Below are 55,931 nucleotides of genomic sequence, written 5' to 3' on the forward strand. Positions count from 1 at the left end.
TCGTCATCGGCGTTGCCGGGCCGTTCTCCGGGCCGAACGCCACCTATGGCGATCAGTATTGGCGCGGGGCTTCGCAGGCGGCGGCGGACATCAACGCCGCCGGCGGGATCAAAGGGGAAAAAATCAAACTGGTGCAGGGGGATGACGCCTGCGAACCGAAACAGGCGGTCGCGGTCGCCAACCGGCTGGTGGATCAGGACAAGGTGTCGGCGGTGGTCGGCCACTTCTGTTCCTCATCCACCATGCCCGCCTCCGAGGTGTATGACGAGGCCGGCATCATCGCCATTACTCCCGGTTCCACCAACCCGCAGATCACCGAGCGCGGCATGAAGACCATGTTCCGCATGTGCGGGCGCGACGATCAGCAGGGCGTCATCGCCACCAACTACATGCTGGATACCCTGAAGGCCAAACGCATCGCGGTGATCCACGATAAAGACACCTACGGCCAGGGGCTGGCGGACGCCGCCAAGGCGGCGATGAACAAGCGCGGGGTTAAAGAGGTGCTGTATGAGGGGCTGTCGCGCGGCGAGAAAGACTTCAACGCCCTGGTGACCAAGATCGCTTCGGTCAAGCCGGACGTGGTCTACTTCGGCGGCTGCCATCCCGAAGCCGGGCCGCTGGTGCGCCAGATGCGCGAGCAGGGCGTGACCGCCAAGTTCTTCTCCGGCGACTGCGTGGTGACCGAAGAGCTGGTGACCGCCGCCGGCGGGCCGCAGTACACCAACGGCGTGCTGATGACCTTCGGCAACGATCCGCGCCAGATCGCGGAAGGCAAGGCGGTGATCGCCAAGTTCCGCGCCAGCGGCTTTGAGCCGGAAGGGTACACACTTTACTCCTACGCTTCGATCCAGGCGATCGCCGCCGCCTTCAACGCCACCGGCGGCAAAGACAGCGCCAAGGCCGCCGAATGGCTGAAGTCGCACGATGTGGACACCGTGATGGGTAAAAAAGCCTGGGATCAGAAGGGCGATCTGAAGGTCTCGGATTACGTGGTCTATCAATGGGATGACAAGGGCAAATATCACCAACTGTAAACGGCCGAACATTGAGGGTGTGACCCTATGACCGACGGGCCGCCGCCTTGGCGCGCCCGTTCCGCGACTACCTTTGGGCCGCGTCGGACTGCGTTGGCGGCCTTACCAGGCGAGACTGCTCATTATGGATGTATTCTTTCTGCAACAGCTGATCAACGGCCTGACCCTCGGCGCGGTGTATGGCCTGATCGCCATCGGCTACACCATGGTTTACGGCATCATCGGCATGATCAACTTCGCCCACGGCGAGGTGTACATGATCTCCGCCTACCTGTGCGCCATCGGTCTGGCGCTGCTGTCGTTCTTCGGGCTGCAATCGTTCCCATTGCTGATCCTCGGCACGCTGGTATTCACCATCGTCATCACCGGGGTGTACGGCTGGGTGATCGAGCGTATCGCCTACAGGCCGCTGCGCAACTCTACCCGCCTGGCGCCGCTGATCTCCGCCATCGGCATGTCGTTAATCCTGCAAAACTATGCGCAGATCAGCCAAGGGCCGCGTCAGCAGGGCATCCCGACGCTGCTGAGCGGCGTGTTCCGCCTGGAATTCGACGGCGGCGTGGTACAGATCACCTACACCAAGGTGTTCATTCTGGTGGCGTCGCTGCTCGGAATGGCGATCCTCACCTACATCATTCAGCGCACCCGGCTGGGGCGCATCTGCCGCGCCACCCAGCAGGATCGCAAAATGGCCTCGATTCTCGGCATCAATACCGATCGGGTGATCTCGCTGGTGTTCGTGATTGGCGCCGCCATGGCCGGGCTGGCCGGGGTGCTGATCACCATGAACTACGGTACCTTCGATTTTTACGTCGGCTTTATCATCGGCATCAAGGCCTTCACCGCCGCGGTGTTGGGCGGCATCGGCTCGCTGCCGGGCGCGATGCTGGGCGGGCTGCTGCTCGGCGTGGCGGAGGCGCAGTTCGCCGGCATGGTGAATTCGGATTACAAGGACGTGTTCTCCTTCGGGTTGCTGGTGGCGATCCTGATCTTCCGCCCGCAGGGCCTGCTCGGCCGGCCGCTGGTCGCCAAGGTTTAAGGAGAACGCCATGTCGCAATCCGTAATCAACGGCGGGCTGAACGTCAAACGCAGCCTGCTGGATGCCGTTTTGGCCGGGCTGATCGCCCTGATCGTGTTCGGGCCGATCGTCGGCATCGTGCTGAACGGCTACAGCTTTAACTTCGAGCCGCACCGGCTGGTGTGGATCATCGTCGCGGTGATGGCCGGGCGGCTGCTGCTGAGCCTGTTCCTGCAAACCGTGCCGGGCCGCAAGGTGCTGGCGCGCTTCGACGGCGGCAACGACGGCGTGTACGTACGTCCGCTGGGCTATAAATCCAATCTGCGCTGGTTCCTGCCGCTGATGGCGGCGATCGCGCTGCTGTTTCCGTTCGTCGCCACCAAATACCTGCTGACGGTGGCGATCCTCGGCCTGATCTACGTGCTGCTCGGCCTGGGGCTGAACATTGTGGTCGGGTTGGCGGGGCTGCTCGATCTGGGGTACGTGGCGTTTTACGCCATCGGCGCCTACGGGCTGGCGTTGGGCTACCAGTATCTCGGGCTCGGTTTTTGGGCGATGCTGCCGCTCGGGGCGCTGATGGCGGCGTTGGCGGGCGCGCTGCTGGGCTTTCCGGTGCTGCGTATGCACGGCGACTATCTCGCCATCGTCACGCTCGGGTTCGGCGAGATCATCCGGCTGGTGCTGAACAACTGGATGTCGCTCACCGGCGGGCCGAACGGCATTTCGGTGCCGGCGCCGACGGTGTTCGGCCTGGAGTTCGGCCGGCGCGCTAAAGACGGTGGGGTGCCGATCCACGAGTTTCTCGGCATCGATTACAATCCCAATCTCAAGTTCATCTTCATCTACGCGATGCTGTTTTTGGTGGTGCTGCTGGTGCTGTACATCAAGCACCGGCTGACGCGCATGCCGATCGGCCGCGCCTGGGAGGCGCTGCGCGAGGACGAGATCGCCTGCCGCTCCCTCGGGCTGAACCACGTGCTGGTGAAGCTGTCGGCGTTTATGTTGGGCGCCTCCACCGCCGGGCTGGCGGGGGTGTTTTTCGCCACTTATCAGGGGTTCGTCAACCCGACTTCGTTCACCTTCTTCGAGTCGGCCCTGATCCTGGCGATCGTGGTGTTGGGCGGCATGGGCTCCACCCTCGGCGTGGTGTTGGCGGCCTTTGTGCTGACGGTGGCGCCGGAGCTGCTGCGCAGCTTCGCCGAATACCGGGTGCTGCTGTTTGGCGTGCTGATGGTGGCGATGATGATCTGGCGGCCGCGCGGGCTGGTGCGCATCAGCCGCGTCAGCTTTGCGGAACGCAAGGGGGTGGCGCCATGAGCGACGCCATTTTGCGGGTGGAACACCTGATGATGCGCTTTGGCGGCATCAAGGCGCTGAACGACGTCAATCTGGAGGTGGAGCGCGGTTCCATCACCGCCCTGATCGGCCCCAACGGCGCCGGCAAGACCACGGTGTTCAACTGCCTGACCGGTTTCTATCGCGCCACCGGCGGCGCGATCCTGCTCAATACCCACAAGCGGCCGACCGACGTGATCCAGGTGCTGGGGCAGAAGTTCCGCGCCGGCGACTGGATACGCCCGAAGCGGCTCGGTTCGCGCCTCTATTACAAGATGTTCGGCGGCACTCACCTGGTCAACCGCGCCGGGCTGGCGCGCACCTTCCAGAATATCCGCCTGTTCCGCGAAATGTCGGTGGTGGAGAACCTGCTGGTGGCGCAGCACATGCAGAGCAACCGCAATCTGATCGCCGGGGTGCTGAATACGCCGGGCTACCGCCGGGCGGAAAGCGCCGCGCTCGATCACGCCTTCTACTGGCTGGAGGTGGTGGATCTGGCGGACTGCGCCAACCGGCTGGCGGGGGAGATGTCCTACGGCCAGCAGCGGCGGCTGGAGATCGCGCGCGCCATGTGCACCGCGCCGGAGATGATCTGCCTCGACGAACCGGCCGCCGGGCTGAACCCGGTGGAGACGGCCGCGCTGAGTCGCATCATCCGCTTCCTGCGCCAGCATCACGGCATCACGGTGCTGCTGATCGAGCATGACATGGGCATGGTAATGGAGATCTCCGATCGGGTGATCGTGCTCGATCACGGCGATGTGATCGCCCGCGGCACGCCGCAAGAGATCCAGCACAACGAGGCGGTGATCGCCGCCTACCTGGGCGCGGACGAAGAGGAGCTGGCGGGATGAGCGAAGCGATGTTGGAATTTCGCGAGGTCGATGTGTTTTACGGGCCGATCCAGGCGCTGCGCCAGGTGTCGCTGCAGGTGAACGCCGGGGAGACGGTGGCGCTGATCGGCGCCAACGGCGCGGGCAAGTCCACGCTGTTGATGTCGATCTTCGGCCAGCCGCGCATCGCCGGCGGGCAGATCCTGTTTGGCGGCGAGGACATCAGCCGCCGCTCCACGCACTTTGTTGCCAGCAGCGGCATCGCGCAGGCGCCGGAGGGGCGGCGCATCTTTCCGGACATGAGCGTGGAGGAGAACCTGTTGATGGGCACCATCACCGTCGGCAATCGCTACCTGGAGGAGGATTTGCCGCGCATGTTCGAGCTGTTTCCGCGCCTCAAGGAGCGGCGCAACCAGCGGGCGATGACCATGTCCGGCGGCGAGCAGCAGATGCTGGCGATCGCCCGCGCGCTGATGAGCCGGCCGAAGCTGCTGCTGTTGGACGAGCCGAGCCTGGGGCTGGCGCCGATCGTGGTGCGGCAGATCTTCGGGGTGCTGCGCGAGCTGACCCGCAGCGGCATGACGCTGTTTCTGGTGGAGCAGAACGCCAACCATGCGCTGAAACTGTCCGATCGCGGCTATGTGATGGTCAACGGCCAGATCCGCCTCACCGGCAGCGGGGAAGAACTGTTGAACGATCCGCAGGTGAGAAAGGCGTATCTGGGCGGCGGCTGACAGCCGCCTGCGGGCAGGGAAGCCCGCGTTCATTTTTCGGCGTCGCGCTCTTGGCTATCGTAGTGCGAGCGGGCCGCTCTGAAGGCGTCGGCGGAGGCGATAATCCACGACCAGAGCGGCAGCATGTTGAGCAGCATCTCTTCCCCGGCCTCGGTGATGGTGTAAACCACGCGGGGCAGTTTTTCCTGATAATCGCAGCGCGATATCAACCCATCCCGCTCGAGATGGCGCAGCGTCCGCGTCAGCATTCTCTGCGTCACGCCCGCTAATTGGCGGCCTAGTTCGCCGTGGCGCAGCGGCCCGTGGGTGCCCAGGATATGCAATACCCCCAGCGACCAACGGTTGCCCGCATGTGCGAGGATCTCGCGCTTCAGCCCTTCATCGTCGTTGCTCAATGCTTCACAGAACGCCTGCGAAAATTGCAGCAGCGCTTCCCGATCGCTCGTCATATTCCTCTCCGGTATCACGCGTGTACCTAATTGAACCCGTTTTTGTCAGCTGTCAGGATGACGCAGTGTCAAGACAGGAGGCAAGCATGAAATCCACCAATCCATCCATCAATACCGTGCTCATACTCGGCGCCGGTGAACTGGGGCTGCCGGTATTGCGTGCGATGAGCCGGCAGGCTCGGCTATATCCATCTTTAAAAATCAGCGTGCTGCTCCGGCCGGAGGCCGCCCGCGCCGTCAACGGCCCGCTCCGGGCGCGGCGGGATGCGCTGGCGCGGCTCGGGATCGCCGTGGTGGAAGGCGATCTGCAGCAAAACGGCGTGGAGGCGCTGAGTGCGCTATTCCGTTCCTTCGACGCGGTGATCAACTGCAGCGGCTTTGTCGGCGGGCCGGGCACGCAGATAAAGATCACCCAGGCCGTCTTGCAAGCCGGCGTGGCGCGCTACTTCCCGTGGCAGTTCGGCGTGGACTACGATGTCGTCGGTAAAGGCAGCGGGCAGCCGGTGTGGGATGAACAGCTCGAGGTGCGTCACCTGCTGCGCGCGCAGAGCGCAACGGAGTGGGTGATTGTTTCCACGGGCATTTTCACCAGCTACCTGTTTGACTCGGGTTTTGGCGTGGTGGATGCGGAACGCAAAACCGTGCGCGCGCTGGGCGATTGGCAGTATGCGGTGACGCTGACCACTCCCGAGGACATTGGCCGGCTGACGGCCGCGATTTTTTTCCATCGGCCCGCGTTTCGCAACCAGGTGGTCTATATCGCCGGGGACACGCTGACCTACCGTGAGCTTGCCGATCTTATGCAGGCGCACTGGGGCGTGGAGGTCAACAGAGTCCTGTTGGACAAAGAGAGGCTGCAGGCGGAGGTGCGGAATCATCCGCATGACGTCGGCGCGAAATACCGGTTGGCTTTCGCCCGACCCGACGGCGTGGCCTGGGATAAGGCGAACACCTTCAATGCGCGCCAGGGCATGGCCGCCACCACCGCCGGCCAGTGGCTGGCTTCTCAGGGCGGTTAATCGCCTGTGCGCCGCAGTCAGAACTGGCGCTGCATCCAGCGCACGTTCAGCCGCACCAGCGCGATGATGGCGCTAGAGAGCAGCCGCAGCCCGCCGGGCATGTCGCGACGGCGAATGTCCAGCAGCAGCACGGTGCGCACCTGCGGGCTGTCGTTCCATACCTCGTGCTCGAAGGTATCGTCCCACAGCATGAACTCCCCCTCGTGCAGCCGATATTCGCGGCCGTCCACCTTCAGCACCGCCGCCGGCGCGCCGTCGGCGCGTTTGGGCATGTCCAGCACCAGATAGCCGCGCAGAATGCCGCGGAACGGGCCGCGATGGGGCGGCACCTGTTTGCCGGGCGCCAGGAAGGAGAGCGACGCGGACAGCACGTCCGGCGAGGAGGCGATCAGCGCCGCCAGCGTCGGACAGCGTGCCAGGTTGCGGGGGATGGGCTGGCCATAGGCCTTCATGATGAACATGCGCCAGTCGCGCGCGTCGTTGGCGGAGATGGACGCCTGCTGGCTCATGATCTCGTGGAAGCGCGGGATATTGTGCAGATCGTGGGCGACCGTCAGCGCCTCTTCGCGGATCTGCCGCCATTGGGCGGTGAAGCGTTCGGCGTCGGGGAAGAGGGCCGCGCTGTCGAGCACCGGCTGGCCCTGGATGCGGCGATCGTAAACATTGCGCAGGGCAAGTACGGACCAATCATAAATCGCGGACATCATAATGACCTCGCCTCAGGAAACGCCAAAGGGACACTGCGCGGGTCTTCGGCGCGGCGCGTGGGCGGCCGGGGAAGAGCGGCAGGAAAAATTGGTACGCTTCAATAGATTAGCACAGCATTTTGGCAACCGTGCGTCGGTGAGCGTGTCGATGGGCGGTGAAAAAAACCACACAATTAAAATGTGACGCGTATCGCATTTAGCGGGCCGGTTGGTTAAAATATCGCGACTTGCCCGCACCTGTCCGGATTTTTTTTACCATGGAACACGCTCCCGTTTCCCGCTCAACCGCCTGGTTGCGCGTGGTCATCCTCGCCGTCTCGGCCTTTATATTCAACACCACCGAGTTTATTCCGGTCGGTCTGCTGAGCGATATCGCCGCCAGCTTTTCGATGCAAACCGAACAGGTCGGCTTGATCATTACCATTTACGCCTGGATCGTCGCCGCCGCCTCGCTGGCGTGCATGCTGCTGACCAGCAAGATCGAGCGCCGCAAACTGTTGATCGGCGTGTTCATGCTGTTTATCGCCAGCCACATATTGACCGCCGTGGCCTGGAACTTTACCACGCTGGTTATCTCGCGCGCCGGCGTGGCGCTGGCGCACTCGGTGTTCTGGTCGATCACCGCCTCGCTGGCGATCCGCGTGGCGCCGCCGGGCAAGAAAGCCCAGGCGCTGAGCCTGCTGGCGGGCGGCACCGCGCTGGCGATGGTGCTCGGGTTGCCGCTCGGGCGGGTGGTCGGGCAGTTGCTCGGCTGGCGCATGACCTTTATCGGCATCGCGGTGTGCGCCACCCTGGCGCTGGCGCTGCTGTGGCGCCTGTTGCCGGTGCTGAAAAGCGAGCATTCCGGCTCGCTGGCCAGCGTGCCGCTGCTGTTCAAGCGCCCGGCGCTGGTGGCGCTTTACATGCTGACCATCATTGTGGTGACGGCGCACTTCACCGCCTACAGCTACATCGAGCCGTTTATCCAGACCGTGGCCGGGCTGTCGGAGAACTTCACCACGCTGATGCTGCTGCTGTTCGGCGCCGCCGGCATCGTCGGCAGCCTGCTGTTCAGCCGCTACAGCGAGCGTTTTCCTTCCGGCTTCTTTATCGGCGCCATTACGCTGCTGGCCCTGAGCCTGCTGCTGCTGTTGCCGGCCGCCGGCAGCGAAAGCCATCTGACGGTGCTGTGCATCTTCTGGGGCATGGCGATCATGGCGATCGGCCTGTCGATGCAGGCCAGGGTCTTGAGCCTGGCGCCGGACGCCACCGACGTGGCGATGGCGATCTTCTCCGGCCTGTACAACTTCGGCATCGGCAGCGGCGCGCTGCTGGGCAACCAGGTGAGCCTGCATCTGGGCATGGGCAACATCGGCTTCGTCGCCGCGCCGCTGGCGCTGATCGCCCTCGGCTGGTGCTTGCTGAGCGCCTACCGCAGCGAACGGCTGCAGCACCACCACAGCCGTTAAGCGGCCGCGTTTCCCTGTCTTCCTGAGCCGGCGGCGACGCCGGCTTCTTCAGCAAAAAAACTCGCGATCATGCGAAAATTATTCCGTTATCACTGCCTTTGCGCCTGCCGTACTGTTAACCCGTCCAAAATCCAATTCGATACCGAGCGGGGAACACGTCATGAGCACTCTTACCGCGCCCGATGGCGCACGCATTTTCTATAAGGATTGGGGCCGCGGCCAGCCGATCCTGTTCTCGCACGGTTGGCCGCTGTCCGCCGATGCCTGGGACAACCAGATGCTGTTTTTCGGCCAGAGCGGGTTCCGCGTGATCGCCCACGATCGCCGCGGCCACGGCCGTTCTGATCAAACCTGGCACGGCAACGACATCAACCAATACGCCGACGATCTGGCCCTGCTGATCGAAACGCTGGATCTGCGCGATCTGATCCTGGTCGGCCATTCCACCGGCGGCGGCGAAGTGGCGCGCTACATCGGCCGTCACGGCAGCGATCGGGTGGCGAAAGTGGTGCTGGTCGGCGCCGTGCCGCCGCTGATGCTGCAGACGCCGGTCAACCCAGAGGGCACGCCGATGGCGGCGTTCGACGGCATTCGCAGCGGCGTGGCGGGCAACCGCTCGCAGTTCTTCAAAGAGCTGGCGGTGCCGTTCTACGGCTTCCACTGCGACGAGGTGGAGAGCAACGCGGGGCTGATCGACAGCTTCTGGCTGATGGGCATGCAGGGCGGCGTGAAAGGGCAGTACGACTGCGTGCGCGCGTTCTCCGAAGTGGATTACACCGCCGATCTGCTGGCGATCGACAAGCCGACGCTGCTGGTGCACGGCGACGCCGATCAGATCGTGCCGATCGGCGCCTCGGCGCTGAAAGCCGCTAAGCTTATGCAACAGGCGGAGCTGAATGTTTACGCCGGCGGCTCTCACGGTTTGGCGCAGGCCGATCCCGATCGCTTCAACGCCGATCTGCTGGCCTTCATCCAGAATTCGCCGTTTTAAGGGGGCGCGATGAACCTGACTGTTATCGCCGCCCGCTGCGCGCAGCGGCTGCACGCGCCTGCGGTGCGCTGGGTGCTGCTGCTCGCGATCTGCGCCGCCTATATTCAGGGCGGGCTGGTCAAGGCGCTGAACGTTGAGGGCGCCATCGCCGAGATGGCCCACTTCGGCCTGCAGCCGGCGGCGCTGTTCGCCGTGCTGGTGACGCTGCTGGAACTGGCGGCGTCGGCGCTGATCCTGAGCGGTTTTTATCGCTGGCTCGGCGCGTTGGCGCTGGCCGGTTTTACCCTGATGGCGACGCTGATGGCCAATCCGTTCTGGCAGTTCGACGGGGCGGAGCGCGGCCAGATGATGAACGGATTTTTTGAACACCTCGGGCTGGCCGGCGCGCTGTTGCTGGTGGCATTTAACGATTTGAAGGAGCGAACGGATGGCTGAACAGACGGAAAACAAGGCGGCGGCGGGCGGCTTCGCGCCGCTGAAAATTCCATTATTTGCGGTGCTGTGGGGCGCCACGGTGCTCGGCAACGTCGGCAGCTTTATGCGCGACGTCGCCAGCTCGTGGCTGATCACCGACCTGTCGAGCAACCCTTCGGCGGTGGCGTTGATGCAAACCGCCGCCACGCTGCCGGTGTTCCTGCTGGCCATCCCGGCCGGGGTGCTGTCGGACATTCTCGATCGGCGACGCTTTCTGATCTTCGTGCAAATTCTGCTGGCCTGCGTCAGCGGCAGCCTGTTGCTGCTGTCGCAGACCGGCGCGCTGACGGTGGAATACCTGCTGGCGCTGACCTTCGTCGGCGGTATCGGCGCGGCGCTGATGGGGCCGACCTGGCAGGCGATCGTGCCGGAGCTGGTGCCGCGCGCCGAGCTGAAAAACGCCGTGGCGCTGAACTCGCTGGGCATCAACATCGCCCGCTCCATCGGCCCGGCGGCCGGCGGTTTGCTGCTGGCCAGCTTCGGTGCCGGCGCGGCCTACGGCGCGGACGTGATGAGCTATGTGCTGGTGATCGCGGCGCTGCTGTGGTGGAAGCGGCCGAAGGTTGAGGACAGCGGGCTGTCTGAACACTTCTTCGGCGCCTTCCGCGCCGGGCTGCGCTATGCCCGTTCCAGCCGCGAGCTGCATGTGGTGCTGCTGCGGGCTGCGGTGTTCTTCGCCTTCTCCAGCTCGGTCTGGGCGCTGCTGCCGCTGGTGGCGCGCCGCATGCTGGGCGGCAGCGCCGGTTTTTACGGCGTCTTGCTGGGGGCGGTGGGCGCCGGGGCGATCCTTGGGGCGATCGTGCTGCCGCGCCTGCGCCAGCGGCTGAACGCCGACGGGCTGGTGTTGCTGGCGGCGGTGCTGACGGCGGCGGTAATGGCGGCCCTGTCGCTGGCGCCGCCGCAGTGGCTGGCGGTGGTGCTGCTGTTGGTGCTGGGCGCCGGCTGGATCATTGCGCTGACCACGCTCAACGGCGCGGCGCAGGGCGTGCTGCCTAACTGGGTGCGCGGCCGCGGCCTGGCCATCTATCTGATGGTGTTCAACGGCGCGATGGCGGCGGGCAGCCTGTTGTGGGGGCTGGTGGCGCAGGAGCTGGGCGTGGCCGCCACGCTGCTGGTCGGCGGCGTCGGCCTGTTGGCGGCGGGGCTGCTGTTCCACCGCCTGCGTCTGCCGACCGGCGAGGCCGATCTGCAGCCGTCGAACCATTGGCCGGAGCCGTTGGTTAACACGCCGGTCGAGAACGATCGCGGCCCGGTGATGATTCAGGTGGAGTACCGCATTCGCGAGCAGGATCGGCCGCAGTTCTTGCGCACGCTGCTGATGCTGGAGCGGGCGCGTCGCCGCGATGGCGCTTACGCCTGGGGCATCACCGAGCACACCGGCGATCCGGAATGCATCATGGAGTGGTTCCTGGTGGAATCCTGGGCGGAGCATCTGCGGCAGCACCAGCGGGTATCGCACGCCGACGCCGATCTGCAGCAGGAGGCGCTGCGCTTCCATATCGGCCCTGAGAAACCGGTGGTGCATCACTTCCTGTCGCTCGACCGGCGTCAGGTGAAGCATTAACTGCACGGCCAGGCGGTGAGAAGGTGCTATGCTTTTGGTCGGTTCGGCGGCGCGGCCGCCGTAAGACGAATGTAGTCAGCACAGGGAGACATATTGATGACGGCACCTTCTGCTTTTGCCCGCGAGCTTGGGCTGCGCTATCCGATCGTTCAGGGGCCGATGAACGGCGCGTCGCCGCCGGCGCTGGCGGTGGCGGTGAGCAACGCCGGGGCGCTGGGATCGTGCGCGGCGGCGCTGTTTTCCCCGGCGGTGATCCTCGAGCGCGTGCAGCAGATCCGCGCGCAGACCGCCGCGCCGTTCAACATCAATCTGTTTCTGCTCGATGAGCAGCACCCGGATCTCGCCGAGCTCAAGCGCGCCCAGCACCTGCTGCGGCCGTTCCGCGAAGCGCTGGGGCTGAGTGAGCCGCCCATGCCGGCCCAATTCGCCGAAAACAACCGCGACCAGATCGCGGCCCTGCTGGAGGCTGCACCGCCGGTGGTCAGCTTCACCTTCGGCGTGCTGCCGCGCGCGACGGTCACGCAGTTCAAGAAGGCCGGCTCGCGAGTGATCGGCACCGCCACCACGGTGGCGGAAGCCCGCGCCTGGGAAGAGGCGGGCGCCGACTTCGTCTGCGTCTCGGGCGCGGAGGCGGGGGGGCATCGCCCGACCTTCCTTGGCGACATCGAGCAATCCTGCGTCGGCCTGATGGCCCTGTTGCCGCAGGTGGCGGCGGCGGTGAAGATCCCGGCGATCGCCGCAGGCGGCATCATGAACGGGCGCGGCATCGCGGCGGCGCAATTGCTGGGCGCGCAGGCGGCGCAGCTGGGCACCGCGTTTCTGTGCAGCCCGGAGTCGGGCATCGCCGAAGCCTGGCGAGCGGCGCTGCGCAACGCCGGCGATGACAGCACGCGCCTGACGCGCGCCTTCAGCGGCCGCCCGGCGCGCGGCATCGTTAATGATTTCATGCGGCAGATGCGCGCGGAAGAGGCGCAGATCCTGCCTTATCCGGTGCAGAACGCGCTCACCGGCGATATTCGCCAGGCGGCGGCCAAGGCCGGACGCGCGGAGTTTATGTCGCTGTGGGCCGGGCAGGGCGTAGGCCTGGCGCGGCCGATGCCGGCGGCGGAGCTGGTCGCCACCCTGGCGGCGGAGCTGGAAGCGGTGTGACCTCGTCGGCGCGATTTATTGCTGTGGCAATGTAAAAAGACGCCGGGGTGAGGCCTGAGAGAGATAAACAGTCCGGCGTGAAGGCCGGACTGCGGGTTTGCCTTGGCTAGACGAGAATATCGGCGGAAGCGTCGACATGCCCAACGATTTTGACAAGGAAATCAGGCAATTGATTGCCGGAGAGATTGATGGCCAGATCGGTGACATTCTGCTGCGCGTCATAATTCAGCGCCGCTTCATACAACGAGCCGCTTAAACTATCCACGAAGTGCAACTCGCCCCCCTCGGCCTTAGCCGTCTGGTTGAGCCACGACAGGTCGATTTTATCCACCGCCGTCTGGAAATCGCGGATCCAATCCGGCGCGGCGGCTTGGCTGTCGCCGGCTTCGCGGAAGACGAAGGTGTCCGCGCCTGCATTGCCCCAGAGCTGATCGGCGCCGCCGGCACCGTAAATGATGTCGTTGCCTGCACCGCCTTTTAACGTATTGTTCAGCGCGTTGCCCACAAGAATGTCGGCGCCGCTGCCGCCGATGATATTTTCAATCTGCGCGCCGTAGGCGATGGCGATATTCGCCTTCAAGCCGCCGACATCAGAGAATGCGCCTTCGTTAATGTTGATGCGCTGATCCTGGCTGTAGCCTGAAAAATCCAGCGTGTCATTGCCGCCGGCATCCCAGATAGCCGCCACGATTTTGTCCGTGGACGCCTTAACGCTCAAAAAGTCTCTGTCCGTATTCGAGTTGAAACCATAGGTGGTATCGCCGGTGCGCGTGGTGGTATTCGCGCCGTAAAGCTTCTGTATGGCGGTAATATCATCCAGCTGCGGCCCCGATGGCCAAACGCCTTTATAGTCAGCGCTGGTGTATTGTTCGTTAAAATAGCTCATCAAAGAATATTGATGGTCGTCTTCATAATACTTCGCCGAGTTGGCGTAGGTGGGGTAGGTGGCATTTGACGCATCATAATTGCCGGGATGAGAAAGCCCCAACGCATGCCCTATTTCATGGGTGAGTGTATCCCTGGCGTAATTATTGGTTTGCGGATTGGAGGCGTCGTAGCCGTTATTGCCGCTGATCCAAATGGTGCTTTTGAGATTGCTCTGCGTACTTTCATACGAGGTGTAATTGCCCCCGCTGGCCGCCTTATAAAAACCAAACTTGATATCTGCATTTTTCGCGTCGTTGCCTTTAACCTCGGTGAACGTGATGTTGGCCACATCCGACCAGGATTGCAATGAAAGCTTGGTTTGGGCTTGCTGGGCGGCGGTAAGCTGCGCGGCGCCCGTCTTGTCGCTGCCCGTATAGACGGGGAAAGAGTAGGTCAAGGTAGCCGCATGGTCGGTCACGCCTTTGCCATTGGCGGAATAATGGCTCCTCAGCAGCAGATCTGAAACCTCTTGCGTGGTATATGACGGTTTACTGCTCCCCGCGTGATCGCCTCTTTCATAACGGGTTAAATAATCGGAAATCTTATCGGTCGCTAATGACATATCAAACTCCTTTGGACGTTGACAATATTGCACCTAACGCTCTATATGCTCGTACACAGGTTTGAAAATCAGGGGTAATTAAAGTGATATCATTGGCTTGCCTCCTTGGTCTGGCTTGAATATTGCGTTCAAGCGGAATATATCCTTATCATTAATCACGGTGAGGAATTAATTGTGCACTGTGATTGAGTTAAAGCAGTATAAACACAATTATTTTATTAATGAGTTATTCTTATATGAATCTTTTACATAAGATATGAGTAAAAGACGTGTTTAAATAACTCGTTGGAATTAAATCTTTATTTAATATTTCTCTGTAATCGGCGCGCGGCGTTTGCGTCGCTGATTTATCTTTCTGCTTTTCCAGCTTTTTATCTGTGAAATGCGGTGAGTAGCCGCCATTGCCGTAACGCATAGAGGCGGCCGCACGCCGGCTGTCGTCATTAATCGGATACGGGATTATTGAGGGCGCCCGCGTACACCGATTAACTTGCCTGATACTTAAAAACTGTAGGTGCCCTGCGCCAGGACGAAGTTCATGTTTTTTAGCCCGGCATGGTGCTGCAGGCTGTTGCTGACGTCGAAGTAGACATAGGCCACCTTGAACTGAAGATCGCTGCGCGGTGTCCAGGTTGTTTCGACCTGATACTGGTTGCCGATAAAGCGCGAGCCCTGCGCGCTGCCTTTCACCGGGCGCATCGGCCCGAGGTAGAAGGCATCCTCGCGGCGTTGCCGCCATAGCGCGTCCCAGCTGAAGTCGATGGACAGGGTTTGCCACGGCGTGATCGTGACCGAAGGATGGATGGCGATCAGGTTCGCCGGCGCCACCAGCCCGTTCTCGGTCAGGTAGGGCAGCTTGGGGTACATGGCGTTAAAGGTATTGAGCTGTCCGTCGTGACCGTTTTTATCGCCGCTGGCGATGCCAATCTTGCCGCCGAAGCGCGGCCGCCAGCGCCAGTCGTTCGCCGTATAGCCGGCGTGCGCCGACGCCGACCAGGCGCGGATGTCGCGCTGTTCCGCGCTGCCGAACTGCCAGGCGGCCTCATTGTCCCAGTCGAAGCCCTGCGCCGCGCCGAAAATGCGCGCGCCGACGGTGTAGCGCCGCTCTTGCCCGCTGAGCTGCGCGTAGTGGGCGTCGTTATCTTCAAAGCCGAAGGTATAAAGATCGAGCGAGGAAGCCAGCGGCGTCAGCGGCGTGGTGCCGTACAGACCCCACACCTTTTGGCTGTTGTCGGTATCGTCGTCGAAACTGCCGGTCTTGAGCGTAATGGGGTGGCCGATAAAGGCGTCGAGGCGGTTTTTGTCCTTGACCCAACTGGCGCGGATAGCGTCGAAGGAGCGGCGCACGTTGGGGCCGTCGCGGGTGCCCAGCAGGTGCAGCGAGCCCAGGGCAATCTCCTGGCGGCCGATCCGCAGGGTGCCGAGGCCGTAGGCGGTGGGCAGTTTCATATCCACATAGCCCTGGCCGAGGTAGGCATGATCTTCGTCGGTCGGCTTGCGCCCGCGGTCGCGCGGCGTGGCCAGCGACGATCCCACCTGCACATAGGCGCCGACATAGTCGCCGTAGTCGAGGCGCGCGCCAACCAGCAAGCGCTGCATGAAGGTGTCGTCGCGTCCGCCGTTCAGATCCCGCTGATCCGTCCATTCATAGCGCTCGCGCAGTGAACCGTCGAAAGACAACGTGGCCGCATCGCCCAACGGGATGTTTTTCCAGGGGGAAGCGGCGGGCTCCACCGCCAGCGCGGGGAGCGTGGAGAACAGCAACAGTGCGGGTAGCGTGCGTTTCATCATGGATATCCGAAGAAAAAAGCGCGCCGCAGCGCGCCTTGGGTTTATTTAGCCGTCTGGTGAATTTCGGCGATATAGCCGCCGGGGAAGCTCACCAGCGCCGAGGCGCGGCGTTCCGCCGCCGTCGAATGCCACAGCACCTGCGCGCCGCTGGCCGTCGCTTTGGCCAGCGTGGCCGACAGATCGTCGACGCCATAGCCGGTGCGCTCATGGCCGAACGGATAAGGCAGATGCCCGTCGGTGACGAAAATGCGCGTTTTGCCGAAGCGGGAGTCCAGTTCGATCTGGCGGATCTTGCCGTTGCCGTTACGGCCGATCGCCGCATCGCTGACTTGCGCGTCGCTCGCCACCTTGGCGTGCGAGAACGCCTGGTAGCTTTTCAGGAAATCGTCGACGCGGTAGGCGGAGAGATACAGGCGGTTTTCCGGCACGCTCAGCAGCGGCTTGTAGTCAGGCGCTTTGGTGTGCCAATAAAGCTGCATGTTGACGCCGCCGGGCCACTGGATCACTGCGTCGCGGCCAATCGGATCGTCGAAGGGTTCGACCTGCACATCGGCGCCGGCGGCCTTGGCTTGCCGGATGGCGGCGTCCATATCCCTGACCAGAAAACCGTTGCGCTCAGCGCCAAACGGATGCGGGATCGGCGTTTTGAAATCGAACACCGAGAAGCTGCCGGCCGGCGTCAGTATCAGCTGGGAGTAGGTTTCGCTGGGCGTGGGCGTGACGTTGACCAGCACGCGTTCGGTGCGGGTGCCGCCGAAGGTTTTCAGGATGCTGTCGACAAAGGCATCCATCTTGCCGCGTTCGACGTAGACATGGGTGGTGTCATACTGCGGCCCTACGGCGACAGACGCCGTATCGGCCGCCCATGACATCGCCGGGAGCAGCAGCGCAAGGGCCGATATCCTCAGTCGACGAGAAGAAATGCCGATAATATGTTGCATGTTGACCTCCAGGTAGCGGTTATTTTCCTGAGTGAAGCGTAATTTTCCATGAGCTTTCCCGTCGGCTGAAAAATAAAAACCAGAAGCGCAATGCGCGCCGTGAAACATTAACGAAGGGCGAACGTCAGGCGCCCAGGCGAATATCGCGCAGGTGCATAACATCTATTTTTATGGCGTAAAACGATGGGGCGCCTTTGCCGGCCAAACCCGCTGCCGCTAAGGGACGGCGATGATGAGACCCGCCTCGCCGCGTGTTGAGGTGTATCGAGGATAATCCATAACGGTCATCTCCTTGATGGGATATATCGCATTAACGATGTGAGTTTACGCTCTTCATTGCCCTCTAAATATAAATACAGCATTAAAAGAATTGCCGCCCATCAAATTTTTATATGACTTGTTGAGTAAATACGAATAAGCGGGAAAAGAGAATATCGCGGCGCCTGACAGGGCTCGCCGAAGCAGGCCGTTGAGGGGGCTTACGCCAGGTTTGGGCGATCGTCGTAAGGGTTGTTGAGGTTCTTTGCGGGAAGGAACAGCGCGAAGATCAGCATCACATAGGGTGTGAAGCAGAACCAGGTCAGGCACCAACCACCGGAGTAACCCGCATCGTGCAAACGGCGCACATTGGCCGCTAGCATAGGCAGCAAAAACGCTGCGAGCGCGAAAATGGAAATCTCATTCATCTTGCTGGCGATAACAGCGAGATAAAGCAGAAACCAAACGTGCTGGCACAAAAGCAGCATTGAATAAGGCCCACGGCTTTCGCGACCTGAGTAGGTGAAGGTCTTTTTGTAACAGTTGAGTAGACTATTCAGGATTCTCGGTTGTTTAGACATTGCGTGCTGATTGTCCTGACTTGTTGACGAGCCATAGCGACGAACAGGTTAAAACCAGAGAAATAAGCGCTGGGCCAGCAAGGTTAAACTGTTCAATAGCAATTGCATCCATCGGGATTTTGTTGAGAGGTTCCAGGAACTTGCTCTTAAGTATCAAGATGACGAGAAGGTAGACGAAGTGGATACCCACCCAAGTGCTATAGATAACGGCATATCGTCTAACGGATTTTGATTTTTTTGTCAGTACGATCTGCGTCAGGATGATGACACCGCACAAAATGAAAATCCCGGCGGCCTTAAACTGGGTAACGACCGTTGCTGCAACGTCAGAAACAAACAATGTTTTCCCGGCAAAGTAGAGCTTTGCCATTGGGAGGTGCAGAAAATAACCAATAAAACCATAAATGACTATCAGACTAATGAACAGCATCGTTTTCTTCATTTTTTTAGCTCCTTGGCGCTGCTCAAGGATAACATCAAATTTTTCATTTCTAGTTCAGTACGAATCATTATCAGATTCTTGGTCGTCTTGTTGTATTTTGCCATTGCAGTAGGGGCTGATTGTCCACCGTTGCTCATAATGAATGAGACGTCTTTCCTGCCATAGAGCTTCATCTCTGGGATAGGATCTTGGCCATAAATGTAAGGTGTGGGTACGTTAATCTTATAGGATTTTCCTAAAAATTCGGGGAGGGGTGCTTTTGCTCCATCCAGAGGTGTTATTCTTGTTTCAAATCCGGCGAACTCCAGTGAATAGAGCGTGCTGCCCCCTTGTTTGTCTCTACTGACCAAGTCGTTGCCCATCAGTATCTTAAATTTTTCCCAAATGCCGAGCTGTGTATAGTCGATCTTTCGTCCCTCCCAAAAAACCTCTTGTTCCTTACGCAATTGGTAGACGTAGCGCTGGATTTGTACAGCAGAAGGAGAGAAGTGTCCTATGGACGGGAGTCCATTTTTGCTGAAAATTTGTTCTTTAATGATAAATATTCCTGTTTCTCCGTAAACATTAATATCGTCCATGATTACTCCTATTTTATTGATTTTTAATATTTTTAAATTGTCTTTGTATACATTTAATCGCCTAACCTATCATGGGGTTATAAATTTTATCAATCAGTTAGTCATTTTTATGTGTTGTGTCGTCGGTTTTTACCCTCAAATAAAAAAGCCCGCCGACTTACCGTGGCGGGCTTTGTGCTGTCGCTAAGTTACGCCAGATCGAAACGATCGAGGTTCATCACTTTGTTCCAGGCGGCGACGAAGTCGTGGGCGAACTTCTCTTGCCCGTCGGCGCTGCCGTAGACTTCGGCCAGCGCGCGCAGCTGCGCGTGCGAACCGAACACCAGATCGACGCGGGTGCCGGTCCATTTGACCGCGCCGCTGCGGCGATCGCGGCCTTCGAACAGGCCGTCTTCACCGACCGGGTGCCAGGTGGTGCCCATGTCGAGCAGGTTGACGAAGAAGTCGTTGGTCAGCGCCTGCGGGCGATGGGTGAACACGCCGTGCTGTGTGCCGCCGACGTTGGCGTCGAGCACGCGCAGCCCGCCGACCAGCACCGTCATTTCCGGCGCGGTCAGGGTCAACAGCTGCGCCTTGTCGACCAGCAGCGTTTCGGCCGGCACGCGGTATTTGCCCTTCAGGAAGTTGCGGAAACCGTCGGCGAGCGGCTCCATCGCCTCGAAGGAGTCCACGTCGGTCTGTTCCTGCGAGGCGTCCATGCGGCCCGGGGCGAACGGCACCGTCAGGGTGAAACCGGCGTTCTTCGCCGCCTGTTCCACGCCCGCCGCGCCGGCCAGCACGATCAGATCCGCCAGCGAGACGCGCTTGCCGCCGGTCTGCGCATCGTTGAAGGCGCGTTGGATGCTCTCCAGCTTGGCCAGCGTCGCGGCGAGCTGCGCAGGTTGGTTGACCGCCCAGTCCTTTTGCGGCGCCAGGCGAATGCGCGCGCCGTTGGCGCCACCGCGCTTGTCTGAGCCGCGGAAGCTGGAAGCGGAAGCCCAGGCGGTGGAGACCAGCGCCGACACCGACAGGCCGGAAGCCAGCACGGCGTTTTTCAGCGCGGCGATGTCCTGCTCATCGATCAGCGGATGATCGACCGCCGGGATCGGATCCTGCCAAATCAACGCTTCCTGCGGCACTTCCGGGCCGAGGTAGCGCGCGCGCGGCCCCATGTCGCGGTGGGTCAGCTTGAACCAGGCGCGGGCGAAGGCGTCGGCCAGCTCCTCCGGGTGCTCATAGAAGCGGCGCGAAATCTTCTCGTAGGCCGGATCGAAGCGCAGCGACAGGTCGGTGGTCAGCATGGTTGGGCGGCGTTTTTTGTTGGGATCGAAGGCGTCGGGAATGGTGTCACCGATGTCTTTCGCCACCCACTGGTGCGCGCCGGCCGGGCTTTGGCCCAGCTCCCATTCGTATTCGAACAGGTGGCGGAAGAAGTCGTGGTTCCACTGGGTCGGGGTGGTGGTCCAGGTGACTTCCAGGCCGCTGGTGATGGCGTCTTTGCCGACGCCGGAGCCGAAGGTGCTGTGCCAGCCGAGGCCCTGCGCTTCCAGTCCGGCGGCTTCCGGATCGGCGCCGACGTGAGACGCCGGGCCGGCGCCGTGGGTCTTGCCGAAGGTGTGGCCGCCGGCGATCAGCGCCACGGTTTCTTCGTCGTTCATCGCCATGCGGGCGAAGGTTTCACGGATGTCGCGCGCGGCGGCCACCGGATCGGGATTGCCGTCCGGGCCTTCCGGGTTGACGTAAATCAAGCCCATCTGCACCGCCGCCAGCGGGTTTTCCAGATCGCGGTCGCCCGAGTAGCGGCTGTTCGGCCCGCCGCTCAGTTCCAGCCAGATCTTCTCAGAGCCCCAGTAGACGTCGTCCGGCTCCCAGGTGTCGGCGCGGCCGCCGGCGTAGCCGAAGGTTTTGAAGCCCATCGATTCCAGCGCCACGTTGCCGGTCAGGATAATCAGGTCGGCCCAGGAGATGTTGCGGCCGTATTTCTGCTTGATAGGCCACAGCAAACGGCGCGCCTTGTCGAGGCTGACGTTGTCCGGCCAGCTGTTGAGCGGGGCGAAGCGCTGCTGGCCTTCGCCTGCGCCGCCGCGGCCGTCGCCGATGCGGTAGGTGCCGGCGCTGTGCCAGGCCATGCGGATGAACAGGCCGCCGTAGTGGCCGAAGTCCGCCGGCCACCATTCCTGCGAGTCGGTCATCAGGGCGTGCAGATCCTGTTTGACCGCCGCCAGATCGAGGCTGTTGAAGGCATCGGCGTAGTTGAAGTCTTTATCCATCGGATCGGACAGGGGGGAGTGCTGGTGCAGCGGTTTCAGGCTGAGCTGATTAGGCCACCAATCCTGATTGGTGGGGCCGTTCTGCGGTGCGGGCTGCTTGCCGCCCGAAAACGGGCATTTGCTTTCAGTTGTCATAATGCGCTCTCTGCTTCCGTAAAGATGCTCCAGCCGCCGGGCGTGGAGCGGTTAACAAGGCATGCGGGTAAGGCTTGCGTCGGGTGTTGCGCTAAATAACTGAACTCAATCGATTTACGTCACCCTCGCCGCCAACGGGCAAAGGGGGACATAGGGCTAAGCTTAGTCAGCGGCGGCGGAGAGATAAAATAGGAATGAGTGAATATTGTGATAGCTTGCGGCGATTTATGGGTGTGCTATTGATAGTCAACACGCCGCGTTATCGGCGCCGCAACATGAACGCGAGCACCGCGTCCGCCAGCTTGCCGAACGGCGCGCGCAGCAGGTCGGTAAAGCGCCAGCGGCTCTGGATGAAAACGCCTTTGGCGTGGCTCAGCGCCCGAAATCCTTCGATGCCGTGACAGGCCCCCATGCCGCTGGGGCCGATGCCGCCGAACGGCAGATCGTCCTGGGCGAAGTGCAGCAGGGTGGCGTTGATGCTGACGTTGCCGGAGGCGGTGCGCGCCAGCAGCCGGTCCCGATCCTCGCCCGGCGGGCCGAAGTAGTAGAGCGCGAGCGGGCGGGGCGCGGCGTTGATAACGTCGATCGTTTCATCAAAGGCGGCGTAGGTGCGCACCGGCAGCAGCGGCCCGAAGATCTCTTCTTGCATGATCGCGCTGTCATCGGGGGCGCCGACGATAAGCGTAGGGGCCAGCGTGTTCGGCCGTTCAGACGCCGAGTCCGGGCGGTGGCCGACCGGATGGAGTTGCGCGCCGCGCGCCTGTGCGTCGGCAAGCAGCGCTTGCAAGCGGTGGTAGTGCCTGTCGTTGATGATGGCGCCGTAGTCGTCGCCGGTTGGCCCGTCGGGATAAAAGCTTTTAACCGCCGCGTCATAGAGCGCCATGAAGCTTGCCAGATCGTCCTGATGAACCAGCAGGTAATCGGGCGCGATACAGGTTTGGCCCGCGTTCGACAGCTTGCCGAACGCCACGCTCTTGACGTTTCTGGCGTTAACCGCGCCGCGCGCCATGACGGCAGGGCTTTTACCGCCCAGTTCGAGCGTTAACGGCACCAGATGTTTGCCGGCCGCCTGCATGACCTGACGGCCGATCGCCGTGCTGCCGGTGAACACCAGATGGTCGAACGCCAGCTCGCTGAATCTGGCCCCGACGTCCGGCCCGCCGGTCACGACGGCGACCTCATCGGCGGGAAACAGCGCCGCCAGCATCGTTTCGATGAGGCGGCTGGTATGCGGCGTGAGCTCCGAAGGTTTCAGCATCACGCGGTTGCCGGCGGCCAGGGCGGTGGCCAGCGGGATGAAGGTCAACGAAAACGGGTAGTTCCACGGCGCCATGATGCCAATCACGCCCTTGGGCTGATATTGCACATAGGCGCGTGCGGCCTGATACGGCAGGGCGACGTGGCGGCGCTCCGGCTTCATGAAGCGTTTCAGGTTGCGCAGCAGGTAATCGATCGCCTGAACGGTGACCAGAATCTCCAGAATGTCGGTTTCGTAAGGCGAACGGTGGCCGAAGTCCGCGCTGACGGCCGCCGCCAGCGCGGCGCGCTGGGCCAGAATGGCGCTCCGCAAGCGGCGCAGGGCGGCCTTGCGCTGTTGCATCGTCGGCGCGCCGTCGCGCAGGAAGGCGTGGCGCTGGGCGGCAAGCCGCGGCGCCATCGTCATGAGGATGTCATCTCCCTGCACTTGAATTCTCCTGATGCCGAGTGAAAGCGGGAATGCGGTTTGCCGAATGGGGTTTGACCTTAAAGTGAACTTTAAACCTATACTCGTTAAACGATCAACGCAAGATCGTCGGCCAACCGGGATGAGGGAGCCAGAGATCCCGGCGCCGTGCGCAGTATAAACCTTCTTTTTTAACCAGAGTGTAAATGGGAGAAACGACATGGGTTATGTAACGACCAGCGATGGCGTCGAGATTTTCTACAAGGATTGGGGCCCAAAAAACGGCAAGGTTATCTACTTCCACCACGGCTGGCCGCTGTCCAGCGATGACTGGGATGCCCAGATGCTGTTCTTCGTGAACAAAGGGTTCCGCGTGGTTGCGCACGATCGTCGCGGCCACGGCCGCTCCAGCCAGGTGTGGGAAGGGCACGACATGGATCACTACGCCGATGATGTCGCCGCGGTGGTAAAACACCTCGGCGTACAGGGCGCCATGCACGTGGGCCACTCGACCGGCGGCGGTGAGGTGGTGCGCTACATCGTGCGCCACGGCGAGGACAAGGTGTCCAAAGCGGTGCTGATCAGCGCAGTGCCGCCGCTGATGGTGAAAACGGACAGTAACCCGCAGGGCACCCCAAAATCGGTATTCGATGATTTCCAGGCGCAGCTGGCCGCCAACCGGGCGCAATTCTATTACGACGTGCCCGCCGGCCCGTTCTACGGCTATAACCGTCCGGGCGCCAAACCGTCGGAGGCCATTATCTGGAACTGGTGGCGGCAGGGCATGATGGGCGGCGCCAAGGCGCACTATGACGGCATCGTCGCCTTCTCGCAGACCGATTTCACCGAAGATCTCAAGAAGATTGCCATTCCGGTGCTGGTGATCCACGGCGACGACGACCAGGTGGTGCCTTATCAGGATTCCGGCGCGCTGTCGGCCAAGCTGGTGCAAAACGGCACGCTCCATACCTATAAGGGCGCGCCGCACGGCATACCGACCACCCATGCCGATCAGGTCAACGCCGATCTGCTGGCGTTCGTGAACAGTTAAGCGCGAACAAGCACTTTTGCTCCGCCCTGAGTGGGCGGAGTTTTTTTCATTGCGATGAGGAACGCCAATGCAAACGATCCTGGGCGCCAGTGGCCAGATCGCCCAAGAGCTGGCGCGTGAACTGAAGCGCGCGTACACCGATGATTTAAGATTGGTCAGCCGCAACCCGAGGAAGGTCAACGACAGCGATACGCTGGTCGCGGCCGACCTGCTCGATGCACAGCAGACCCTGGCGGCGGTGAAGGGCAGCGACGTGGTGTATTTCGCCGCCGGCCTGCCGCCGGATTCGGCGCTGTGGGAGCGGCAATTTCCGACCATGCTGCAGAATGCGTTGGACGCCAGCCGTACCGCGGGCGTGCCCTTTGTTTATTTCGACAATACCTATATGTATCCGCAGAACGGCGAGCCGCAGACGGAATCGACGCCGTTCGCGCCTCGGGGGCGCAAGGGACGGGTGCGCGCCCTGATGACCGAGAAGGTGCTCGACGAGATGGAGCGCAAGCAGATCCCCGTGCTGATCGGCCGTGCGCCCGAGTTTTATGGGCCGGGAAAAACGCAGAGCTTCACCAATGCGCTGATCGTCGACAGGCTGAAAGCGGGGGAAAAACCGCGCGTGCCGGTTCGCGACGACAGGCTGCGCACGCTGATCTGGACGCCCGACGCCAGCCGTGGGTTAGCCCGGCTCGGCAATACGCCCGACGCGTTCGGCCAGACGTGGCATCTCCCGTGCTGCGACGAGCGGCTCACCTATGCGCAGTTCGCCGCGTTGGCCTGCGAGGTGTTTGGGAAGGACATTTCATATTCCGTTATCGGCAAATGGGCGTTGATCGCCGCGGGGTTGGTTTCGTCCGGGGCGCGAGAGATGCGCGAGCTGCTGCCGCGCTACGAGCACGATAACCTGTTCGACTCGACCAAGTTCAAACAGCGTTTTCCCGACTTCGCCGTCACGACGTATCGCGCCGGGCTGGAAACGATTTGGCGGGAGTGGAAAAACGCGCAAGCGCCGCGCTGAGGCGTCCGTCGCGCCATGAGCAGGCGCATTCGGCACCCTGTCATCACTCTGCCCTCATGATCCTCTCGCACCGTCTCGATCGGCGCGAGCGAGCCTCGCCCTTCACCGGGCGGGGCTTTTTATTGGCTGCGGCAGCGCGTCACCAGTGATAGCTGATGCCCATATCGAGTTTGTCCGACGCATCGACGCCGGGGGCGTGCCGAGAAAGGTTATTGAATTCATAGTTAATAAACACCTGCATGTTGCTATTGAGCAACCAGGTCACGCCCAACTCCTCGTAGTTCAATAAGTCGGTGTTGCGGCCTGCCCGGGCCTGTATCAAACGGGTATAGCCGATGTTGGGCTGAATATGGTCCGTCAGCCGGTATTTGGCGAGCGCTTCATAACTGGACGCCGAGCCGCGGTTAGCGGTTTGTTGCGGGCTGATGGCGTTGTCGCTTTGGGTGAACACGGCCGCGAGATAGATTTTTTTCGACGCATAGAGAACCCCCTCGGCCAGCGTATCGATGCGCCGACGATAGCCGGCGGCGCGTTGCTGCCGCTGCGTGGTTTGAGACGCCGAAGCGGCGGCGATGAGGCTGAGCGTCGGCGTCAGCACATAGCGGAAGGAGGCGCCGAACCCGTTGCCGTTTTGTTTGCCCAGCGCCTGTCGATCGTCGCCGTCTTTGAACTGATACTGCAGCGCGAGGGCGGCGTGCCGCTGAAACAGGCTGAAAGGTTTGCGGTAAGTGAGCAGGTTGTGCGCCCGGCCGCGCATAAAGTTGTCGATGTAGTTGTAGGCCATTTCTCTGAACAGCGGGGAGCGATCGGTCAGGGCGGTCACATCATAGAGCACGCCCCAGTTGCGGCCGATATCGAGGCTGCCCAGAGCGGCGTTCTGCACGCCGAGGTAGGCGAGCCGGGTGCTGTTTCGGGTGGCGTCGGCGAAGCTGACGGTATATTCCCAATGGGCGTAGGCCCGCCAGCGCGGCGCGATCTTTTTTTGCCGATCAGGCCGAAATAGAGATAGCTGCGGTCGCCGTCGTCGCGTTCGCTTTGGCCGCTGTAGCGTCTGGCGATAATCGTGCCGTAGAAATTCAGGCTGCTGTGTTGCGATACCGTCAGCGGCACGGCGAAGGCGCTGCGCGGCAACAGGGCCAGCAGCGGGAGCCACAGGCTCGCCGAAAAAGCGCGAGGATTGCATTTTATCATGATGACGCCGTCCCTGTGCGCGGCAAGCCGGCCGGCTTGCCGTCCTGGTGAAGCTTAAGCGTGCGTGACGTGTTTAAAGTAGCTGACGATCCCCTGCGTGATGGCGGTGGCGATTTTATTTCGGAATGCAGGGGTGCCCAGCAGCCTTTCTTCCTCGGGGTTGGTGATGAACGAGGTTTCCACCAATACCGAAGGAATGTACGGGGATTTCAACACCACGAAGGCCGCCTGTTCGGTATTTTTGGCATGCAAATGATGGATGGGCGCAATATGTTGGATCAGGTGCGAGCCCAGCGTCAGGCTTTCTTTGATGGTTTCCGTTTGTTCCAAATCAAACAGTATCTTCTGCAAATAGCGATCTTTCTTGATGACGTGGGGGCCGGCGAGATCGTCCGCCGCGTTTTCACTGTTCGATAAGTATTTCGCCATCGCGCTGCTGGCGCCCTTAGTGGAAAGCGCAAAGACCGAAGCGCCGCAGGCGCTGGGGCAGGTAAAGCCGTCGGCGTGAATCGACATGAAAAGATCCGCGCCGTGCCGGTGCGCGATCTCCACTCGATCGTACAGCGGAATAAAAACGTCGCTGTCGCGCGTCAGGCGGGCATCGATGCCGTGTCGATCGAGCTGCGCCCGCACGTTTCTGGCGATCGCCAGAACGACATGTTTTTCCAGCGAACCGGTGTGGCCAATGGCGCCGGAGTCGATGCCGCCATGGCCGGGATCCAACATGACCAGGAATCGTTTTCGCGCACCCTGAGGGCCCGCCTGTTTTTTGGGGCGTGGCAAGCCGTGGGCGCTAGCCAGCGGAGAAACGGCGCTATTGAGCGCCAGAGCCGCCAGCCCGGCCAGCATCATTCTGCGGCGGGACAAGCGCGTGTTCAAAAGGTCCTTCTTAGCCATAAGGTTAACCCGCATAAAGGGAAGGTTGATTTGTTATAACATAACAATTTATGCCGGCATCATCGTTGTCTGTTAGCGCCTGTTACTTTTAATGTCATTCTATAAATCAACCGGTTTTTTATACCGAGTATGGTTATTTAATTGGGTATTTATATTGTGATTTATTTGTATTGCATTTGTTAATTCTTATTTTGAAACACTATGCAATCCAATATTTCAAATGAGATTTATTACCATCCAGTAATGATATGTTATAACGTAATTACAAAAATTGATAAAAACGGCGTCTTTGCCGCCGGCATGCCGGCATAAAGACACCCACGTTTTTGGAGCGTTAACATGACTTTTAAACACCAGGAAAAAGAGACGCTAAATCTATTCGCGGTTCTCGCCGTCTCGTTAAGCACGGTCATCGCCATGCTCGACAGCACCATCGCCAACGTAGCGCTGCCGGTGATCGCGAAAGATTTCGCCGTTTCCGAATCGGCTTCCATCATGATTATCAATGCCTACCAGTTTGCCGTCGTCGCGTCGTTGATGCCCTTTGCGGCGCTGGGCAGAGCGGTGGGCAATAAAAAAATCTTTATGGCCGGGGTGGTGCTGTTTGCTTTCTCCTCGTTGGGTTGCGCGCTTTCCGACACGCTGGCGATGCTGACGGCGTTCCGAGTGATACAGGGCTTCGGCGCGGCGGCGGTGCTCAGCGTCAATGCGGCGCTGATCAAGGAGATCTACCCGGCAAGGCTGCTGGGGCGCGGCCTGGGGATTAACGTGATGGTGGTGTCGGTTTCCGCCGCCGCCGGGCCGTCCATCGCCTCGGCGATACTTTCTCAAACGAGCTGGAACTGGCTGTTCACCATCAATGTTCCCATCGCCTGCCTGTCGCTGCTGCTGAGCATGATATTTCTGGGCTCCCGCGAGCGGCGCAGCGTTGGCTTCGACAGCGGGGGCGCCCTGTTGGTGTTTGTGCTGTTTATCGCTTTCTCGCTCAGCACGATGAGCATGACCACCCGCCATCTGCCGGCGGCGGCGCTGAGCTTTGCGGTATTCGCCGGACTGGCCGGGTGGCTGTACATCAATCAGAAAAGAAAGGCCAACGCCGCGCTGATCCCGGTCGCGATGCTGCATAACCCGACGCTGTCATTGTCTTTGCTGATGTCGATGCTGTCTTACAGCACCCAGCTTTTGGCTTTTGTATCGCTGCCTTTTTATTTCCACAATGTCCTGCAAAGAAACGTGGTGGAAATCGGTCTGCTGCTGACTGCCTGGCCGCTGGCCACCATGGTGTCGTCGTTGATTTCCGGCGATTTGACCAAGAAATACGATCCCAATCTCGTCGCCCTGTCAGGCCTCGCCTGCTTGTTGGCCGGCATGCTGCTGATGGCCAACCTGCCGGGCGATCCGTCGAATGGGGCGATCGTATGGCGCGTGGCGCTGTGCGGCATCGGTTTCGGCCTGTTTCAATCACCGAACAACCTGCTGATCATGACTTCGGTCTCTCATGAAAACAGCAGCATCGCTAGCGGTCTGTTGGGCAGTTCCCGGTTGATTGGGCAAATCGTCGGTTCGGCGTTAGTGGCGATTTTCTTCAATATGCGCGGCGCGCAAGCGACGACTATCAGCTTAATGGCGGGGGCGGCGTTCTCGTTTCTCTCTCTGGCCGTGAGCTATATGCGCTTCAAGTCCGCCGTTACGTTAAAAACCAGTAAATAAGCACGTTCGAGGTTTCCCATGCGATTCATCCACCTGGTGCCGCTCATTATCGGGATGGCGGCGTTTTCCCTCAGCGGCTGCTCGACCTACCACGACGTGGCGCTGCAACAAAAAGAGGCGGGGCTCAATAGCCCGTATTATCTGTTGCAGCCGCCGGTGTATGTCGGCGATCGGCTGAAATACGGCCTGAAGGACGGCAGCGGCGGCGAGCTGACGGTTGCGAAGGTTGAACCGAAAGACATCGTTGCCGACAGCGGAAAAATCATTCCCCTGTCGCAACTCTCTTTCCTGCAGCGAAAAGAGATTTCCGAAGGAAAAACCGCCGCGTTGGTCGGCGGCGGCGCGGTCGCCACCGCGGCGATCGTTTTCGTTGCCGGGATCACCATCATGGCCGCCGGCATCGCCGCCTCGGCCTGACACCATTCATCGACGCGCGCCATTGCGCATGCGCGCAGGAGGCCTCATGGCCGTAAAACTGACATTCATCGCCACCGCCTTGCTGGCGATAGCCGCTTTGCCGATGCTGCCTTGCGCCGGCGCCAGCCAGCCGGAAGCGGCCGCGCTGCCGCAGAGCGCGGCGGCGCAAACGCTGCCCGGCAGCTATCCGCGGATCGTTATCACCGGCAACTGCCCCTTCGGCGTGATCCTGGCCAACGAGGCGGCCTATCGGCACGTCGTCGGCGTCGGCCCCTGGGCATTCATGCATGCCGATATGCATGTGTTGAAAGACATGAAGCCTGACATCGGCAGGATCACGTCCGATTTCATCAATAAGGACTATCGGGTCAACATGGAGTCGTTAATGAATCTGCGGCCCGACATCATTTATTACTACGGCAAAAGCCAGGACGATCGGCTGGAAAGGGCGGGCGTGATGACGGTCGATCTGGACGCCGGCGGGAAGACCAAATACCAGCCGATGGTCACCCAGGTGTATTGGGAAAATACCTTCGCCGACACCCTCGGCCTGCCGCGCACGCATAAATTCAAAGACGCCTGGGAAAGGACCCTGAAGCAGATCCGCCCCTATGCCGCAGCCATCCGCGCGCAGCACGTCAGGGCGTTATATCTGGAAGAAAGCGACGGCAGGCAGTTGAAGGTGAGCGGCCCGCACACCTACGGCGACACCTATCTGAAAATGGCCGGCATGGATAACGTCGCCGGGGATTTGCCGGTGAAGGGCGATGCCGGCAGATACATCAACGTGTCGATGGAGCAGATCATGGCCTGGGATCCGGATGTGATTTTCGTGGTGTTCGGCAGCGCAAAAGCGCTGCTGCACGGGGGGATCCCCGGCCAGGCGTGGGAGACGCTCAGGGCGGTGAAAAACGGCAAGGTTTTCTCGACGCCGGTGGGCATTCACAACTGGGGGGGCCTGTCGGCGGAAACGTCACTGTTGCCGCTGTTCATGATCAACCGATACGCGCCCGAAGACATTAGCGACAAGACGCTGCGGCAGGAGACGCGTCGTTATTATCAGACGATGTTCTCCTACGCGATCCCGGACCGGTTGCTGGATGAGGTGCTGGCGCAACGCTAGCGCCACGGTTGAATAGCGTTAATCCATTGGAGGAGCTTGGGGATGCCGGGCAGAGGAAAATATGCGGCGATCATGGCGGGATTGTTCATTTCGCTGTGTGCAGTCGCCTTCGCATCGCTGTTTGCCGGCCGCTACGCCTTGTCGGCCCATGATGTGGCGCAGATTTTATGGCAGGGGAACATGCCGGGGGAAAACCAGGCCCGCTATTCGGTGATTTTTAACCTGCGCGCGCGCGGGTAGTGGCGGTGATGCTGGTGGGCGGCGGGTTGGCGGTCGCCGGCGCGACCTTTCAGGCGGTGCTGAAAAACGCATTGGCCAGCCCGGACGTGCTGGGTACGTCTTCCGCCTCCGCCTTTGGCGCTGCGCTGGGCATTCTATTGAGTTTGCCTTTTGCCCTGAGTTCGCTGCTGTCGTTTCTTTTCGGCGTGGTGAGCCTGTTGCTGGTGCTCGGCATCTGCCGCCTCAAACGCCGGCAGGATGCGCTCACCACGATTTTGTCCGGCATGATTATCGCGTCGCTGTTTATCGCGTTTGTCTCGGTCATAAAATATGTCGCCGATCCGCAGGATACCTTGCCGGCGATCGTCTTCTGGCTGATGGGCAGCTTCGCTTCGGTAGCGAAAGCGCAGGTTTATTGGCTGATCCCGCTGTTTGCGGCGTGTTACCTGACTATCTACCGGCTCAGGTGGAATATGAACATTCTCTCTCTTGGGGACGACGAGGCGCGCATCGCCGGTCTGAATCCGCCTCGGCTGAAGATCCTGTTGCTGATCGCCGCCTCTCTGCTGGTTTCCGCCTCGGTGAGCTTGGCCGGCGTGGTGGGGTGGGTCGGCTTGGTGATCCCGCATTTGGTGCGAAGCGTATTGGGGTATAACCACGGTCGCCTGATCCCGGCTTCGGCGCTGAGCGGGGCGCTGTTTTTGCTGGTGATCGACAATATCGCCAGAGGCGCCACCTACGCTGAAATCCCGATCGGCATCCTGACCGCGCTGATCGGCGCGCCGCTTTTCGCCCTCCTTTTTATTATGAGCAGCAAACATGATCACCGTTAGCCAGTTGACCCTGGGGTTCAAAGGGTGCGAGCCCATTCTCGACAACGTCAGTTTTCATCTGAAACGCGGTGAGATCCTCAGCGTGCTCGGGCCGAACGGCGCCGGTAAAACCACGCTGCTGAGACATGTCGCGGGCCTGTGCCGGCCCTTGTCAGGCGTGTGCCAGATCGGCCATATCGACAATCGGCCCGCCCGACTGGCCTATGTACCGCAGGCGAAAACGCCGCATTTCGCGTATGGCGTGCTCGATTTTGTCACTTTCGGCTGCGCTCGCCAGGCGGGGTGGTTCGCCGGGCCGCGGCGGCAAGATTTCGCCAAGGCGCAGGCGGTGTTGCACGCGCTGGAGATCGCGCCGCTGGCGCAGAAAAACATCAATCAGATCAGCGGCGGGGAACTGCAGATGTGTTATTTCGCCAAGGCGCTGGCGGCGGACCCCGACGTCATGATCCTCGACGAACCGGAGTCGAACCTGGATTTTTACAATCAGGCTAAAATGATCGAGATGCTCTGGCGCCTCGCCAAAGAGCGGCAGATGACGATCGTGCTGAATACGCATTTTCTGCATTACGCCGATCGCATCTCCGACAAGTGCCTGCTGATGAATAAGCGACAGTGCGTGTTTGGCGATAAAAACGCCTTGCTGCAAGAGGATATCCTGGAGCGCTACTTCCAGGTGCCGGTGAGAAAGTGCCGGTACGAATATGCCGGCGTCAGCGAAGAAACGTTCATTGTTGCGCTACGGCACCCCGCTTGAGCGCCGCCAGTGCGAGGGCGATTGAGGGATATCCCTCATTGCGGCCCCGCCGGCGGTTATTTAAGCTGAAAGAGAAATGCAACGGTGAATATGGAGATAATCATGACTGATTCAGTATCCAACGATCGTAATCCCACCCCGGATGTGGCGGAAGACAACGCGTTCTTCCCATCACCTTACTCCCTCAGCCAGTACACCTCGTCCAAAACCGACTTCACGGGCGCCAGCTACCCGAACGCCTATCGCGGCGGCAAGTGGAAGGTGCTGATGATCGCCTCGCAGGAGCGCTACCTGCTGATGCAAAACGGCAAGTTCTTCTCCACCGGCAACCATCCGGTCGAGATGCTGCTGCCGATGTATCACCTGGATCTGGCCGGTTTCGAGATCGACATCGCCACGCCGTCCGGCGATCCGGTGAAGCTGGAGATGTGGGCGTTCCCGCATGAAGACCCAGCGGTCAAGGCCACCTATGAGAAGTACCGCAGCCAACTCAAGCAGCCGAAAAAGCTGACGGAAGTCGTGAAGGATCTGGATGGCGGCAACTACCTTGGCGTTTTCATTCCCGGTGGCCACGGCGTGCTCAATGATATCCCGTTCAGTGAAGAGGTGAAAAAGACGCTGCACTGGGCCCATGACAACGATCGCTACGTGATCTCGCTGTGCCACGGGCCGGCCGGTTTGCTGGCGGCGGGCATTGGCGAGAGCAAAGACGATTTCCTCTATCGCGGCTATGAGATGTGCGTGTTCCCGGATGCTCTCGATACCGGCGCCAACATCGACATCGGCTATATCCCCGGCCCGATGCCCTGGCTGGTGGGCGAACGCCTGCGTGAGCTGGGCGTGAAGATCGTCAATGCCGACATCACCGGCAAGGTGCATAAAGATCGGCGCCTGCTGACCGGCGACAGCCCGCTGGCTTCCAACAACCTCGGCAAACTGGCGGCGGAGACGCTGCTGGCCGACGTCGCCGCGCGATGAGCGATGAGATCGCGCAGCGCGCTTTCCAGACGGCGTTGGCGATGGACCACGAGCGAACCCTGTCCGCCATTCAGGGGCGGGTTCGCGCCTTCGCCGCGCCGTTCGGCTTCGATCGCTTTGTGCTGTTTTCCGCTTCCGCCACGGCGGAGGCGGGGATCGAGCATATCTATTGGGTCGAAGGCGACTGGTTCGGCGAGGGGGAGGCGGTCGATGCGCTGACCTACGTGCGGCACTGCCCGGTGACTCGCCACATGCTGCGGGCCAGCGAGCCGTTCTTCTGGACCAAGACCCGGGCGCAGCAGGGAGAGCGCTACCGGATTGTGCGCACGCCGCGCGGCGCGGGCCTGCACGGCGTGCAAATCCCGGTGTTCGGCCCCGCCGGCCTGGAGGGTGCCGTCAGCCTGGGAGGCGAGCGCATCGACGCCTCGCCGCCGGTGCGGTTGGCGCTGTCGCTTGTGGGCACGGCGGCCTTTTTGGCGGCGCGGCGGTTGTTCGAACCGGCGGCCGGCAAAGAAGAAGGCCGGCTGTCGGCGCGCGAACGTGAGGTGCTGAGCTGGACCGCCATCGGCCGACGACAGGCGGATATCGCCGCGATGCTCGGCCTGTCTGAACGCACGGTGGAAAACCACCTGCGCCGCATTCGCCGGCGCCTTGGCGCCGCCACCACCGCGCAGGCGATCAGCGTGGCGATCCGCCTGGGCGAAATTGCCCCCGAGAGCCGTTAGTCTGCCGCCATTTGCCGCAGCAGCCACTCGCGCAGCGCAATGATATCGGGGCGCTGCGCGGTCTCTTCGGTGGCCACCAGATAGTAGTTGGCGCCGGGTAACGCCATCTCGAACGGCGCGGCCAGCACGCCGCGCTGCAACAAATCGCGCGCCAGCAGCCGGCTGGCGATCACCACCCCCTGGCCGGCCACCGCCGCCTGCAGCGCATGGGTTTCGTCGCTGAAGGTCAGCCCGGCTTCCACGTTCAACCCTTCCGGCCCGTAGCGCCGTCGCCAGTTCTCCCAGGTCGGCGAGTCGGCGGGCACCTGCCGATGCGCCACGTGAAACAGCGTCACCCGCTGTAAATCCTCGATGTGCGCCAGCGCCAGCGCCGGGCTGGCGACCACGATAAAGCGATCCTCATGCAGCAGGGTGCAGTGCAGATCGGTTTCCGGCGTTTCACGGTAGCGGATGGCGACGTCCACGGTGCGTTGGCTGAGATCGACCCGCTCGACGCTGGTGTGCAGGCGCAGATCGATGGCGGGAAACTCCGCCTTGAAATCCGCCAGGCGCGGCACCAGCCAGTGGGTGAGAAAATTGGAGGTGGTGGTGACGGTCAGCGCCGGCGGCTGCCGGGCGCGAGTGATTTGGGCGACGGACTGTTCCAGCGCGGCAAAGGCGCGCTGGGTGCCGGCATACAGGATCTCGCCGGTCTCGGTCAGGCTGACGCCCTGCGCGCTGCGCTCGCACACCCGGCATTCCAGCACCGATTCCAGCAGTTTGATCTGGTGGCTGACCGCCGTCGCGCTCACGCCCAGCGCCTCGGCGGCCAGTTTGAAGCTGCGGCAGCCGGCCACGGCGTGGAAAGCGCGCAGCGCGCCCAGCGGCGGCAAACGGGGTTTTCTCATTGCTGAGTTATTCTCATCTAAGGCTGAAAACTATGAGTTTGTCTGACCGATTATACAAGAGATAGGCTACTGATATGTGAACAGGGAAATGAATTTATTTCATCATTTCCACCCTATCGGGAGTGAGCGATGAGCCTTTCTATCAACAACGGCGCCCTGGGCGCCATGACACACACGGGAACGGCGGCGAGCGCCCTGGCGCTCAGCGTGCCGGTCGCGGCGGGCGCTTTGCTGCTGGAGGCGGAGAGCCTGCAGGGCATCGGCGCGACCCTGATGCTGCTGACGGCATTGGCGCTGGCGTTTCTCGGCGGCGCCGCACTGGCCCGCTGGCAGCCGCTGCGGAACCGGCCTGCGCTGGCGATTCTCCGCCACGGCTTTTTGCTGGCGGCGGTGGGATGGCTATTCACATTGCTGATGCTGTTCGGCGGCCATGACTGGCCGGCTCTGCTGGCGGGCCTCGCCCTCGGCGGCCTGGGGCAGGGTGTTGCCTACCGCACGGCGGTGGAGGTGAAAGCGGCGTTCACCGTGGCGTGCAGGTTGACGACGGTGGTGACTATCGTGGCCGTAGTGATTGCCGCTTCGCTGGTGCAAGCCTACGCCGCGCCGGGCGTGAGGGGGAGCTGTTTCGCGCTGGCGTTGCTGGTCGACCTGGCGTTGCTGGGGGCGTTGCTGGCGCGGGTGGCGGAACGGGATGGGGCCTGAGCCGTCGCGCCGCAGGTAAACAACCCGCCGGTAAACCGGCGGGCTTCGCTTAGGCGGCCGCCAGTTCTTGCGGCGTAACGGTTGCAACCGACAAGCTGAATGGCCGGCTGCTCCAGATTGATGCCAAAGTATCCTTGATCCCAATTGTAGATATTGACGACGTGCTGATTGAGCGCGCTTTCGCCCTGCATGAATATCGACAGATCCTGCGTATGGGTTTGCGCATTGTAGTTCAGTGAGAAGCTGCTGTTTGATCCTTCGGCGCCGAAGGCCAGCAGGTGGTTGTCGATAGACAGGGAGGAGGCCTGTAAAAAGCCCAGCTCGAAGCTGTCGTCGATGTAGATATTGTGGGTCTGCTTCACGGGAATATTCAGCAGGCTGTTGGGGAAAGGCACATCGTTGGACAGCATGCTCAGGTTCACGCCGAGATAATCCTGCGGCGCGCTCCCTCCCGGCGCAGTGGTATAACCGTGCTCGAAACGAATCTCGCTGGAGCCTTTGCCCAGGCTGACCTCCAGGCCGTTGGCCGGCGTCAGCACCCGATCGTTAAAGGTGACGTTGTCCTTAAAGTCGGTCAGTTTCACCGCTTCGATGTTGTACAGCCCGTCCTTAAAGCCATACAGCCCGATGCCGTTTTTCTCGATCACCCCGCGTCCGCCGTAGCTGCCCTGGGCGTCAAACTTCAGGTTTACCCCGTGCGACAGGCTGGAATAATCGACCGTATCGTGGCCGCTGCCGCCGTCGATCACCGTCCAGCCGTAGTTGCCGGCGTTGTTTTGCCAGCCGCGCGGCACGCTGATGGTGTCGTCGCCGCTGCCGGTGTTAACGGCGATATTGCCGAACGCCAGCGTGAAATCGTCGTCATGCAGCGTACCGACGCGGTACAGATTCGGCGTAGACAGCACGTCGGCAATGTCGTTGAAAATCGCCGAGCCGATATCCAGCTTGCCGGGAATGAGGCTGCCGCCGCCGGTCACGCTGCTGCCGTAGGATTCGGTGTAGAAATCACGCGCCGCTTCGGCGGCGAGGCGGATGGTCTCGTGGCCAATGCCCAGGGTGGTCAAATAGGTGGGCACTTCGCCCGCCAGCAGCGTTTCAACCACGTAACTGAGGTTTTTCATCTGCATGGAGACCTGCGCCGCGGCAATCAGATCGTAAGTCCCGCCTTCCACCTTAAAGGCCGAGGTGTCGTTGGTCGCCACCCATTCGGTAAAGAACGAGGTATCGCCTAAATAAGAGAACAGCGTGGTGCCGGCCCAGGGGGAATAGTTGGGGGCGCCGGTCGAGGAGGCGTCGGTGAACACTTCGGACGCCGCCGCGCCGGCGTCGATCAGGCCGACCTCGTGAATGTCCGGCACTTTGGCGCTGCTGGGCGGGGCATCCGGCAGCGGCGCGTTGGGATCGCTGCTCAGATCGACGCCAAACAGCGTTTTGGCGAAGTTTTTGGCGATGTTGTCGGAGGCATTCTGAATGCGCGCCTCCCAGTCATCGGGCACATGCCCGGTGCGCAGCTCATACTGCAGCTTGGTTTGGTCGCGAATGTAATGGGCAAACGCCCCCTGATTCGAGTTCACGCCATAGGCGCCTTTGATCCAGGTATACACCGCGATATCCACGCCCTCAATGGGTTGGTTGGCATGGTTGGGATCGGTGAGCGCATCGACGGAGGCGGCATATACCGCTGGCCAGTCGCCAGCTTTGGCGGCCTCCCAAATCGCTTGCAGTTTTTCTCGGTCGGTAATGACGTAAGCCATATAAACACTCCTTGTTGCTGAGAGATTGCTGTGAAATTCAACATGATGAATGGAAGCGCGCGATGGAATAAAACCGAAACCCGAACAGCCAGAAACGCGCATGCCGCGATCTGCAGCGAACGATGGGCGGCAGGCGCCCATAGCGAAAGGATAGACGCAACTTGCTGAGCGAGAGAGATTGGCTTATCGATTGTTTTTTCAGGATTATTGCTGTAAATCGGCGGGTAAATCCGCGTATTGGCATCAGGAAGGCATTTCCGTCAGCTCGATTAGGAATCTTCTTAGATAAAAGAGTGGGTTTCGCTGGGGGAAGGGGCCGGATAGTTTCCGACAGCTGCGTTTATCTCCTTGCCGCCGTATCATTTACCTTGGCGCCCGCTTATCCTGCATCAGCATTAGCGCGTAAAAGAAACCGCGGGCTGATGAACGGTTAATCCAACCTGGAGGACTCGCTATGTCCGATCGCCCTACTATTGCGCTTATTGGCCCCGGCGCCATCGGCACCGCCATCGCTGCGGCGCTTCATGAAGTGGGCCGCACGCCGCTGCTTTGCGGGCGTACGGCCCATCCGCAATTAATTCTGCGCCACGATGAGGGAGAAGTGGTGGTGCCGGGGCCGGTTTTAAGCGATCCGCGTACCGTCGCCCATCCCTACGATCTGGTTTTTGTCGCCGTAAAAACCACGCAGGTAACCGACAGCGCGGGCTGGCTGGCGGCGTTGTGCAATAAAAACACCGTCGTGTGTGCGCTGCAAAACGGCGTCGAGCAGCAATCTCTGCTGGCGCCTTACGTCAATGGGGCGACGGTGCTGCCCTCCGTGGTGTGGTTTCCGGCGCAGCGCGAGCAAGATGCGTCCGTCAGGCTACGCGCCACGCCGCGCCTGACACTGCCGGATGCGCCACAGGCGCAAGCGATCGCCGACGCGCTCAGCGGTTCACGCTGTGCGGTTGAGCTGTCATCGGATTTTCTCTCGATTGCCTGGCGTAAGCTGTTGCAGAATGCGGCTGCGGGGCTGATGGTGCTGGCCAATCGCCGCGCAGGCATGTTTTCGCGCGCCGACATAACGCAACTGGCCCTGGCTTATCTGCGTGAATGCCTGGCCGTCGCGCGCGCGCAGGGTGCGGTGCTTCACGATAACGTGCCGGAGGCGATCGTGGACGGCTTTCAGCGTGCGCCCGCGGATTTGGGCACCTCTATTCTTGCCGACCGGCAGGCCAACCGGCCACTGGAGTGGGACATACGCAATGGTGTCGTGCAGCGTTATGGGCGCTTGCAGGGCATCCCTACGCCGATTAGCGATATCCTGGTGCCGCTGCTGGCCGCGGGCAGTGAAGGGCCGGGGTGATAGCCGGCGGCGCAGGCGTTCGTCGGGCAAGGGTATTTTCGCTGTCAATACGGTTGGCATTCAGACAGCCGGTTGCCTGCCGCAGCCCAAACCCGCCAACAGCAAAAAGCTCGCTCAGGTTTCCCTGAGCGGGCTTCTCTAAATATGGCTCCTCTGACTGGACTCGAACCAGTGACATACGGATTAACAGTCCGCCGTTCTACCGACTGAACTACAGAGGAATCGTGTGAACGGGGCGAATAATAGCGAGGCGCCGTCGGCATGTCAAAGGCGGATTACACATTCTGTGGCTGTTTGCTTACAGAATGCGCAACCCGTTGAGTTTTTTGGCAGATTTAGCCCTCGGGCGCTCGCTGCAAGCGCAGCTGATAGCGGTAAACGCCGGCGGTGAGCAGGTAATCCCGGTGCACGCTCGGGCTCCAGGAGTCGTCGCCGCCCACCCCCATGTGGAAGCCGTCCAGATGCAGCCAGGTGCCTGCTTCCGGCTGCAGCAGATGCTGGTGGCTGCAGGCCATCAGCTGTTGCAGGCCGTAGCGGCTGAGCGAGAAGTGGAAGCGGCCGTCGATGCGCCAGCCGCCGTAGCGCAGGCTGCGGGTGTCGCAGCGCAAGCCATTCTCGCCGGGGAAAATATATGGCGTGTGCAGATCCGCCAGCGGCAGGCGCCAGCGCCCGTATTGCGCGGCCAGGCGGCGATCCGGGTAGTTCTCGTGCGGGCCCAGGCCCAGCCATTCCACCTGCGGTTGCACCGTCGCCAGTTGACAGTGCAGGCCGATGCGCGCCGGCGGCGGCAGGGCGTCTGCCACCTCGACCTCCACGTTCACGCTCACCGCGCCCAGCGCGTCGAACAGCCACTGCTTGCGGCTAATCAGCAAAATCTGCCCGTCCACGGCGAACTGGTGTTCGCTCACCACCCGCACGCCGTTTTGCAGCGCATCGGCCTGCAACTGCGTGCAGCGCTCTTCCAGCCGGTACAGGCCCGCCAGCTTCCAGCGTTCGACCCAGGCGTTGGGATCGATATGGTCCGCTTCGCTGACGCCGATGTCGTTATCGATCGGCGCGCGCGCAAAACCGTCGCGCAGCGGCGTCAGCAGCTGCGGCTGCTCATTCTGCCACCACTGCGTCAGGTGGCCGCTGCTGCGCTCGAAGCGCCAACGCTGGTCGCCGTGGGTGAGGGTCAGCCCTTCATCATCTTCAATCAGCATGGGCGGCACGCCCTGCGCCGGCGGCGGCGCGGGATGCAGCGCGCGCGGCACCCGCCACTGATCCCAGGCGCAGCGGTGGTGCGCTTCAGACCAGTCGGTGGCCTGCGGCTGCACCACCTCCACGTTCAGCCACAGCTCGCCGGGCTGATGCAGCATCGGCAGGCGGTCGAGCAGGGTGAAGCGAGTGCTGCCCTGCGGCGGCAGCGCCAGATCGAAGCTGCCGCTGGCGCGCTCCACGCCGTCCAGCTCCAGCCGCCAGTTGAGCTGTTCGTTGTCGGTGTGGCGGAACAGGTAATCGCTGGTGACGGTCAGCGTCAGCGAGGCGGCGTCGAAGGCGAAGCGGAACAGCTGCTGCGCCCGCTGCGCTTCGAACAGCGCCGGGTGCGGGGTGCGATCCGCGAACACCAGCCCGTTCAGGCAGAACTGGCGATCGTTGGGGGTATCGCCGAAGTCGCCGCCGTAGGCCCAGAACTCTTCGCCGCGATCGTCGCGTTTGATCAGCGCCTGATCGACCCAGTCCCAGACAAAGCCGCCCTGCAGGCGCGGATGTGCGTGGAACGCGCGCCAGTAGCGCTCGAAACCGCCGAAACTGTTGCCCATCGCGTGGGCGTATTCGCACAGGATCAGCGGGCGCGGCTCCTCCGGCAGGCCGATCCACTTGCCGATCGCCCATTTGGGCACCGCCGGGAACGGCTGATCCTGATCCACTCGCGCATACATCGGGCAGATGATGTCGGTGGCGGCGGTGTCGGCGCCGCCGCCTTCATATTGCACCGGGCGGGTCGGATCCTGGCTTTTCACCCAGCGGTACAGCGCGTCGTGGTTCGCGCCGTGGCCGGACTCGTTGCCCAGCGACCAGATAATGATGCAAGGGTGGTTGCGATCGCGTTGCACCATGCGGGTGACGCGCTCGCTCATCGCCGGCAGCCACAGTGGATCGTCAGCCAGGCGGTTCATCGGCTGCATGCCGTGGGTCTCGATATTGGCTTCGTCCACCACGTACAGCCCGTAGCGGTCGCACAACCGGTACCACAGCGGGTGGTTGGGGTAATGCGAACAGCGCACCGCGTTGAAGTTGTGCTGCTTCATCAGCAGGATGTCGTGGCGCATCGTCGCCTCGTCCATCACCTGGCCGTGGCGCGGATGATGCTCGTGGCGGTTAACGCCGCGGATCAGCAGCGGCTGCCCGTTGAGCTTCAATAGCCCGCCGCTGATCTCTACCTGGCGGAAGCCGACGTCATAGGCCTCCACCTCGATAATCTCCCCTTCGGGCGAGAGCAGGGCGACGGTGGCGCGATACAGCGCGGGCGTTTCGGCGCTCCACAGCGCCGGGCGCTCCACCGGCAGCCGCAGGGTGACGCGATCGTCATAGGCGCCGCGCTCATCCACGATCTCGCTGCCGAGCGGCTGGGTGCGTTCGGCCACTCGCGCGCCGTCGCGCCACAGCTGAACCTGCACCTGCAGCGGGCCGGGCCGGCTGGCGCGCGCCGTTACCACCAGTTCGCCGCGGGTAAAGCTGTCATGCAGCGGCGTGGTGATGCGCACATCGCTCAGGTGCGCGGCGGGTTTGTGCAGCAGGCTGACGTCGCGGAAGATGCCGCTCATGCGCCACATGTCCTGATCTTCCAGATAGCTGCCGTCGCACCAGCGCAGCACCATCACCGCCAGCCGGTTTTCACCCGGCCGCAGCCACGGGCTGAGATCGAACTCCGCCGGCAGGCGGCTGTCCTGCGAATAGCCGACCCAGTGGCCGTTGCACCATAAATAGAACGCCGAGTTGACGCCGTCGAAGATGACGCGCGTCTGGCCGGCGGCCAGCCAGGCCGGATCGACGCTGAAGGCGCGCGAGTAGCAGCCGGTCGGGTTGTCTTCCGGCACGCGCGGCGGATCGACCGGGAACGGGTAGCGCACGTTGGTGTAGATCGGCGCGTCGTAGCCGGCGAGCTGCCAGTTGCCCGGCACCGCCAGCGGGGCGGCGTCCGGCAGATCCTGCTGCAGCCAGCTCTCCGGCGCGGCCTCTGGGCGCGGGAAATAGCTGAAGCGCCACTCGCCGTTCAGCGATCGGCGGCTGGCGCTGGGGGCGTCGTCGCGCGCGTCTTCCACCGTGCGCCAGCTGGCGAACGGCGGGTGGGTCTCCAGCCGGCGGTAGTGGGTGCAGGCGGGGTTTTGCCAGTCACGGCGGGCGAGGATCTCGGTCAGGGAAGCTAGGGGCGCAGCAGGCATCGGCGATCGTCCAGTCGGCTAGGTGATGCTCACCAAGATGCTGACCGGCGCATAAAAAGTAAAGCGGTTACATGCAACCTTGCAAGGGCGATCAAATAACCGTTAATGCGGCTCGCCGGCGCGATAGATCCGCTGTGGGCGGCCTACCTTGCCGTAAATGATCTCGGCGCGCAGCTGCTGCGCGGCGGTGCAAAACTCCAGATAACGGCGCGCGGTGGTGCGGCTGAGCCCCATTTTTTGCGCAACGCTTTCAGCGGTGTGCCGCGCGGCGGGTTCGGCGAACAGCGCGCGGACCTTGCCCAGCGTCAGCTCGTCGATGCCGGCGGGCAGCGCCGCCTGCTGCTCGCCGCGGGCGTAGGTATTGAACATCTCGTCGATGCGGCGCTGGTTGAGGCGCGCTTTGTCCTTTAACGCTTCGCGGCGCTGGCTGAAGCGCAGCAGCGTCTGGCTCAGCCGGTCATAGGCCAGCGGTTTGATCAGGTAGTCGAACACGCCGTAGCGCAACGCCTCGGCCACGGTGGCCATGTCGCTGGCGGCGGTGATGAACACGATGCCGCCGCGATACCCGCTCAGCGTCAGTTCGCGCAGCAGGGTGATGCCCTGGCCGTCCGGCAGAAAGTTGTCCAGCAGGATCAGATCCGGCTTGAAGCGTTCGGTCATGGCGCGCGCCTGCGCCAGCGTGCCGGCCAGCCAAATCTGGCGGCAGCCGCCGTTCTGGCGGATAAACTCCGCGTGCATCTCCGCCAGCGGCGTTTCGTCTTCAACGATCAGGATGTTCAGCCATTCCATAGTGCGACCCGTAATTGCAATAAAAATGCTAAGTGAATGTAAGTGAATTGCGGCGCCAAATAAAGATTATCTCAATAATAAACACCATAAGATTAATTAAGCAAATAAAGAACATTAAATAACTTATTAACCGGGATCGGTTTGTGAAATAGGTCAATAATCCGCGTTTTTTTTCTGCTTACCATGGGTTTATCGAACGAGAGGATGATTTTATCTTCATGGTTTTTAAGGTTTTAATTGCCATTTCTGATGTTAATTAAAATGCCTTTTTGTATTTCATTTGTTGTTTGCCAGTTAACCCAGAGAGCGTGTTATGTTAGGCGATGCCGTATTTAATCGGGTAAAGCGATCGGATCATAAAGCGATTTCGGAAATAAGCGTCTTCTTGCGCAGTAACGATCTGAATATCGACACCACGGTTGAAATATTTATTACCGTTACCCAGCACGACAAATTGGTCGCCTGCGGCGGCATCGCCGACAATATTATCAAATGCGTCGCCATCAGCCCGCTGATGCGCGGCGAAGGGTTGGCGCTGGCGCTGGCGACCGAGCTGGTGAACCTGGCCTACGAGCGCCACCACACCCAGCTGTTTATCTACACCAAGGTGCAGAACGAGCCGCTGTTCCGCCAGTGCGGTTTCTACCCGATCGCCACCGTGCCGGGCATCGTGGTGCTGATGGAAAACAGCCCGTGCCGCCTGAAGCGCTACGCCGCCCAGCTGGCGAGCCAGCGCCGGCCGGGCGACACCATCGGCAGTATCGTGATGAACGCCAACCCCTTTACCCGCGGGCATCAGTATCTGGTGCGTCAGGCGGCCAAGCGCTGCGACTGGCTGCACCTGTTTCTGGTGAAGGAAAACACCTCGCGCTTCAGCTATGAAGACCGGCGCCGGCTGGTGCTGGCCGGCACCGCCGATATCCCCAACCTCACGGTACACGAAGGCTCGCAGTACGTGATCTCGCGCGCCACCTTCCCCTGTTACTTCATCAAGGACCAGGGCGTGGCCGACGACTGTTACACCGAAATCGATCTGAAGATCTTCCGCCAGTATCTGGCGCCCGCGCTGGGCATCACCCACCGCTTCGTCGGCAACGAGCCGTTCTGCGAGGTGACCGCGAAGTACAACCGCGACATGCGCTACTGGCTGGAAACGCCGGCGCTGCCCAGCCCGCCGATCGCGCTGGTGGAAATCGAGCGTTTGCAATATCAGGGCACGGCGATCTCCGCCTCCTGGGTGCGCAAGCTGCTGGCGGCGGGGGACTTCCACGCCGCCGCGCCGCTGGTGCCGCCGGACACCCTGTACTACCTGCAGGATCTGCAAACGCAGCGCCGGGCCAAGGCGGCCCCGCATCCTTTTGAGTCCGCACAATCAGGTGAATGATGAAAATTATCCGAGAAGCAATGGCCGGCACGCTGGAATCCAGCGATGTCATGGTGCGCATCGCGCCCGCCGAGGGGCCGCAGCACGATCTGTTGATCGCCAGCAGCGTGGAAAAACAGTTCGGCGCGGCGATCCGCCGCACCCTGCTGGAGGTGCTGCAGCGTTATGAGGTGGAACCGGTGCAGGTGATCGTCGACGACAAAGGGGCGCTGGACTGCGTGCTGCGCGCCCGGCTGGAAACCGCGCTGATGCGCGCCTGCGAGAGCGGCCAACTGCCGTGGGAGGCGAAAGATGAAAACGCTGAATAAAACCCGGCTGCGCCGCAGCATGCTGTTCGTTCCCGGCGCCAACGCGGCGATGGTCAGCAATGCCTTTATCTACCAGGCCGACGCGCTGATGTTCGATCTGGAAGACTCGGTGATCCTGCGTGAAAAAGACGCGGCGCGCCGGCTGGTGTACCACGCGTTGCAGCATCCGCTGTACCAGGAGGTGGAAACCATCGTGCGCGTCAATGCGCTCGACTCCGCCTACGGCCTGGCGGACCTGCAGGCGGTGGTGCGCGGCGGCGCGGACATCGTGCGCCTGCCGAAGACCGACAGCGCGCAGGACGTTGTTGACATGGAGCGCGAGATCGCCGCCATCGAGGCGGCCTGCGGCCGGCCGGTCGGCAGCACCGGGCTGCTGGCGGCGATCGAATCGGCGCAGGGCATCACCAACGCGGTGGCGATCGCGCACGCTTCGCCGCGGCTTATCGGCATCGCGCTGGGGGCGGAAGACTATGTGCGCAACCTGCGCACCGAACGCTCGCCGGAGGGCATTGAGCTGCTGTTCGCCCGCTGCTCGCTGCTGCAGGCGGCGCGCGCCGCCGGCATTCAGGCGTTCGACACCGTGTATTCCGACGCCAACAACGAGGCCGGCTTCCTGCAGGAAGCGGCGCTGATCAAACAGCTCGGCTTCGACGGCAAATCGCTGATCAACCCGCGCCAGATTGAGCTACTGCACAACCTGTACGCGCCGACCGCCAAAGAGGTGGCGCACGCGCAGCGGGTGGTGGACGCCGCCGAAGCGGCGGAGCGGGAAGGGCGCGGCGTGGTGTCGCTCAACGGAAAAATGGTCGACAGCCCGGTGATTGAACGCGCCCGGCTGGTGCTGGAGCGCGCCGCGCTGTCCGGCTTACGGGAAGAACCGGCGCAGCACGGGGAGGAAGCATGATGAACCGCCAACAACGATTGATGACCTTCGCCAACCCGGCGGATCTGCCGGGCTATCAGGACGTGTCCAAAGCCAACCTGCAGGCGCGTAAACCGCGCGATCTCAAGCTGTGCGACTCCTTGCAGGAAGCGGTGCGCCGCAGCGGGCTGCAGGACGGCATGACCATCTCCTTCCACCATGCGTTTCGCGGCGGCGATCTGGCGCTCAATCAGGTGATGGAGACGCTGGCGGCGATGGGGTTCCGCAACCTGACGCTGGCCTCCAGCTCGCTGACCGACTGCCATGCGCCGTTGGTTGAGCATATCCGCCACGGCGTGGTGAGCCGCATTTACACCTCCGGGCTGCGCGGCCCGCTGGCGGACGCCGTATCGCGCGGGCTGCTGGCGGAGCCGGTGCAAATTCACTCGCACGGCGGCCGGGTCAATCTGATCGAATCCGGCGAGCTGAAGATAGACGTGGCCTTCCTCGGCGTGCCGGCCTGCGATGAGTTCGGCAACGCCAACGGCTACAGCGGTGAAGCCTGCTGCGGCTCGCTCGGCTATGCGCGGGTGGACGCCGAGGCGGCGGGCACCGTGGTGTTGCTGACCGAGCAGCTGGTGCCGTATCCGCATCATCCCGCCAGCCTGGCGCAGGATCGGGTGGATCTGATCGTGCAGTTGGAGCGGGTGGGCGACGCCGACAAGATCGGCGCCGACGCCACGCGCATGACCTCGAACCCGCGCGAGCTGTTGATCGCCCGCCGCGCCGCCGAGGTGATCGCCGGTTCCGGCTACTTCACCGAAGGGTTCTCGCTGCAAACCGGCACCGGCGGTGCCTCGCTGGCGGTGACCCGGTTCCTGGAGGACAAGATGCGCGCCCGCGGCATTCGCGCCGCGTTCGCCCTCGGCGGCATCACCTCGACCATGGTGGATCTGCACGAGAAGGGGTTGATCGGCAAGCTGCTGGACGTGCAGAGCTTCGATCGGGCGGCGGCGACCTCGCTGGCGCGCAACCCGCGCCATATCGAAATCAGCGCCAACCAGTACGCCAACTTCAGCTCCAAGGGCGCGTCGGTCGATCGGCTCGACGTGGTGGTGCTGAGCGCGCTGGAAATCGACACCGGCTTCAACGTTAACGTGCTGACCGGCTCCGACGGCGTGCTGCGCGGCGCGTCCGGCGGCCACTGCGACACCGCCGCCGCCGCGCGGCTGGCGATCATCGTCGCGCCGTTGGTGCGCGGGCGCATCCCGACGCTGGTGGAGCAGGTGACCACCTGCGTCACGCCGGGCTCCAGCATCGACATTCTGGTGACCGACCACGGCATCGCCGTCAACCCGGCGCGGCCGGAGCTGGCGCAGCGCCTGCGGGAGGCCGGGCTTGAGGTGGTGAGCATCGACTGGCTGCGCGCCCGCGCGCTGCAGCTGACCGGCGAACCGCAGCCGATCGCGTTTACCGACAAGGTGGTGGCGGTGGTGCGCTACCGCGACGGCTCGGTGATCGACGTGGTGCATCAGGTGGCGGAGTAAACGATGGCCGCCGTCGATCCTCAACTGGCCGCCGAACGTGCGGTCAGCCTGCCGGAGCTGCTCACCAGCCGCGAATGCCGTCAGGCGCGCCAGCAGGCGTGGCTGGCGCAGCACGAGTGCACGCTGCTGGTGCTGACGCTGGTGGTGCCCGGCCCGGTGAAGGACAGCGCGTTGACGCGCGGCATTTTCAACCTCGGGTGGGCGGCGCTGCTGCGGCTGTGCGCCGAACAGGGCTGGCCGAGCCCGCAGGCCGAGGCGCTGGCGCTCGCCACCGGCTGCGAAGGGTTTGTCGCGCTGCGCGCCGACGCCCAACGGGTAAAAGATTGCGCCATGCAGCTGGAGGTGAGCCGCCCGATCGGCCGGCTGTGGGATATCGACGTGCTGGATGCGCAGGGGCGAATCCTGTCGCGCCGCGACATCGGCCTGCCGGCGCGGCGCTGCCTGCTGTGCGGCCAACCGGCCAAGATCTGCGCCCGCCAGCGGCGGCATGGCAGCGAGCAGCTGCTGCAAGAAATGGAAAGGATGTTCAACGATGCGATCTCTGCCGATTAATCCACCCGCCCGCCGAGCCGAGCCGGCATGCGACTTCGCCCGCGCCGCTTTCCGCGCGCTGCTGGTGGAGGTCAACCTCACGCCCAAACCGGGGCTGGTGGATCGTCATAACACCGGCGCCCACCGCGACATGGATCTCGGGCACTTCTACCGCAGCGCCCGCGCCATCGGCGTGTGGCTGCCGCGTTTTATCCAGCGCGGACGGGAAGACGCGGCTTTGCCGGCAGAGCGGCAGCTGGCGCGGCTGCGGCCGCTCGGCATGGCCTGCGAAAACCAGATGTTTCGCGCCACCGGCGGCATTAACACCCATAAGGGCAGCGTGTTCTCACTCGGGTTGCTGTGCGCCGCCTTCGGCCGCCTGCAGCAGCAGGGCCGGGCCATCAGCGCCGCATCGTTATGCGCCGAAGTGGCGGCGATGTGCCGAGGGCTGGTGGACAGCGAGCTGCGATGCAACAACGCCGGGCAGACCGCCGGCCAGCGCTTGTTCGCTGCGTATGGCCTCAGCGGCGCGCGCGGCGAGGCGGAATCCGGTTTTCGGTTGGTGCTTGACGGCGCGCTGCCGCTGTATCGGCAACGGCTGGCCGCCGGCGGTGACGAACAGCGGGCGCTGCTGGACAGCCTGCTGTGGCTGATGGCCCACAACGATGACACCAACGTCGCCTCGCGCGGCGGCCTGCGCGGGCTGCGCTGGCTGCGGCGGCGGGCGGCCTGGCTGCTGGCGCAGGGCGGCTCGGCGGGGGAAGCGGGCCTGGCGCGCCTGCGGCGCTTCGATGCCGATTGCATTGCCCGCAATCTCAGCCCCGGCGGCAGCGCCGACTTGTTGATAGTGACCTGGCTGCTGGCGCAGTTGGGTGCCCAAGAATAATAACCAAGCCTTCAGGAGAGTCCCTATGTCCCAAACCCAGGAAAAGATCTGGAAAGCGATAGCGCCGCTGGCGGTGCTCGCGATCCTGTTATTGATACCGGTGCCCGACGGCATGCCGCCGCAGGCGTGGCACTATTTCGCCATCTTTGTGGCGATGATCGTCGGCATGATTCTGGAGCCGATCCCGGCCACCGCCATCAGCTTTATCGCGGTGACCGTCAGCGTGCTGAGCGCCAACTGGGTGCTGTTCGGCGCGCAGGAACTGGCGGAGCCGGGCTTCAAGGCCGGTAAAGAGGCGCTGAAATGGGGGCTGGCGGGCTTCTCCAGCACCACCGTCTGGCTGGTGTTCGGCGCCTTTATCTTCGCGCTGGGCTACGAGGCCACCGGGCTGGGGCGGCGCATCGCGCTGTTCCTGGTGAAATTCATGGGCAAGCGCACGCTGACGCTGGGCTATGCGGTGGTGATCATCGATATCCTGCTGGCGCCGTTCACGCCGTCCAACACCGCGCGCACCGGCGGCACGGTGTTCCCGGTGGTGAAAAACCTGCCGCCGCTGTTCGATTCCTTCCCTAACGATCCCTCTTCGCGCCGCATCGGCGGCTACCTGATGTGGATGATGGTGGTCGGCACCAGCATCAGCTCCTCGATGTTCGTCACCGGCGCCGCGCCGAACGTGCTGGGCATCGAGTTCGTCGGCAAGATAGCCGGGGTGCACATCAGCTGGATGCAGTGGTTCCTGGCGTTCCTGCCGGTCGGCCTGCTGCTGCTGATCATCGCGCCGCTGATCTCCTACTACCTCTACAAGCCGGGCGTGACCCACAGCAGCGAAGTGGCCGCCTGGGCGAATACCGCGCTGGGGGAAATGGGTAAGCTGACGCGCAAGGAGTACACCCTGATCGGCCTGGTGCTGCTCAGCCTGTGCCTGTGGGTGTTCGGCGGCAAGGTGCTGGACGCCACCGCGGTGTGCCTGTTGGCGGTGTCGCTGATGCTGGCGCTGCACGTGGTGTCGTGGAAAGACATTACCAAATACTCCAGCGCCTGGAATACGCTGGTTAACCTGGCGACGCTGGTGGTGATGGCCAACGGCCTGACGCGCTCCGGCTTTATCGATTGGTTCGCCCAGACCATGAGCACCCACCTGGACGGCTTCTCGCCGAACATGACGGTAGTGGCGCTGGTGCTGGTGTTCTACTTCGCCCACTACCTGTTCGCCAGCCTGTCGGCGCACACCGCCACCATGCTGCCGGTGATCCTGGCGGTCGGCAAAGGGTTGCCGGGCGTGCCGATGGAGCAGCTGTCGATGCTGTTGGTGCTGTCGATCGGCATCATGGGCGTGCTGACGCCGTACGCCACCGGGCCGGGGGTGATTATCTACGGCTGCGGCTATGTGAAGTCGAAAGACTACTGGCGCCTGGGCGGCATTCTCGGCGTGGTGTACATCGCCGCGCTGTTGCTGATCGGCTGGCCAATCATGAGCCTGTGGTACTGAGTTGACGCACAGCGGTCGCCGCCCGGTGGCCGCTGGTACGATCTTTTCCCGTGAGCCCTGTCACACACTTGTCACACTAACCCCGCCATCATACGCAGGCAAACGCTAACACCTTAAAAATAATCATTTTCCGGGAGCCTCTGCGGATGAGAAAAAAAACGTTATTGCTGTGCCTGCCTTTGATATTCACCGGGAACGCGCTGGCGGACGCCGGCGGTTATCAACTGGAACAGGTGCTGGTGATGAGCCGCCATAACCTGCGCGCGCCGCTGGCCAACAACGGCAGCGTGCTGGCGCAGTCCACGCCGAAGGTCTGGCCGGCCTGGGAAACGCCGGGCGGCCAGCTGACCACCAAGGGCGGGGTGCTGGAAGTGTATATGGGGCACTATTTCAACGCCTGGCTGAAGCAGACCGGCCTGTTGCCGCAAGAAGGCTGCCCGACCGCCGGCAGCGTGTACGTCTACGCCAACAGCCTGCAGCGCACGGTGGCCACCGCGCAGTTCTTCAGCAATGGCGCGTTCCCCGGCTGCGACGTCAGCGTGCACCATCAGGACAAGATGGGCGAGATGGATCCGACCTTTAACCCGATCATCACCGACACCAGCGAAGCCTTCAACCAGCAGGCGCTGGCGGCGATGAACGCCGCGCTGGGATCGCTGAAGCTGGATGCCTCTTATCAGCAGTTGGCGAAGATCATCGACTACAAGGATTCCGCCGCCTGCAAGACCGACAAACACTGCGACCTGACCAAAGAAGCCAGCGTGATGAGCGCGGTGCCGGGCAAAGAGCCGGGCGTCACCGGCCCGCTGCGGGTGGGCAACTCGCTGGTGGACGCCTTTATGCTGCAGTACTACGAAGGTTTCCCGATGAAAGAGGTGGCCTGGGGCAAAATCGCCACGCCGCACCAGTGGCAGCAGCTGGCGCAGTTGAAAGACGGCTATCAGGATTCGCTGTTCACCTCGCCGGTGGTGGCGCAGAACGTCGCCAAGCCGCTGCTGACCTACATCAACAACGCGCTGCTGGGCGAGCGCAAACCGGACGCGCCGAAGCTGACGGTGCTGGTGGGCCACGACTCCAATATCGCCTCGCTGCTGTCGGCCATGCAGTTCCAGCCGTATCAGCTGCCGCAGCAGTACGAGAAAACGCCGATCGGCGGCAAACTGGTATTCCAGCGCTGGCGCGACGCGCAGAACGACCGTGAATTGCTGAAGATCGAGTACGTCTATCAGTCCACCGAACAGCTGCGCAAGGCGACGCCGCTGACGCTGCAAACCCCGCCGCAGCGCGTGACGCTGGCGCTGAAAGGCTGCCCGATCGATAAAGACGGCTTCTGCGCCTGGAGCGATTTCGAGAAGACCATGAAAGGCATCTTGTAATGCCCGGCCTCTCTCCCGAATGCGGGGGAGAGGCATAGGCGCGGCTGCCGGGGGATTGTGCTTGAATCCCCTCAACCGATCACCTAGCATTTCGTTAGGTGTAACGGGGAGATAAAACCATGCGACCATCCATTGTTCTTGCAGAACATCGCCAGGCGATCCGAAAAACGGTTGGGCTGTTCCCTGCTGCCAATCCGCGTATTTTCGGCTCGGTGCTGCATGGCACCGATCGGGAGGGCAGTGATTTGGATCTGTTGGTCGATGCGTTGCCGGGCGCCACGTTGTTTGATCTGGGGGGGCTGCAGTCGGAACTGGAAGCGCTGCTGGGCATACAGGTGGATCTACTGACGCCGCTCGATTTGCCGCCGGCCTTTCGCCAGCAGGTTTTGGCGGAGGCCCAGCCGGTATGAAAGATGCGCGGTTGGTCGATTATCTGAGTCACATGCAACAGGCGGCGCAGGATGCCTGCGATTTCGTTGATGGCTTGGCGGCGGTAGATTTTATCGAAGATAAACGCACTCAGCAGGCGGTCATTATGAGCCTGATTATTATTGGTGAAGCCGTGACGAAAATCATGGATGGCAGCCCCGCGTTTACGCAACGCCATCCTGAAATCCCTTGGCGAAACATGCGCGGCATGCGTAATCGAATTGCGCACGGTTATTTTGATATCAACCTTGAAGTGGTCTGGGCGACGGTGCAAACGGCGTTGCCGGAACTGCTTACACAGCTGGTGGCAGTACGCCAGGATGCTGAGAAGTTAAACGACGGTGATTAAGCTTTCTTTGGGCAGTGACTCTGATTCCTGCCGGATCCCCACTTTTATCCGCAATATCGAATTTTTCACGCCGGACGGCTATCCGGGCCAGGTGGCGCGCTGCCGGTTTGCGCTGGCGGAGTATCGCGACGACAGTTTTCCCGAGGCGGGCTTTACGCTGCCGGACCACCTGGCGCGCGCGGTGCCGAAACGCCGTGCGGAGTATCTGGCCGGGCGTGTGCTGGCGCGGCAGCTGCTGGCGCCGCTCGGTTTCGCCGACTTCACCCTGGCGCGCGGCGAAGATCGCGCGCCGCAGTGGCCGCCGGGCATCGCCGGGGCGCTAAGCCATAATTCGCATACCGCGCTGTGCGCCGTACACCGAGAGAGCGGGCTGGGCGGCGTTGGGCTGGATGTGGAGACGCTGCTGTCCGTGGCGCGAGCGGAGGAGCTGTGGAGCGCGATCGTTTCACCGGTGGAGCGCGAGACGTTGCTGGGCGAAACGCTGCCGTTCAACGAGCTGCTGACGCTGACGTTTTCCGCCAAAGAGAGCTTGTTCAAAGCGCTTTACCCGCAGGTGCGCCGATATTTCGATTTTCTTGATGCGCGGATGGTGGCGGTGGATGCGCAGCGGCAGACGTTCGAATTGGCGCTGCTCACCACGTTGACGCCGCATTGCTGCGCCGGACGGCGTCTCGCCGGGCGGTTTTGGCGTGAAGGTGACGATGTCACGACTTTTGTTTTTTGCTAAAACACAATAATAACAGTGTGTTATTTCTTGTTGTGGCGTAACGCGAATTTGCCGCGGCGTGCGGAAAGATTCATTCATCGGAGATTGACCGACGGTGGGGATCCGGTGTAATTTACCCACCCTTTACAGCTAATGATAATTATTCGCATAAACATTATCATTGGTGAGGCGCAACAAAGGAGTGGTCTTGTGGCGACACTGACGACAGAAAACCAAACCTTCTCCGGGTTTGAGTACGCCGAACAATCGACCTTTTTGTACCGGTCAGAATTCCGTTCCCTCTCCGCCCACGGCGTGTTTGAGCGTATTGAGACGCCGGCGTTCGGCGGCGAGCAGGAAGGCAGCGCGCTGGCGCAGCATATTCGCCAGGCGCTGGCGCGCGCCAAAGCCAACGGCCAGGCGGCCCCGGTGGTGGTGGGCGCCATTCCGTTCGACACGCGCCGGCCTTCCTGCCTGTATATACCTGAAGAAAGCCGATTCGTCGCCAACGACAGCTTTATCCGTGCCGCGCGCCCGATGCTGCAACAGCCGCATCGCCTGGTCGCCTGCACCAGTATTCCGGACGAGCCGCGATTCAAACACGCGGTCGCGGAAGCGGTCAGCCGTTTTAAACAAGGCAAGCTGGACAAGGCGGTGCTGTCGCGCATCCTTGATATCGAGCTGGAACAACCGGTGGCCGGCCACCGGATCCTCAATAACCTGATGGTGCAGAACCCGACCGGTTACCACTTCTCTCTGCCGCTGGCCGATGGCAGCGTGTTGATCGGCGCCAGCCCTGAACTGCTGATCCGCAAGCAGGGCGGCGAGATCCACACCAATCCGCTGGCGGGCTCGGCGCGCCGGCAGGACGATCCGCAGCAGGATCGCCTCGGCAGCGAGCGCCTGATGCGCTCGACCAAAGACAAATACGAACACAAGCTGGTGATCGACGATATTCGTCGGCATCTGGCGCCGCTGTGCGCCACCCTGAGCGTACCCAGCGGCCCGTCGCTGCTCAGCACCGGCACCATGTGGCACCTGTCCACCCGCATTCGCGGCGAGTTGCTGAATCCGGATCTCAACGTGATGCAGCTGGCCTGCCTGCTGCATCCGACGCCGGCGCTGTGCGGCTTCCCGACCGAAAGCGCCCGCCAGCTGATCGCCGCTCTGGAACCGCACGATCGCGGCTTGTTCAGCGGCATCGTCGGCTGGTGCGACGCCAACGGCGACGGCGAGTGGGCGATAGTCATCCGCAGCGGGCTGCTGCGCGGCAACCGGGTGCGGCTGTTCGCTGGCGCGGGCATCGTCGCCGCCTCAACGCCGCAGTCCGAGTGGATGGAAACCACCGCCAAACTGGGCACCATGCTCAACGCTTTCGGCCTGAACAGCGGCGCGCTGTAGGCCTCTTTGCGGCGCAGTCCGCGTCGCGTCATAGCCTTTCGCAGGAGACAACGATGAACAACAACATGACCCGGCGGTGCGCACGGATGGCGGTGCGCGCATGAGCATTCAGATGGATTTCACCGGCAAACGCGTGTGGGTGACCGGCGCGGCGCGCGGCATCGGCGAGCAGATCGCCCGCCACTTTTTAACCCAGGGCGCCGAGGTGGTGGGGTTTGACCGAGAATTCGCCAATCCGGATCTGCCTTACCCCTGCGTGACGCTGGACATCAGCCGGCCGGAGCTGGTAGAGGCGGTGTGCCGCCAACAGCTGGCGGAGAACCCGCGACTGGACGTGTTGGTCAACGCCGCCGGTATTCTGCGCATGGGCAATACCGAAGATCTGAGCGTGGATGACTGGCACCAGTGCATCAACGTCAACGCCTCGGGGGCGTTTTACCTGTTCCGCGCCGTGCTGCCGCACTTCAAGGCGCAGCGCAGCGGGGCGATCGTCAGCATCGGCTCCAACGCCGCGCACGTGCCGCGCGCGCAGATGGCGGCCTACTGCGCCTCCAAGGCGGCGCTGACCAGCCTGAACCACTGCGTGGGGTTGGAGATGGCGCCGTTCGGCGTGCGGTGCAATCTGGTGTCGCCGGGCTCGACCGACACGCCGATGCAGCGCGGCATGTGGCAGACCGACGATGCGCAGCAACGCACCATCGCCGGCTTCCCCGAGATGTTCAAGCTGGGGATCCCGCTGGGTAAAATCGCGCGTCCGGACGAAATCGCCAACGCGGTGCTGTTCCTGGCCTCGGATTTGGCCAGCCACATCACCATGCAGGACATCGTGATCGACGGCGGCGCCACGCTGGCCGCCTGAGTCAGACCCGCTGGCGGCGCAGCAGGTGCTGCGCGCCTTCCGCCGCCAGCAGCAGCACCGCCAGCCAGATCGCCAGATAGGTTGGCCATTCGCTTTGGCTGATGCTCTCGCCGAGCAGCAGCGCGACAAGCACCAGCAGCACCGGTTCCACATAGCTCAGCAGGCCGAACAGGCTGAACGGCAGCATGCGGCTGGCGAGGATGTAACACACCAGTGCCACGGCGCTGATGACGCCGAGCAGCGGAATGCGCCAATACAGCTCGGCATTGATCTGCAGCGCCGCCGCGCCGCCGTCGCCGAAGGCGAACCAGGCCGCCGCCGGCAGCATCAGCGTCAGCTCGCACCACAGGCCGCCGAGATTGTCGGTGCCGAAACGCCGCCGCAAAATAAAGTAGAGCGGATACCCCAGCGCTACCACCAGCGTCGGCCACGATACGCCGCCCGCCTGATACAGCTCATTGCCCACCCCCGCCACGGCGCACGCCACCGCCAGTTTTTGCAGCAGCGACAGCCGATCGCGGTAGATCAAACGGCCCGCCAGCACCATGGTCAGCGGCAGCAGAAAATAGCCGAGCGACACGTCGAGCGCCTTGCCGTGCAGCGGCGCCCACAGGAACAGCCACAGCTGCACCCCCAGCAGCGCCGAGGTGAGCAGCAGGCCCAGCAGACGCGGCGGCCGTTGGCCTATCCCGACCAGCGTGTCGCTCACCTTGCGCCAATCGCCAGACAGCGCCATGAACAGCGTCAGGAACGGCAGCGTCAGCAGCGTGCGCCAGCCGTAGACCTGTTCGCCGTTCAGCGGGGTGAGGGTAGAGGTGAAGTAATACATCGCGCCGAACAAGATGGAGGCGACGACCGAAAGAGTGATGCCCTTAATCACACGCATTCCTGGTGAGTGATTGATTTTATGGCGGCTACTGTAGAGAAATTTGCCGCCAACGACAATGGCGCAGCCGGGCGCTGGACAATCGGCGGCGGCGGGTTACAATGGATACTGTGTATTCATACAGGTTTTGGCGATGACAATCGATCTTTTTGAAGACGCGCTGCCGCCGCCGTGGCGTGAAGAGATCGCCCCCGGCGCGGTGGTGATGCACGGCTTTGTG

The 55,931-nt window shown here is 62.2% G+C and carries 54 protein-coding genes and 1 tRNA gene (2 of these 55 running past the window's edge); 37 read left to right on the top strand and 18 right to left on the bottom strand.

Annotation, left to right across the window (positions count from 1 at the left end; translation table 11 throughout):
• The 5 genes from ITX55_RS20540 to ITX55_RS20560 all read left to right on the top strand — a co-directional run.
• Window positions 1-1,037 carry the 3' portion of a branched-chain amino acid ABC transporter substrate-binding protein gene (locus tag ITX55_RS20540; RefSeq protein ID WP_016927040.1) on the top strand. The gene continues 82 nt to the left of window position 1, outside the view, so 1,037 of the gene's 1,119 nt are visible here — the last part of the coding sequence; its start codon lies off the left edge, out of view; it ends in the stop codon at window positions 1,035-1,037.
• Window positions 1,038-1,161: 124 nt separating this feature from the next.
• Window positions 1,162-2,076 carry a branched-chain amino acid ABC transporter permease gene (locus ITX55_RS20545; RefSeq protein ID WP_033643752.1) on the top strand — a complete coding sequence of 305 codons (915 nt, stop codon included), beginning with the start codon at window positions 1,162-1,164 and terminating at the stop codon, window positions 2,074-2,076.
• 10 nt (window positions 2,077-2,086) lie between these two features.
• Entirely contained in the window at window positions 2,087-3,373 is a 1,287-nt protein-coding gene (gene livM, locus ITX55_RS20550; protein ID WP_197755858.1) for a high-affinity branched-chain amino acid ABC transporter permease LivM, read from the top strand.
• Entirely contained in the window at window positions 3,370-4,245 is an 876-nt protein-coding gene (locus ITX55_RS20555; RefSeq protein ID WP_033643750.1) for an ABC transporter ATP-binding protein, read from the top strand. Before livM ends, ITX55_RS20555 begins: the two co-directional genes overlap by 4 nt.
• Window positions 4,242-4,958 (top strand): ABC transporter ATP-binding protein, encoded by a 717-nt coding sequence (locus tag ITX55_RS20560; protein WP_197755859.1) that lies wholly within the window; start codon window positions 4,242-4,244, stop codon window positions 4,956-4,958. The genes ITX55_RS20555 and ITX55_RS20560 overlap by 4 nt, the downstream gene beginning before the upstream one ends.
• A 29-nt stretch (window positions 4,959-4,987) precedes the next feature.
• Here the strand turns inward: ITX55_RS20560 and ITX55_RS20565 are convergent, their stop codons facing one another.
• Window positions 4,988-5,407, bottom strand: coding sequence for a helix-turn-helix domain-containing protein (locus tag ITX55_RS20565; RefSeq protein WP_197755860.1), 420 nt, complete (start codon window positions 5,405-5,407; stop codon window positions 4,988-4,990).
• Between the two features lie 86 nt (window positions 5,408-5,493).
• On the opposite strand from ITX55_RS20565, the gene ITX55_RS20570 reads away from it, so the two are divergent.
• Window positions 5,494-6,426, top strand: a complete 933-nt coding sequence (locus ITX55_RS20570; RefSeq protein ID WP_197755861.1) for an aromatic alcohol reductase — start codon at window positions 5,494-5,496, stop codon at window positions 6,424-6,426.
• A 17-nt stretch (window positions 6,427-6,443) separates the two neighbouring features.
• Here the strand turns inward: ITX55_RS20570 and ITX55_RS20575 are convergent, their stop codons facing one another.
• Window positions 6,444-7,130 (bottom strand): aspartyl/asparaginyl beta-hydroxylase domain-containing protein, encoded by a 687-nt coding sequence (locus ITX55_RS20575; protein ID WP_028127723.1) that lies wholly within the window; start codon window positions 7,128-7,130, stop codon window positions 6,444-6,446.
• A gap of 260 nt (window positions 7,131-7,390) precedes the next feature.
• Here ITX55_RS20575 and ITX55_RS20580 point away from each other — a divergent pair, with 260 nt between their 5' ends.
• From ITX55_RS20580 to ITX55_RS20600, 5 genes are all read left to right on the top strand, one after another.
• Window positions 7,391-8,581: a sugar transporter gene (locus tag ITX55_RS20580; protein WP_213587880.1), complete on the top strand. Its 1,191-nt coding sequence runs from the start codon at window positions 7,391-7,393 to the stop codon at window positions 8,579-8,581.
• A gap of 160 nt (window positions 8,582-8,741) precedes the next feature.
• The gene (locus ITX55_RS20585; RefSeq protein ID WP_033643745.1) at window positions 8,742-9,572 is read left to right on the top strand and encodes an alpha/beta fold hydrolase; all 831 of its coding nucleotides are present in this window, start codon (window positions 8,742-8,744) and stop codon (window positions 9,570-9,572) included.
• Between the two features lie 9 nt (window positions 9,573-9,581).
• Entirely contained in the window at window positions 9,582-10,007 is a 426-nt protein-coding gene (locus ITX55_RS20590; protein ID WP_164106614.1) for a DoxX family protein, read from the top strand.
• The gene (locus ITX55_RS20595) at window positions 10,000-11,610 is read left to right on the top strand and encodes an MFS transporter (RefSeq protein ID WP_033643743.1); all 1,611 of its coding nucleotides are present in this window, start codon (window positions 10,000-10,002) and stop codon (window positions 11,608-11,610) included. The genes ITX55_RS20590 and ITX55_RS20595 overlap by 8 nt, the downstream gene beginning before the upstream one ends.
• Before the next feature lie 96 nt (window positions 11,611-11,706).
• Window positions 11,707-12,759, top strand: coding sequence for a nitronate monooxygenase family protein (locus ITX55_RS20600; protein WP_197755863.1), 1,053 nt, complete (start codon window positions 11,707-11,709; stop codon window positions 12,757-12,759).
• A 106-nt stretch (window positions 12,760-12,865) separates the two neighbouring features.
• Here the strand turns inward: ITX55_RS20600 and ITX55_RS20605 are convergent, their stop codons facing one another.
• The 8 genes from ITX55_RS20605 to ITX55_RS20640 all read right to left on the bottom strand — a co-directional run bounded on the left by ITX55_RS20605 (window position 12,866) and on the right by ITX55_RS20640 (window position 22,886).
• Window positions 12,866-14,248: a serralysin family metalloprotease gene (locus ITX55_RS20605; RefSeq protein ID WP_197755864.1), complete on the bottom strand. Its 1,383-nt coding sequence runs from the start codon at window positions 14,246-14,248 to the stop codon at window positions 12,866-12,868.
• 501 nt (window positions 14,249-14,749) lie between these two features.
• Window positions 14,750-16,039: an alginate export family protein gene (locus ITX55_RS20610; protein ID WP_108681450.1), complete on the bottom strand. Its 1,290-nt coding sequence runs from the start codon at window positions 16,037-16,039 to the stop codon at window positions 14,750-14,752.
• A 41-nt stretch (window positions 16,040-16,080) separates the two neighbouring features.
• Complete coding sequence (locus ITX55_RS20615; protein ID WP_223524781.1) at window positions 16,081-16,980, bottom strand: VOC family protein; 900 nt, start codon at window positions 16,978-16,980, stop codon at window positions 16,081-16,083.
• Between the two features lie 479 nt (window positions 16,981-17,459).
• Entirely contained in the window at window positions 17,460-17,819 is a 360-nt protein-coding gene (locus ITX55_RS20620; protein WP_046896410.1) for a DUF805 domain-containing protein, read from the bottom strand.
• Window positions 17,812-18,261, bottom strand: a complete 450-nt coding sequence (locus ITX55_RS20625) for a hypothetical protein (protein ID WP_108681446.1) — start codon at window positions 18,259-18,261, stop codon at window positions 17,812-17,814. The genes ITX55_RS20620 and ITX55_RS20625 overlap by 8 nt, the downstream gene beginning before the upstream one ends.
• Window positions 18,258-18,839 carry a hypothetical protein gene (locus ITX55_RS20630; RefSeq protein WP_055312014.1) on the bottom strand — a complete coding sequence of 194 codons (582 nt, stop codon included), beginning with the start codon at window positions 18,837-18,839 and terminating at the stop codon, window positions 18,258-18,260. Before ITX55_RS20630 ends, ITX55_RS20625 begins: the two co-directional genes overlap by 4 nt.
• A 188-nt stretch (window positions 18,840-19,027) precedes the next feature.
• Complete coding sequence (gene katG, locus ITX55_RS20635) at window positions 19,028-21,223, bottom strand: catalase/peroxidase HPI (protein WP_108681444.1); 2,196 nt, start codon at window positions 21,221-21,223, stop codon at window positions 19,028-19,030.
• Window positions 21,224-21,482: 259 nt separating this feature from the next.
• Window positions 21,483-22,886, bottom strand: coding sequence for a coniferyl aldehyde dehydrogenase (locus ITX55_RS20640; RefSeq protein ID WP_232094309.1), 1,404 nt, complete (start codon window positions 22,884-22,886; stop codon window positions 21,483-21,485).
• 220 nt (window positions 22,887-23,106) lie between these two features.
• On the opposite strand from ITX55_RS20640, the gene ITX55_RS20645 reads away from it, so the two are divergent.
• Together ITX55_RS20645 and ITX55_RS20650 are read left to right on the top strand one after the other, a co-directional pair.
• A complete protein-coding gene (locus tag ITX55_RS20645) occupies window positions 23,107-23,937 on the top strand; it encodes an alpha/beta fold hydrolase (protein ID WP_033643735.1) in 831 nt (276 codons plus the stop codon).
• Between the two features lie 67 nt (window positions 23,938-24,004).
• Window positions 24,005-24,949 carry an NAD-dependent epimerase/dehydratase family protein gene (locus ITX55_RS20650; protein ID WP_046687430.1) on the top strand — a complete coding sequence of 315 codons (945 nt, stop codon included), beginning with the start codon at window positions 24,005-24,007 and terminating at the stop codon, window positions 24,947-24,949.
• A 139-nt stretch (window positions 24,950-25,088) separates the two neighbouring features.
• On the opposite strand, the gene ITX55_RS20655 is transcribed toward ITX55_RS20650, so the two are convergent.
• Window positions 25,089-26,132: a porin gene (locus tag ITX55_RS20655; protein ID WP_255612411.1), complete on the bottom strand. Its 1,044-nt coding sequence runs from the start codon at window positions 26,130-26,132 to the stop codon at window positions 25,089-25,091.
• 62 nt (window positions 26,133-26,194) lie between these two features.
• Window positions 26,195-27,037, bottom strand: a complete 843-nt coding sequence (gene amiA / locus ITX55_RS20660; protein ID WP_033643732.1) for an N-acetylmuramoyl-L-alanine amidase AmiA — start codon at window positions 27,035-27,037, stop codon at window positions 26,195-26,197.
• A gap of 339 nt (window positions 27,038-27,376) precedes the next feature.
• Here amiA and ITX55_RS20665 point away from each other — a divergent pair, with 339 nt between their 5' ends.
• From ITX55_RS20665 to ITX55_RS20695, 8 genes are all read left to right on the top strand, one after another.
• Complete coding sequence (locus tag ITX55_RS20665) at window positions 27,377-28,747, top strand: MFS transporter (RefSeq protein WP_033643731.1); 1,371 nt, start codon at window positions 27,377-27,379, stop codon at window positions 28,745-28,747.
• Between the two features lie 18 nt (window positions 28,748-28,765).
• Window positions 28,766-29,164 carry a hypothetical protein gene (locus ITX55_RS20670; protein WP_223524788.1) on the top strand — a complete coding sequence of 133 codons (399 nt, stop codon included), beginning with the start codon at window positions 28,766-28,768 and terminating at the stop codon, window positions 29,162-29,164.
• A 46-nt stretch (window positions 29,165-29,210) separates the two neighbouring features.
• The gene (locus ITX55_RS20675) at window positions 29,211-30,287 is read left to right on the top strand and encodes an ABC transporter substrate-binding protein (RefSeq protein ID WP_223524790.1); all 1,077 of its coding nucleotides are present in this window, start codon (window positions 29,211-29,213) and stop codon (window positions 30,285-30,287) included.
• Between the two features lie 42 nt (window positions 30,288-30,329).
• The gene (locus tag ITX55_RS24120; RefSeq protein WP_255612412.1) at window positions 30,330-30,527 is read left to right on the top strand and encodes a hypothetical protein; all 198 of its coding nucleotides are present in this window, start codon (window positions 30,330-30,332) and stop codon (window positions 30,525-30,527) included.
• 8 nt (window positions 30,528-30,535) lie between these two features.
• A complete protein-coding gene (locus tag ITX55_RS20680; protein WP_255612416.1) occupies window positions 30,536-31,339 on the top strand; it encodes an iron ABC transporter permease in 804 nt (267 codons plus the stop codon).
• Window positions 31,326-32,093: an ABC transporter ATP-binding protein gene (locus ITX55_RS20685; RefSeq protein WP_108681440.1), complete on the top strand. Its 768-nt coding sequence runs from the start codon at window positions 31,326-31,328 to the stop codon at window positions 32,091-32,093. Before ITX55_RS20680 ends, ITX55_RS20685 begins: the two co-directional genes overlap by 14 nt.
• Before the next feature lie 102 nt (window positions 32,094-32,195).
• On the top strand, window positions 32,196-33,071 hold the full coding sequence (hchA, locus tag ITX55_RS20690; protein WP_033643728.1) for a glyoxalase III HchA: 876 nt from the start codon (window positions 32,196-32,198) through the stop codon (window positions 33,069-33,071).
• The gene (locus ITX55_RS20695) at window positions 33,068-33,796 is read left to right on the top strand and encodes a PA1136 family autoinducer-binding transcriptional regulator (protein ID WP_042784996.1); all 729 of its coding nucleotides are present in this window, start codon (window positions 33,068-33,070) and stop codon (window positions 33,794-33,796) included. Before hchA ends, ITX55_RS20695 begins: the two co-directional genes overlap by 4 nt.
• On the opposite strand, the gene ITX55_RS20700 is transcribed toward ITX55_RS20695, so the two are convergent.
• Complete coding sequence (locus tag ITX55_RS20700; protein WP_108681438.1) at window positions 33,793-34,683, bottom strand: LysR substrate-binding domain-containing protein; 891 nt, start codon at window positions 34,681-34,683, stop codon at window positions 33,793-33,795. The two genes, ITX55_RS20695 and ITX55_RS20700, sit on opposite strands and share 4 nt — an antisense overlap.
• Window positions 34,684-34,812: 129 nt before the next feature.
• On the opposite strand from ITX55_RS20700, the gene ITX55_RS20705 reads away from it, so the two are divergent.
• The gene (locus ITX55_RS20705) at window positions 34,813-35,385 is read left to right on the top strand and encodes a hypothetical protein (RefSeq protein ID WP_108681436.1); all 573 of its coding nucleotides are present in this window, start codon (window positions 34,813-34,815) and stop codon (window positions 35,383-35,385) included.
• On the opposite strand, the gene ITX55_RS20710 is transcribed toward ITX55_RS20705, so the two are convergent.
• Complete coding sequence (locus ITX55_RS20710) at window positions 35,277-37,139, bottom strand: hemolysin (protein ID WP_255612413.1); 1,863 nt, start codon at window positions 37,137-37,139, stop codon at window positions 35,277-35,279. The genes ITX55_RS20705 and ITX55_RS20710 overlap by 109 nt on opposite strands.
• A gap of 454 nt (window positions 37,140-37,593) precedes the next feature.
• Between ITX55_RS20710 and ITX55_RS20715 the strand changes: the two genes are divergently transcribed.
• A complete protein-coding gene (locus ITX55_RS20715; RefSeq protein ID WP_089191996.1) occupies window positions 37,594-38,484 on the top strand; it encodes an oxidoreductase in 891 nt (296 codons plus the stop codon).
• A 145-nt stretch (window positions 38,485-38,629) separates the two neighbouring features.
• Here ITX55_RS20715 and ITX55_RS20720 read toward each other — a convergent pair.
• From ITX55_RS20720 to dpiA, 3 genes are all read right to left on the bottom strand, one after another.
• Window positions 38,630-38,705 (bottom strand) — tRNA-Asn (locus tag ITX55_RS20720).
• A gap of 114 nt (window positions 38,706-38,819) precedes the next feature.
• Window positions 38,820-41,909: a beta-galactosidase gene (locus ITX55_RS20725; protein WP_108681434.1), complete on the bottom strand. Its 3,090-nt coding sequence runs from the start codon at window positions 41,907-41,909 to the stop codon at window positions 38,820-38,822.
• A 102-nt stretch (window positions 41,910-42,011) separates the two neighbouring features.
• A complete protein-coding gene (dpiA, locus tag ITX55_RS20730; protein ID WP_033654924.1) occupies window positions 42,012-42,698 on the bottom strand; it encodes a two-component response regulator DpiA in 687 nt (228 codons plus the stop codon).
• A gap of 313 nt (window positions 42,699-43,011) precedes the next feature.
• Here dpiA and citC point away from each other — a divergent pair, with 313 nt between their 5' ends.
• The 13 genes from citC to dhbA all read left to right on the top strand — a co-directional run bounded on the left by citC (window position 43,012) and on the right by dhbA (window position 54,825).
• Window positions 43,012-44,082: a [citrate (pro-3S)-lyase] ligase gene (citC, locus tag ITX55_RS20735; protein ID WP_108681432.1), complete on the top strand. Its 1,071-nt coding sequence runs from the start codon at window positions 43,012-43,014 to the stop codon at window positions 44,080-44,082.
• Window positions 44,082-44,390 (top strand): citrate lyase acyl carrier protein, encoded by a 309-nt coding sequence (gene citD, locus ITX55_RS20740; RefSeq protein WP_046687418.1) that lies wholly within the window; start codon window positions 44,082-44,084, stop codon window positions 44,388-44,390. Before citC ends, citD begins: the two co-directional genes overlap by 1 nt.
• Entirely contained in the window at window positions 44,374-45,294 is a 921-nt protein-coding gene (citE, locus tag ITX55_RS20745) for a citrate (pro-3S)-lyase subunit beta (RefSeq protein WP_016927085.1), read from the top strand. The genes citD and citE overlap by 17 nt, the downstream gene beginning before the upstream one ends.
• The gene (citF, locus tag ITX55_RS20750; protein WP_028130661.1) at window positions 45,294-46,799 is read left to right on the top strand and encodes a citrate lyase subunit alpha; all 1,506 of its coding nucleotides are present in this window, start codon (window positions 45,294-45,296) and stop codon (window positions 46,797-46,799) included. The genes citE and citF overlap by 1 nt, the downstream gene beginning before the upstream one ends.
• Before the next feature lie 3 nt (window positions 46,800-46,802).
• Window positions 46,803-47,351 (top strand): citrate lyase holo-[acyl-carrier protein] synthase, encoded by a 549-nt coding sequence (gene citX, locus ITX55_RS20755; protein WP_033651845.1) that lies wholly within the window; start codon window positions 46,803-46,805, stop codon window positions 47,349-47,351.
• On the top strand, window positions 47,332-48,216 hold the full coding sequence (gene citG / locus ITX55_RS20760; RefSeq protein WP_108681430.1) for a triphosphoribosyl-dephospho-CoA synthase CitG: 885 nt from the start codon (window positions 47,332-47,334) through the stop codon (window positions 48,214-48,216). Before citX ends, citG begins: the two co-directional genes overlap by 20 nt.
• A gap of 25 nt (window positions 48,217-48,241) precedes the next feature.
• Entirely contained in the window at window positions 48,242-49,705 is a 1,464-nt protein-coding gene (locus ITX55_RS20765) for an anion permease (protein WP_033643712.1), read from the top strand.
• 146 nt (window positions 49,706-49,851) lie between these two features.
• Window positions 49,852-51,081, top strand: coding sequence for a bifunctional glucose-1-phosphatase/inositol phosphatase (gene agp / locus ITX55_RS20770; protein ID WP_089191992.1), 1,230 nt, complete (start codon window positions 49,852-49,854; stop codon window positions 51,079-51,081).
• A gap of 119 nt (window positions 51,082-51,200) precedes the next feature.
• On the top strand, window positions 51,201-51,491 hold the full coding sequence (locus ITX55_RS20775) for a nucleotidyltransferase family protein (RefSeq protein ID WP_015378435.1): 291 nt from the start codon (window positions 51,201-51,203) through the stop codon (window positions 51,489-51,491).
• Complete coding sequence (locus ITX55_RS20780; protein WP_042784987.1) at window positions 51,488-51,859, top strand: DUF86 domain-containing protein; 372 nt, start codon at window positions 51,488-51,490, stop codon at window positions 51,857-51,859. The genes ITX55_RS20775 and ITX55_RS20780 overlap by 4 nt, the downstream gene beginning before the upstream one ends.
• A gap of 34 nt (window positions 51,860-51,893) precedes the next feature.
• A complete protein-coding gene (locus tag ITX55_RS20785; RefSeq protein WP_108682324.1) occupies window positions 51,894-52,586 on the top strand; it encodes a 4'-phosphopantetheinyl transferase in 693 nt (230 codons plus the stop codon).
• 189 nt (window positions 52,587-52,775) lie between these two features.
• Window positions 52,776-53,966 (top strand): isochorismate synthase MenF, encoded by a 1,191-nt coding sequence (locus ITX55_RS20790; RefSeq protein ID WP_108681428.1) that lies wholly within the window; start codon window positions 52,776-52,778, stop codon window positions 53,964-53,966.
• 100 nt (window positions 53,967-54,066) lie between these two features.
• The gene (gene dhbA, locus ITX55_RS20795) at window positions 54,067-54,825 is read left to right on the top strand and encodes a 2,3-dihydro-2,3-dihydroxybenzoate dehydrogenase (protein WP_033643707.1); all 759 of its coding nucleotides are present in this window, start codon (window positions 54,067-54,069) and stop codon (window positions 54,823-54,825) included.
• 1 nt (window position 54,826) lies between these two features.
• Here the strand turns inward: dhbA and rarD are convergent, their stop codons facing one another.
• A complete protein-coding gene (gene rarD / locus ITX55_RS20800) occupies window positions 54,827-55,705 on the bottom strand; it encodes an EamA family transporter RarD (RefSeq protein WP_072627347.1) in 879 nt (292 codons plus the stop codon).
• Between the two features lie 139 nt (window positions 55,706-55,844).
• Between rarD and alkB the strand changes: the two genes are divergently transcribed.
• Window positions 55,845-55,931, top strand: the start of a protein-coding gene (alkB, locus tag ITX55_RS20805; RefSeq protein ID WP_108681426.1) for a DNA oxidative demethylase AlkB. 561 nt of this gene lie beyond the right edge of the window; the window shows 87 of its 648 coding nt (coding positions 1-87); it begins with the start codon at window positions 55,845-55,847; its stop codon lies off the right edge, out of view.

The sequence above is a fragment of the Serratia sp. EWG9 genome, assembly GCF_019913725.1.
GTDB lineage: Bacteria > Pseudomonadota > Gammaproteobacteria > Enterobacterales > Enterobacteriaceae > Serratia > Serratia ureilytica.

Coding starts and splice junctions, on each gene's coding strand:
- ITX55_RS20685 (WP_108681440.1), top strand. CDS start 31,326: ATGATCACCGTTAGCCAGTTGACCCTGGGGTTCAAAGGGTGCGAGCCC.
- ITX55_RS20645 (WP_033643735.1), top strand. CDS start 23,107: ATGGGTTATGTAACGACCAGCGATGGCGTCGAGATTTTCTACAAGGAT.
- ITX55_RS20630 (WP_055312014.1), bottom strand. CDS start 18,839: ATGGACGATATTAATGTTTACGGAGAAACAGGAATATTTATCATTAAA.
- ITX55_RS20765 (WP_033643712.1), top strand. CDS start 48,242: ATGTCCCAAACCCAGGAAAAGATCTGGAAAGCGATAGCGCCGCTGGCG.
- ITX55_RS20705 (WP_108681436.1), top strand. CDS start 34,813: ATGAGCCTTTCTATCAACAACGGCGCCCTGGGCGCCATGACACACACG.
- ITX55_RS20570 (WP_197755861.1), top strand. CDS start 5,494: ATGAAATCCACCAATCCATCCATCAATACCGTGCTCATACTCGGCGCC.
- ITX55_RS20675 (WP_223524790.1), top strand. CDS start 29,211: ATGGCCGTAAAACTGACATTCATCGCCACCGCCTTGCTGGCGATAGCC.
- citF (WP_028130661.1), top strand. CDS start 45,294: ATGAACCGCCAACAACGATTGATGACCTTCGCCAACCCGGCGGATCTG.
- ITX55_RS20700 (WP_108681438.1), bottom strand. CDS start 34,683: ATGAGAAAACCCCGTTTGCCGCCGCTGGGCGCGCTGCGCGCTTTCCAC.
- hchA (WP_033643728.1), top strand. CDS start 32,196: ATGACTGATTCAGTATCCAACGATCGTAATCCCACCCCGGATGTGGCG.
- ITX55_RS20715 (WP_089191996.1), top strand. CDS start 37,594: ATGTCCGATCGCCCTACTATTGCGCTTATTGGCCCCGGCGCCATCGGC.
- ITX55_RS20655 (WP_255612411.1), bottom strand. CDS start 26,132: ATGCAATCCTCGCGCTTTTTCGGCGAGCCTGTGGCTCCCGCTGCTGGC.
- dpiA (WP_033654924.1), bottom strand. CDS start 42,698: ATGGAATGGCTGAACATCCTGATCGTTGAAGACGAAACGCCGCTGGCG.
- amiA (WP_033643732.1), bottom strand. CDS start 27,037: ATGGCTAAGAAGGACCTTTTGAACACGCGCTTGTCCCGCCGCAGAATG.
- dhbA (WP_033643707.1), top strand. CDS start 54,067: ATGAGCATTCAGATGGATTTCACCGGCAAACGCGTGTGGGTGACCGGC.
- ITX55_RS20695 (WP_042784996.1), top strand. CDS start 33,068: ATGAGCGATGAGATCGCGCAGCGCGCTTTCCAGACGGCGTTGGCGATG.
- ITX55_RS20545 (WP_033643752.1), top strand. CDS start 1,162: ATGGATGTATTCTTTCTGCAACAGCTGATCAACGGCCTGACCCTCGGC.
- ITX55_RS20585 (WP_033643745.1), top strand. CDS start 8,742: ATGAGCACTCTTACCGCGCCCGATGGCGCACGCATTTTCTATAAGGAT.
- ITX55_RS20680 (WP_255612416.1), top strand. CDS start 30,536: ATGCTGGTGGGCGGCGGGTTGGCGGTCGCCGGCGCGACCTTTCAGGCG.
- ITX55_RS20580 (WP_213587880.1), top strand. CDS start 7,391: ATGGAACACGCTCCCGTTTCCCGCTCAACCGCCTGGTTGCGCGTGGTC.
- ITX55_RS20565 (WP_197755860.1), bottom strand. CDS start 5,407: ATGACGAGCGATCGGGAAGCGCTGCTGCAATTTTCGCAGGCGTTCTGT.
- ITX55_RS20710 (WP_255612413.1), bottom strand. CDS start 37,139: ATGGCTTACGTCATTACCGACCGAGAAAAACTGCAAGCGATTTGGGAG.
- ITX55_RS20595 (WP_033643743.1), top strand. CDS start 10,000: ATGGCTGAACAGACGGAAAACAAGGCGGCGGCGGGCGGCTTCGCGCCG.
- ITX55_RS20775 (WP_015378435.1), top strand. CDS start 51,201: ATGCGACCATCCATTGTTCTTGCAGAACATCGCCAGGCGATCCGAAAA.
- citD (WP_046687418.1), top strand. CDS start 44,082: ATGAAAATTATCCGAGAAGCAATGGCCGGCACGCTGGAATCCAGCGAT.
- ITX55_RS20650 (WP_046687430.1), top strand. CDS start 24,005: ATGCAAACGATCCTGGGCGCCAGTGGCCAGATCGCCCAAGAGCTGGCG.
- citE (WP_016927085.1), top strand. CDS start 44,374: ATGAAAACGCTGAATAAAACCCGGCTGCGCCGCAGCATGCTGTTCGTT.
- ITX55_RS20575 (WP_028127723.1), bottom strand. CDS start 7,130: ATGTCCGCGATTTATGATTGGTCCGTACTTGCCCTGCGCAATGTTTAC.
- ITX55_RS20670 (WP_223524788.1), top strand. CDS start 28,766: ATGCGATTCATCCACCTGGTGCCGCTCATTATCGGGATGGCGGCGTTT.
- agp (WP_089191992.1), top strand. CDS start 49,852: ATGAGAAAAAAAACGTTATTGCTGTGCCTGCCTTTGATATTCACCGGG.
- ITX55_RS20555 (WP_033643750.1), top strand. CDS start 3,370: ATGAGCGACGCCATTTTGCGGGTGGAACACCTGATGATGCGCTTTGGC.
- katG (WP_108681444.1), bottom strand. CDS start 21,223: ATGACAACTGAAAGCAAATGCCCGTTTTCGGGCGGCAAGCAGCCCGCA.
- ITX55_RS20620 (WP_046896410.1), bottom strand. CDS start 17,819: ATGTCTAAACAACCGAGAATCCTGAATAGTCTACTCAACTGTTACAAA.
- ITX55_RS20725 (WP_108681434.1), bottom strand. CDS start 41,909: ATGCCTGCTGCGCCCCTAGCTTCCCTGACCGAGATCCTCGCCCGCCGT.
- ITX55_RS20600 (WP_197755863.1), top strand. CDS start 11,707: ATGACGGCACCTTCTGCTTTTGCCCGCGAGCTTGGGCTGCGCTATCCG.
- ITX55_RS24120 (WP_255612412.1), top strand. CDS start 30,330: ATGCCGGGCAGAGGAAAATATGCGGCGATCATGGCGGGATTGTTCATT.
- ITX55_RS20590 (WP_164106614.1), top strand. CDS start 9,582: ATGAACCTGACTGTTATCGCCGCCCGCTGCGCGCAGCGGCTGCACGCG.
- ITX55_RS20625 (WP_108681446.1), bottom strand. CDS start 18,261: ATGAAGAAAACGATGCTGTTCATTAGTCTGATAGTCATTTATGGTTTT.
- livM (WP_197755858.1), top strand. CDS start 2,087: ATGTCGCAATCCGTAATCAACGGCGGGCTGAACGTCAAACGCAGCCTG.
- citG (WP_108681430.1), top strand. CDS start 47,332: ATGCGATCTCTGCCGATTAATCCACCCGCCCGCCGAGCCGAGCCGGCA.
- ITX55_RS20665 (WP_033643731.1), top strand. CDS start 27,377: ATGACTTTTAAACACCAGGAAAAAGAGACGCTAAATCTATTCGCGGTT.
- ITX55_RS20780 (WP_042784987.1), top strand. CDS start 51,488: ATGAAAGATGCGCGGTTGGTCGATTATCTGAGTCACATGCAACAGGCG.
- ITX55_RS20605 (WP_197755864.1), bottom strand. CDS start 14,248: ATGTCATTAGCGACCGATAAGATTTCCGATTATTTAACCCGTTATGAA.
- ITX55_RS20640 (WP_232094309.1), bottom strand. CDS start 22,886: ATGACGATGGCGCCGCGGCTTGCCGCCCAGCGCCACGCCTTCCTGCGC.
- citC (WP_108681432.1), top strand. CDS start 43,012: ATGTTAGGCGATGCCGTATTTAATCGGGTAAAGCGATCGGATCATAAA.
- ITX55_RS20615 (WP_223524781.1), bottom strand. CDS start 16,980: ATGCAACATATTATCGGCATTTCTTCTCGTCGACTGAGGATATCGGCC.
- ITX55_RS20560 (WP_197755859.1), top strand. CDS start 4,242: ATGAGCGAAGCGATGTTGGAATTTCGCGAGGTCGATGTGTTTTACGGG.
- citX (WP_033651845.1), top strand. CDS start 46,803: ATGGCCGCCGTCGATCCTCAACTGGCCGCCGAACGTGCGGTCAGCCTG.
- ITX55_RS20610 (WP_108681450.1), bottom strand. CDS start 16,039: ATGATGAAACGCACGCTACCCGCACTGTTGCTGTTCTCCACGCTCCCC.